Source organism: Methylophaga thalassica, assembly GCF_030159795.1.
GTDB classification, from domain to species: Bacteria; Pseudomonadota; Gammaproteobacteria; order Nitrosococcales; family Methylophagaceae; genus Methylophaga; species Methylophaga thalassica.
The window spans coordinates 1-57,671 of sequence record NZ_BSND01000006.1; the positions used below are offsets into that span (position 1 = coordinate 1).

Genomic DNA, 57,671 nt, shown 5'->3' on the forward strand with positions numbered 1-57,671 from the left:
TTTCCTGCAACAAAGAAGCGAGAATTATACAGCTCTCTGCCAGACTGTCAACTTAATTTTTTACATTTTTTGAAACTGTAAACCTTAAGTCAAATGCCAATTCAACTAGCCTTTTCGGGCTCCCTCATCAGCAAGAGGGGCGCATATTACGCGAGGAAATTCATGAAAGCAACACAAAACCGTAATATTTTTGTCATTTTCCTTTCCCTTTAAAAGCAGACACCCCTTTACTCACCGATAACCACTTAATAAATAAGAAGGTAATTATCAAAACGTATTCCACTTGCACCGTATTTAATTCTGCTTATGTTGGTATAACCACTTTTCATAAGCAAAACTAAGCGCTGCCAAGTAGCCGTTTAGCCCATTCAAACGTTTAAAAATCTACTTGATAATATTAGCTAACGATACTGGCCTCCATATAGGAACAAACTCTTTAGCTAATAAAGCCAGAGTTTTGAAACCTCCCAACAAGGCTGCTAGGCATCGCTAAATTTATTATAAAAATTTTGTTGATCATTCAATGGTAGGAAATCGAAGTTGTTATTGAGGGTATTAAATATGAAACGGAATGATTGATACGTCCGTATCTACTTTTCACTCTTCATAACGACCACAGATACATACGCCTAGTATGGAGAAACTTATTTTTTGGAAACAACGATTACAACTGAGTGGAGATAATTGAATTGTGCAGTTTTGTGATATGGCTCAAGCAAAGCATAAACTACAGGCAATAAAAAAGGGTTATGCTTTTAGCATAACCCTTTGAATTTGTGGTGGGCCGTCTGCGACTCGAACGCAGGACCATCGGATTAAAAGTCCGGTGCTCTACCAACTGAGCTAACGGCCCAAACCAAGCGGCATATAATACCGTTTTCTAAATAAATGACAACCCTTTTGACACATTTTTTTTAAATTAATTATGAGGTGTCTATGATCAGCATTGCTAAACCTGATGAAGCGACACTAAAAACCGCTTTAAATAACGCCGAATTAATGCTCGAAACAGGCCATGATCATCAACATGTTGCTCAGGCATTGTTGTATATGGATGAAAGAAACCATCTCATGAGCAATATTGTTAGCGCCGTAGAGAACTATTTTCTATTGGAGAACGAACAGGCCAGAAGTGATTTATTAACAGCGTTTAAACGTTTCAAAACATTTGAGATTGAATCAGCAACTGAAATAGAAGCTGAATTAACCTTAGATCAGTCTTGATAAGGTGTTGGATCCGTTATGCCTGCTTGCCTGAAACCTTCTTTGCGGAATCGGCAAGAATCACATTCACCACACGCCCGGCCTTCATTATCAGCTTGATAGCATGACACAGTGAGACTGTAATCCACACCTAAGGAAATACCTTTTTCAATAATGGCCTGCTTACTTAAGTCTATTAGTGGAGTCTCTATCGTTAACTTATGACCTTCCACACCCGTTTTTGTTGCTAAATTGGCCATCGTCTCAAAAGCAGCAATGTATTCAGGACGACAATCCGGATAGCCAGAATAATCTACTGCATTGACACCAACAAAAATGGCATCCGCTTCTAAAACCTCTGCCCATCCTAATGCAATTGATAAAAATACTGTATTTCGTGCTGGCACATAGGTAATAGGAATGCCTTCTTCGTGCTGTTGTGGAACAGCTATGGACGAATCCGTCAGTGCCGAACCACCAATGGCAGTGAGATCAATATTGATAACTTTATGTTCAGTAACACCCATGGCTTCAGCAAGTTTGGCTGAGGCGTGTAATTCTGCTCGATGACGTTGACCATAATCAAAGCTCATCGTGAAACATTTATATCCCTGCTGCTGGGCAATCGCCAGCACAGTCGCAGAGTCAAGCCCACCGGATAAAAGAATGACGGCTTTTTTCAACGTCCTTTCTCCTCACCCCACAGATATTTGTGCATCTGTATTTGCATTCTTACGGGTAAATTGTCTTCAACAACCCACTCAGCAAGCTCAGCTGGTTGTAACTGCCCGTGAATAGGGGAAAACAATACTTCACATCGTTCATTTAGCTGATGCTGCTGTAATTTCTCTTTTGCCCAGTCATAATCATCACGATGACAAACCACAAATTTAAGCTGATCGTGAGTATTTAATAGTTCGATATTCTCATAACGATTTTTACTTTCTTCGCCTGAGCCTGGTGTTTTCAGGTCCATAACGCGGCTGACACGTTTATCCACTTTACTTATATCCATAGCCCCACTGGTTTCTAATGACACCTCATAACCACGATCACACAATGCCGTTAATAGAGGTATACAGTTGGGCTGAGCGAGTGGTTCACCACCTGTCACACAGACATATCGAGGATTAAACGCAGCGACTTTGGCCACAATCTCATCGAGGTCCATCTTTTCTCCGCCATGAAATGCATACTCAGTATCACAATAACCACAGCGAAGCGGACAGCCTGTCAGCCTCACAAACACAGTCGGCAGTCCCACTGTACGGGACTCACCCTGTAGAGAATAAAAAATTTCCGTTATACGACATTGCGCCATAAAATTACCGGCTCACTGTCTTAATTAGCTTGCTGATTGATACGTTCTAACCTGGCTTTTGCGAGTCTGGCTGCAGAACTATTTGGGTACTTTTCTACTACTTGATTCAACGTAGCTTCAGCTCGTTGGCTATCCCCCATTTCCTGTTCGCTAAACCCTCTTTTCAAAAGCGCATCTGCTACTTTTGAGCTTGTAGGATATTCATCAATAACGATTTGGAAAAGCGCAGCCGCATCAGCAAACTGTCTTAACACATATTTTGCTTCACCTTGCCAATAATAGGCATTAGGTAAATACACACTGCCCGGATATTGTTCAGGGAATTTTGCTAAGGCATCAATTGCCTGTTGGTATTGACCGCTTCGCAGCGTTTGCAGTGCAGCTTGATAGGCGGCCTCACCATTTTCAACAGCGACTGGCGCTGCATCAGTGGGAGATGGCTCATCCGTTGTTTCATTAATACCAGCATTCGCCATTGAAGTATCTGCTGGCTCATCACTGCTTACTGAATTACTCGCATCCGTAGAGGCGTTGGTTTCTAATTTTTGCATGCGCTCGTCTAAGTCAATATACATTTCTTTCTGACGTTTTTGCGCTTGCTCTAGCTCATGCCTTAATGTTTCATTGTCACCATTAAGACGTTGAATTTCATTTTGTAACTGATCAACACGAGTTATCAGGTTCATCAGCCCCTGGCCTTGAATGATTCGCTCCAGCCTTTCTACACGCTGCTGAAGTGGCTCTGTCTCTGCCCAACTAATATTGGGCAGAGTAACAGCCAGAATCACGGCACAAATGAATTTTTTTTTGCCGTTAATCTGCATTTTTCTATCGACCTAAATAAACAATTTCTACACGACGGTTTTGCGCCCAGGCAGATTCATCAGAACCATCAACTGCTGGTCTTTCTTCACCAAAACTTGTTACCTGGAATTGACTGATGTCAGCACCTTGTAACATTAAAATTTGACGAATAGATAAAGCACGGCGTTCACCTAATGCAAGGTTATATTCACGCGAACCACGTTCGTCAGTATGACCTTCTAATCTGACTGTCACATTAGGGTGTTTCGCTAAATAAGCAGCATGTGCTTGCAATGTTGCCTGATCTTCCTGGCGAACATTCGCACTGTCATATTCAAAATAAACCACACGGTTAGATAATGGATTTGAAGGATCATTCAACTCATTACCTTGGTAGCCATCTTCACCCACAACAACCTGAGTTTCTGAGCCGTACTCACTACTGTCAGCATTACCTTGTCCATTAACTCCTGATGTTTGTGCACTTAGATCCTCTACAGCCACATCACCTTCATTCATACCTTTATTGGGTGTTGAACTACAAGCAGCTAACCATAGCAATGGAACTAAGACCGCAAACAATTTTAATTTTTTCATTTAATTGACTCCTATCACTTACTTTTTAAAAGGCGACCATGCCGGTTCACGTACCGCACTACCTGATTCTCCCAGGCGTTGTTTAATTCGGCCATCAACGGACACTGCCGCTAATACACCTCTGCCTTTTTGCTCGGTTGCATATAAAATCATGCGGCCGTTTGGCGCAAAGCTCGGGGACTCATCAGCTCGCGTTTCAGTTAACACCTGAACCGCGCCTGTCTCTAAATCCTGCACGGCAATATGAAACTTGCCGTTAACGCCATGTACCATTGTCATCATGCGTCCATCAGGAGAAATATCTGCAGAGGCATTGTAGTTGCCTTCAAAGGTAACACGTTCAGCACGTCCACCATCTGCATTCACTTTATAAATTTGTGGTCTGCCGCCACGGTCAGAGGTAAATAAAATCTCACGACCATTTGGCATCCATACCGCTTCAGTATCAATCGCTTGTGAATTGTGTGTCACACGTGACAATTTTCCAGTGCTTAATTCTAAGACATAAATTTCCGGGTTACCGTTTTTTGATAAGGTAACCGCTAATTTTTTGCCATCGGGTGACCAGGCTGGCGCACTGTTCAAACCACGGAAAGAAGCGACTGATTGTCTTTTACCTGTACTGAGTTCTTGCACAAAAATCTCAGATTTCGCATTTTCAAATGTCACATAGGCCAGACGATCACCATCAGGTGCCCAACTTGGCGACATGATAGGTTGTCTTGATTGCAGTACCGTTCTTGGGCTTGCACCATCGGCATCAGAAATTTGTAAGGCATAACGCTTACTACCATCTGCATTCTTAATTTCTGTCACAAAGGCCAGACGTGTTGAAAAGACACCTTTTTCACCAGTCAGGGTTTCATAGACAATATCGGCGATTTGATGTGCAAGGTTGCGCATACCAGACGCGGGCACATTATAGCGTTTACCTACCAGTTGCTGTGATTTGTATACATCATACAATTGGAATTGTACTTGATAGTTTTCTCCATCCTGGCTGCTAACCTTACCGATCAATAAGCCTTCAGAACGTAATAACCGCCAATCCGCAAAGTTCACCTGCTGGCCTTCATGTGGCTGCGAAATTAACTCGCTTTGTTTTAATGGTGCGAAGCGACCACTACTTTTTAAATCATTACTGATGATGCTGGAAATATCTTCCGGCGGCGCGAAGCCCTCATTGCCAAAGGGTACGACAGCAATAGGTAATGCCGCTTCCGAACCGCCTGTAATTTCGATTGTTAATAACGCATGTGCCGGCCATGGCACGAAAAACATTAATAGCGCGACTGTTTTTAACCAACGTGTGAACATCGCATCCATCCTCTATTCGGGTTTAAAGATAAATTGAAAATCTCGTAATGCTGCTGCAGCTTTTGGATCTGAAGGCTGCGGTAGTGGCGCTGCTTTATATACAGCTGACTCAGCAGATCGGTCAAAGACTGAATTGCCACTACTTTTAACAATTTTCACATTCTTAACATCACCACCGGGTAACAGTGACACTTGTACTGTACATTGAAGTCCTGATTGAACATTTGCCGGCCTTAACCAATAACGTTTTACACGTTGCTGAATCATCAGACTGTATTGATCGACAACACCTTTTACCCGGCGTGCTTCACGCTCTTGCTGTTCCTGCTCAAGCTGGCGCTGAAGATCAGACTCGGCAGCTTTTCTACGAGCTTCCTCTTCGGCCTTACGTTTCGCTTCTTCTGCTTTACGTTTGGCTTCAGCTTCGGCTTTGCGTTTTTCTTCCTCTAAACGTTTCTTCTCAGCTTCGGCCTTTTGTTTCGCTTCTTCCGCTTTACGCTTCTCTTCTTCTAACCGTTTTTTCTCTGCCGCCGCTTTTTGTTTTTCTTCTTCTATACGCTTTTTCTCAGCTTCAGCTTTGCGCTTTTCTTCCTCTAAGCGTTTTTTCTCGGCTTCTACTTTTTGTTTTTCAAGTTCAGCCTGTTTACGCTCAGCTTCAGCTTTTTGTTTACGTTCTTCTTCCAGTTTTCTTTGTTTTTCTGCTTCCAAACGTTTTTGTTCTTCCGCTTCTCTTTGTTTGGCTAGATCGGCAATACGCTGTTTTTCTTCTTCTGCAGCCTTCGCTCTCTGTTCTGCTTCAATACGAGAGCGTTCTTCCATGTCCTGATATTCCTGCTCCTTACGGGCAAGTTCTTTTTGTGTTTCTTCCAACTGCTCCTGCACTTTTTGCTGACGTTCCTGCTCAGCGTTTTTCTTATCTTGCTCAAGCTTCTCCAGACGAGCAACTTCCTGCTCGACCAGGTTTTCATCTAACACGGTTGCCTGAACAATTTCTTTTTGTGGTTCCTGTGCTAATGGTTTTGGCGTTGAAGTCAAATCCATACCAATGATGAACATGGCAAAAAGGACGACATGTAACACCAGAGATGATGCGCCAGCAAAAAGATTGTCGACGATATTGTGTTTCATAATATTACTGAGCGTTCTCGGTTGATTCTGGCTGTTGGGTAATCAGGCCAACACTCGGCGCACCCGCTTTTTGCAACAGCGCCATTGCAGAAACCACATTCCCATAACTCGCTGCACTATCACCTTTCACCATCACAGGTGTTTTAGGGTTACGGCTCAAGACTGCGCTGGTTATTGCCATCAATCTTTCTGGCCCAACAGCTTCATCTTGCTTGTCGCCTACAGCCGCATAAAAGTTGCCTTCTGCATCAACAGAAACAACAAAAGGCTCTGTATTTTCTGGTGAGTCAACGGGGTTTGCATCTGCCTGCGGTAACTCAACCTGAACCCCCTGAGTCAACATGGGGGCAGTGATCATAAAGATGATTAATAACACCAGCATGACGTCGATATAGGGCACAACATTAATGTCGCTCATCGCCTTGCGTCGTTGTCGTCTGTTTGAATGTACAGCCATGACCTAACCTCGGGGCTAACTATGTTGACGCTGTAAAATAGAAGAAAACTCTTCCAGGAAAGTATCGTAGCGATTGATTAAACGCTCCACTTCGTTGGAGTAACGGTTATAGGCAATAACGGCTGGAATAGCAGCAAACAGACCCATTGCGGTAGCGATCAAAGCTTCTGAAATCCCCGGCGCAACCATCGATAACGTTGCCTGCTGAACATTACCTAATGCACGGAAAGAATTCATAATCCCCCAAACCGTACCAAACAAACCGATATAAGGACTGGTAGAACCTGCTGTTGCCAGAAATGGCAGTGAGGTTTCTAATTGGTCAATTTCTCTGGCCAGCGAAATTCGCATCACACGCTGGGCGCCTTCAAGTACATAGTTACTATCTGTCGAGGTTTTCTTTAAGCGGACAAATTCTTTAAAACCGACTTCAAAGATACCTTCCATGCCCCGGCTGGTGTGTGGCCGTGAGGAAATGTCTTCATAGAGTCGATTCAGCTCGTTGCCAGACCAGAATTTATCTTCAAAATTATCCGCGTCACGTTTTGCTTTTGCCAACTCGCCTCGCTTACGGAAGATAATCAGCCACGAATAAAATGAAATCATTAATAACACCAGCATCACCAGTTTAACAATCAAACTAGCTTCAGCTATTAAGGTGATAATCGATAGATCAGCAGTCACTATGCAACTCCGTCAAAATAAAATTAGGTATGGGTTTGGGGCGAAATGTCTCTGCATTAAGACTCGCAACTCTGACCAAAGCATCACACAACAGTTCCTCACCGCGATAGATACTCTGCTCAAAAACAATACTGGCACCGGATCTTTTCTGCAGACGGGAGATGACTTGTAAGAGGTCATTAAATACAGCAGGACGCCGATAATTAATCTGCATTGAATGCACAGCAAACAACAAACCTTGTTCTTGTCTGAGTGTACTCTGCTCAACGCCTAACGCTCTTAACCACTCCGTTCTTGCCCGTTCCATAAAGTTCACGTATTGCGAATGATACACGACTCCGCCACTATCGGTATCTTCATAATAAACCCGGATTGGCCAAACAAATTCTTGCATAAAATTATTGGCCGTCCAATGTCAGATCAGGACTTAATCCCAGGTGCAGCCAGGCACGCTTGGTCGCGACACGACCACGTGGAGTGCGCATAATAAAGCCTTCCAGAATCAAGTATGGCTCAAGTACATCTTCTATCGTGCCACGTTCTTCACCAATGGCCGCCGCCAGGTTATCTAAACCTACAGGCCCGCCTTCAAACTTCTCAATAATCGCCAGCAGTAATTTCCGGTCTAACATATCGAAGCCATAATTATCGACATCAAGTAAGTCCAGTGCCTGTCTGGCAATTTCCGCTGTCACCTCGCCGTTAAAACGCACCTCAGCATAATCTCGAACACGGCGCAGCAAACGATTAGCTATACGCGGTGTACCGCGTGAACGTCGTGCTACTTCATGAGCACCACTGGCATCTAACTTTACATTCAATATCCGGGCACTTCGTTCAACAATCGTACTTAAATCCTGTGTATTGTAGAACTCCAGTCGTTGAACAATCCCAAAGCGATCGCGTAAAGGTGAAGTGAGTGAGCCTGCCCGAGTGGTAGCTCCCACCAGCGTAAATGGTTCCAAGTCCAGCTTGATAGAACGAGCAGCAGGGCCTTCACCAATCATGATATCGATTTGGTAGTCTTCCATCGCCGGATAAAGCACTTCCTCAACGATAGGACTCAGTCGGTGAATCTCATCAACAAACAAAACATCATTAGGTTCGAGGTTAGTCAGTAAGGCAGCCAAATCGCCGGGTCTCTCCAGAACAGGCCCCGATGTTTGGCGTAGATTGACCCCCATTTCATTGGCAATAATATTCGCCAGAGTCGTTTTACCTAACCCGGGCGGCCCAAAAATCAAGGTGTGATCAAGTGCCTCTTTTCGCTGTTTAGCCGCTGAAATAAACAAGTCCATCTGCTCACGGACAACCGGTTGACCAATATAATCCTCAAGCGTAATCGGACGAATTGCACGATCAATACGTTCTTCATCGTTATTGCTCTGTGGAGAAATAAACCGTTCTTCCATGTCAGTTTCTCTGCAATGCTTGGCGGATGATTTGTTCGGTCGTCATACCTTCACTATCAAAGCTGCGTATCATTTTATCGGCTTCGTTAGGTTTATAACCCAGTGCCACCAGCGCTTCAATCGCTTCGCTTTTAGCACCGGCTGTTGTCATTGGCATTTCCGAAACAATGGTATCAATGCCCATAGCTGAGCTGACTTCTTTAAGTCGGTCACGCATTTCGACAATCAATCTTTCGGCTGTTTTTTTACCTACGCCAGGTAAACGGGTGAGACTGGCGGTATCCCCCTCCTGCACGCTACGGGCAAAAGTATCCACATCACTGCCAGAAAGAATCGTTAAGGCAAGCTTGGCACCTACCCCGTTGACTTTCAATAGACTTCTGAAAAGTAAACGCTCACGTTCAGTCGCGAAGGCATATAAAAGCTGAGCATCCTCTCTCACCACCATATGAGTGAAAAGCATCACTTCTTCATTCACAGCGGGTAAATTAAAGAAGGTCGACATGGGTGCTGATAACTCATAACCAACGCCATGCACATCCAGAACAAGTTCTGGTGGCTGCTTTTCAATAATGATGCCCCGCAAACGTCCAATCATCGACTATACCTTCCTCCGCGCCGAGTGGTGCGCATACCTGCTGGTAATTTACTCTGGCTACCACCAATAGCAGAGTGATGTGCATGCGTAAGAGCGCAGGCCAAAGCATCGGCCGCATCCTCTTCGGGTGATTCAGGTAAACTCAAAATCACCGACATCATATATTGAATTTGTGCTTTATTTGCATGGCCATTGCCGACCACGGCTTTTTTTATTTGGGTCGCCGTATATTCTGACACCGTCAATTGCTGATTTACCGCCGCACAGATAGCCGCGCCACGGGCCTGCCCCAGTTTTAAAGCAGAATCGGCGTTTTTATGTAAAAAAACTTTTTCAATCGCCATCATATCGGGTTGATAACGTTCAATCAGATCCGTTAAACCTTCAAAAATTTGCCTTAATCTATCGGCAAACTCGCCATCACCGACCATTAAACGGCCGTTGATGACGTGTTTTATTTTTTTTCCATCAATTTCGATAATGCCAAAACCGGTTTTTCTTGAACCAGGATCAATCCCCAGGATACGTGGCATACCTTATGACATCAGCTATTCAGCTGAGCCATGACCTCATCAGAAAAGTCCGCGTTGGAATACACTTCCTGCACATCATCCAGATCTTCAAATGCTTCGATCATATTGATGGCTTTTTGGGCATCATCGACATCCAGACTGACGGTGGTATCAGGATGCATGGTTACCTGGGCTGATTCAGTTTCCAGCCCAGCAGCATCTAATGCATCTTTGACCGTTGAATAGTCTTCAGGCGAAGTAAACACATCAATAGAGCCATCAGCATTGGTCACAATATCTTCAGCACCTGCTTCAAGCGCGACTTCCATCACCGCATCTTCATCAGTACCACTGGCCAGTGAAATAATGCCTTTTTTGTTGAACAGAAAAGCGACGCAACCATCCGTTCCCATATTGCCACCGCGCTTGGTGAAAACATTACGCACAGCGGCAACAGTGCGGTTACGGTTATCGGTCATGCAGTCAACCATAATAGCCGTCCCATTAGGGCCGTAACCTTCATAACGAATTTCTTCATAGTTAACGCCTTCCAGTTCACCGGCACCGCGTTTTGTTGCACGCTCGATAACATCTTTTGTCATGTTCGCGCCGAGCGCTTTATCGATTGCAGCACGTAATCGTGGGTTTGCTGCTGGATCACTGCCGCCCATTTTGGCTGCAACAGTAATTTCACGAATCAGCTTAGTGAAGAGTTTGCCACGCTTGGCATCCTGTGCACCTTTTCTATGCTGAATATTTGCCCACTTACTATGACCTGCCATGTACTTATATACCTCTTTTGTTGCCAGCCTGAACCTCGCTGCTCAGGCGAATAGTCCTAAGTTATCGAACTAATGTGTTCCAGTTTTTGTATACATCACTGCGACCATAAACCTGGTCAAAATACATTGCCTGAAGTTTTTCAGTGATAGGACCACGTGTACCCTCACCAATCGGACGGTTATCCAATTCTCTGATAGGAGTGACTTCAGCCGCTGTACCTGTGAAGAAGGCTTCGTCAGCGATATACACTTCATCACGAGTGATACGTTTTTCAACGACTTTCAGGCCAATATCACGTGCCAGCGTCATGACTGTTTCACGGGTGATACCTTCCAACGCAGATGTCAGTTCAGGTGTATACAAAACCCCATCACGCACCATGAAGAAGTTTTCACCACTACCTTCACACACAAAGCCTTGTGTATCTAACAACAACGCTTCGTCATAACCGCAACTGACCGCTTCTTGCAGCGCCATCATTGAGTTCATGTAGTTACCGTTGGCTTTTGCTTTACACATAGTGATATTGACATGGTGACGCGTGAACGATGAGGTTCTGATGCGAATACCTTTTGTCATATTTTCTTCACCGAGGTAAGCACCCCAGTGCCATGCGGCAACCATCACGTGAGTGTTCAGATTATCAGCACGGATCCCCATGCCTTCTGAACCATAAAAACACATCGGTCTGATATAAGCTGAATCCAGATTATTTTCACGAACCACAGTACGTTGAGCTTCGTTGATCGTTTCCTTATCAAATGGCATGCCCATGCCTAAAATTTTGGCACTGCGGAAAAGACGATCAGTGTGCTCCTGCATACGGAAGATAGCCGTGCCTTGTTCTGTTTTATAAGCACGCACCCCTTCGAATACGCCCATGCCGTAATGAAGAGTATGTGTCAGGACGTGGACTTTGGCCTCACGCCACGGTACTAATTCACCGTCGAGCCAGATAACGCCATCACGATCTGCCATTGTTGCTACTGCCATATGCTTTATTCCAAGTTCATTGATTAATCTGAGTCTGATTTCAGGCGTTATCACCTAACCAGCGCTGCCAAATCTGCACAACCTGCTGCGGAAAGTCTTGTAACTGAGTTACTGACATTAATGTGGGTCTATCCTGTAAAACACAGTGGTTGGCTTCGTTCCGATAATAACGATAGGCGTCTGCCAACATTTCCCCTTCAGCGGGTTTAAGCTTTCCGGAAGCGACTAGCGCCTCCAAAATCCTAATATTATCGGTGTAAACGAGTAATTCAGGCAAGTCCATTGACCATGCCAATACTGCATATTGCACCATAAATTCGATATCAGTGATACCACCTTTACCCTGTTTTAGATCAAATAGTTGGCTATCACTCTTATCCAGTTGCTGGCGCATTTTCGCACGCATCTCTCTAACTTGCTCCGCCAGCATCGCTTCATCGCGGGGTCTCGCCAATATATCTTGACGAACATCCGTCACTTTTTGCGCAAGTTGGCGGTCTCCAATCACGGTGCGCGCACGCACCAGCGCCTGATGTTCCCAGGTCCATGCTTCTTTTTGCTGATACTCGGTAAACCCTGATAATGGGCTGACTAATAAGCCAGATGCACCGCTCGGCCGCAAGCGCATATCCACTTCATAAAGAATACCGCCGGGAGTCACTGTATTCAGCAGGTGAATCATGCGTTGAGCCAATCGGGTATAAAACACGATTAAATCAACTGGCCGCTCACCATCGGTCATGCCTTCCTGCTCATCATCAAAAATAAAGACAAGATCGAGATCGGAACCATACCCAAGCTCCAGCCCACCCAACTTACCATAGGCAAGAATGGTAAAACCGCACTGCTGAGGATCATCATTATCGGTAACCGGTGGATAACCATGCTTGGCAACCAAGTGTTCCCAAGCGATTCGCCACACTTGCTCCAGAAGAAGTTCTGCGAGTTCTGTTAATTGATCACCGACCCCCATCAGAGGCAACACGCCTGTCACATCCGCGGCAGCCACGTGTAGAGTCGCAATCTGACGAAACTCACGCAGACGATTCATCAATTGCTCTAAATCATCGGCATCAACGGATGATAAAAACTGCAGTAACTGTATTTTTAGCTCTTCTTTTTCAGGGACTTCATAAAGTGAACGAGGATCGAGCAACTCATCCAGCAACACAGGGTATTTTGCCAACTGGGTACTGATTAGAGGACTAGCAGCACAGAGCTTGACCAGTTGCGATAATGCCATCGGGTTTTCTACTAATAGCGCCATATAGGCACTGCGACGCATAATAGATTCCATCAATGGCATTAAGCGTGGCAAACACGCATCAGCATTATCGACATTGCCTGTTGCTTGTAATAACAGCGGTAATAATTTCTCAAGCCGTTGCCTGCCGGTTTGACTCAGATTTCGGCAGATATGCAGATCAAGTAATTTATCGACAACGGCCAATATTTCGGCTGGGTCGTCGTATCCACATTGTTCGATAAATGATAACTTTTCTTCAGGCTGGGCATTGAACAAAGAAATTTTTATCCCAGCACCATCATCACCAGCTTGTGGCGCCGTCAGCAACTGGTCAAAATGCTCTTGAATCTGTTGCCGATAGTCTTTGAGTACTGAATAAAAACTTATCCAATCTTCAAAACCCATACTTTGCGCAAGTCGGTTTCTTGATGTGTCATCACTGGGCAAAATATGGGTTTGTTGATCGGCCCAGGCTTGAATACGATGCTCTGTTCTGCGCAGAAATTCATAAGCACGTTTTAACTGGCTTACCGCATAAGTGGACAATAATTTTCTGTCCGCTAATAAATCGAGAATGGTCAGAATAGGTCGTTGTTGCAGGGGTCGATCACGCCCGCCATAAATTAGCTGAAAAACCTGGCCAATAAATTCAACTTCACGGATACCACCTGCGCCCAATTTGATATTGTCGTCCATGCCACGGTGATGCATTTGTCCAGCAATCATTGACTTCATTTCACGTAATGAGTCAAACATGCCGTAGTCTAAATAACGCCGATAAACAAAGGGACGCAACATATCTGAAAGGGCTTTTTTATCGGCTTCATTGCCAGTGATAGCCCGGGCTTTAATCATGGCGTAGCGTTCCCACTCTCGCCCTTGAGTCTGGTAATACTCTTCCATCGCATCAAAACTCGAGACCAAGGCACCACTTTCGCCAAAGGGGCGTAACCGCATATCCACACGAAAGACAAAACCATCGACGGTTTGGTTATCCAGCGCCTGAATTAATTTTCGTCCTAAGCGAACAAAAAACTCACTATTACTTAGCGGTTTTCTGCCTCCTTCGGTTTCCCCTTCTTCTGGATAAGTGAAGATAAGATCAATATCGGATGACAGATTCAGCTCTCCTGCCCCCAGCTTACCCATCCCCAGCACAATCATCTGTTGTTCTTGACCATCAGGCCCTCGGGGCACGCCATTAATTTCAACTTGCCAGTGATATAGGATATCCAATGTCTGTTGGATACAGACATCTGCCATCGTCGAAAGATCTGCCATGGTCTCGGCTAAATCAGCCAAACCGGCCAGGTCCCGCCAGATAATGCGTACCATCATCCATTGCCGAAAATGACGTAATTTCTGATGTAACTGCTCCTCCGTTGTGACGCCTTGCAGCATGGAAGCCAGCTGCTGAGCAATCTCCTCCTGAGAAAGATTTTTTTGCAGTTGTTGTGATTCAAGCAACTGCATCAGCATCGTTTCCTGTCTCTGCCCCCAGTGATTCACATAATCACTTGCCGCTAACACTTTTGGTGCTTCATTGAGCAACTCTGGGTAAGTCTTTAAGGCATGCTGCCAAGGTTCTGGCAAAACAAATGCTGAGGACATAAACACTCCGGATAACGAGACAAAAAGATTACTTTACCCTAAGCTTCACTAATACCAAATGCGCTAATGAATACTTTATGGTGTTCAAGCCACATTTACCGTCATCGTAATGGTTCATTGAGGCTTATTTATAGCTCGTTGACTAAGTCACTGAACATAATCAAGCTACAAAAAGAAACGATTAACCGCATCTGATCAGTTGGAGATGTAAAGTATGTATAACCATCACCCCCTAAGTTTTAAGGAAAGATAATGCTAAGTCGTCTACTCATAGTGTTCAGCTTGTTGATCAGCTTGCCTGTTTTTGCTCATACAGAAACTGACTGCGCATCAGCTTTTACCACACTGGAAATTAATGCGTGTCTTAATGAAGAACTTCAGCAAAAACAGGACATCATGAAACATTATCTGGCAGCAGCAAAACAACGTTATCACGATGAAACTCAAGTCATAGAAGCGATTGAAACAGGGCAAGCCGCCTGGGAGGCTTATAAAAAAGCTTATTGTGACAGCATTTACATCATTTGGATGGACGGCACTATTCGTGTTGCCATGTCGCTTGGCTGTCAGATAAAACTGACTGAGATAAGAACACATGAAATCTGGTCGAGCTATCTCACTTATATGGACAGTACTCCAGCTATCATGCCTGAACCAGCATTAACGTATGAGTAAACTCATTGCCCAATCATAATGAGCTTGCCGGTTTTCGGATCGCGATAAACTTGGCCAACAGACTCATATCCATCAGCCCCACCCTGCATTCCCTCCGGCATCTGCGGTAACTCTTTCATCGACTGTAATTCTGTCAAAGCATGATCTGCCTGACTGTTCTCTGACTGGAAATGGTCTTGTAACTGACTGCTCATTGAGATCAATGCCGCGATCAAGCCGCAGGCAAACACCAACATTAAGTCTAATAGATTGGCCATAGGGCCTAATGGCTCATCATCATTGCCATCAAAACGACTGTTGCGCCAACGTCTAGTCATGAGCTTGCTCCATTGAGGTCAACACCTCGTCATACCAGCGTCGTCTCAATCGCCCTAAAACAAAACCGATAATGCCGACAAACAAACCCAACACAGTAGTATCAAATGCCACACTCATCGCGGTGGTTAAAATACTTAATTCGCCATTACCCAAGGCTGATAAGCCGGGGCCAAGAGGAATAAGCGTTCCCATCAATCCCAGCATCGGAGCAATTCTCGCTAAAAAGTCGCTACGTTCGATACGTTTAAACGCTAAGGTTTCAAACGCGTCAGTTTGACCAGACTGTTGCCACTTTTTTAAACCAGAAAAACGCTCGGCCAGTGCAATACCAATATCTATAACGCTTAAGGCAGCAAACAACATCAGCGCCCAAATGACCGGTTCCAGCAAAAACCCCACTAAGTGATGCATCACACCTATCGACTGTGAACTCAACATTACTTACTCCTTAGCCTTCGAAATAGGTGCACGCGCCCCTTTTGCGATACCGACCAGTACCAATAACATCACCAGACCTAATAGCAAATACAGCCAGAAACGTTGTTGCTTGTTTTGTTCTTGCTGTTGTTCCTCAGATAAATTTGTTTGCTGTTGCTCAGCCTGAGTCGCTGTTTGTTCAGTGACCTCCGCAATATGGCTTGGCGCATCAGGCAAATCCGCTTCTGGCATTTTTGCGGCGTTTAACACCTCAGCTAATTGCTGCTGGTGCTCCGCGTCTAAATAATCATTCAACCAGACATACATCGGATGTGACGGCGCAGTATGACCACTTCCCGGCAGGCCATTTGCTGCAACTAAATCGGTAAACTGCTGTGCCAGATCGTGTAAGGTCGACTCATCTGCCTGCCAAAAGCCTTTATATGCCGCGACCAGCATAATCGCCAGCATATTGCTTTTCACATGCACATTGTGGTCTTGTTCAAGGAACTCATCTAAGCCGAGATCCAGACCATCATCGACATACACACGTTTGACTTCATCCCATACCCAGCTTTTCACAATGCCGGGATTGGTCACCTGCCAGCCCCATAGATACTCTAAAAACTCACTGCCCATGGTGCGCGCGCCAGCATAACCTTCATTCATCAGAGGTTTAAGCCACTGAGGATTCAAGTAGCGGCCTCGTAATTCGCTCAACAACACACTTTGTAAAGGATCGACCCGTAAATCACTACTATCACTATGTGCCAGAATATAATTATTCGGCGCCTGACCACGGCTGGTTTCAATGGCTAAACTCAGTCCCCCCAGATAATCAAAGGCATCATTGTTATCCATGACGCCATACAGATTACTGCCTCGCCCCAAATATGTTTGGCCGACATGTTTTAACCGCTGTTGAAACAGGGCCTGCTGTGCCTGGCCGTCCAGCTCTGCGCCATAAGCATGGCCCATGCGATGAATATACGTTTCCGCGACTTGTTCACGATTTTCCCAAGCACCTGAACGCTCCACCAAACGATTCACTCCCGCGCCATACGCGCCGGGAGGTGCGCCAAAAATACGGTAACTCGCTGTCAGCCCGGCTTCTTGTTCAGATATCCCCGCTCGTAATGCCGCACTGGCATCTGCCACCCAACGAGCGGCTACTTGGTTCTGCTCCAAAGATTCGAAACCCGGCTTTTCTTTTACCTGCAAACGTTCTAGGGCAGCATCTAAAGATAATGTTAAAGCAGGATAATCACGGCGAATCAGTCCCGAAGAGGCATCCAAAGCCATTAAGACTGCCTGCTCCAACCACACTAACTGCGAACCATACAAATCACGAAATAAACCCGATGTGGTCAGTAACATATCCCGACGAATACGCGGCGGGTTTGAACTAAAGTCTGCTGAAGTCAGCTCTAACCGCTCCAACCCGCTAAAAATCCCACGGCTATTCCAGGTCGGTTTCACACCTAACATATCGTAGGCAAAGGCAATCATCGCGCCTTCATCACGCACCACATCCGAGGCCCATAACACTAAAGCATCACTGTCCTGTTTAGCATTAGCTGGCGACTCAGCACGGGCTTTTTCAGCTAAAGCAATGCCCACTTTGTAGCCTAACCGAGAAGGAATCAAACTATCATCCAAGGCATAGAAATTACGCCCCGTAGGTAAAGCCGATGGTGTGCGAATCGGATCATTCCCTTTACCGGGCTCGACAAAATGGCCGTCCAGCGCAGCCAGTAAAGCCGATATTTCTGCCGCCGGAGATTCCCGTAACAGTGGTTCCCAGTTTTCCGTGGTTTGTTTACCATTATTCATCGACGTCAGCATGGTTTGAATGGCTTTTTCAGACCACTCACGACCAAACACATGCAAACCTAACGGCATGAAATCTTCTTGCAGTGTGGTCAGGTAATGGCCGATTTCATGCACCAGCAAATCGTCATCCACCTGTTCAAACGAACTTAAGCCACGCACTTCCAGCTCAGCAGACATATTGGCTGTCAGCTCATCTTCCAAATTCAACTCGGCAATCAAACGTTTCATTTCATCAATTGCACGGTCACGCATTGCACCGGCATTCACAGGCGCCGACTCATAACTTTCAACCACCTGACGAAGCGCCAATAATTGGTCATATAGCTCTGTACTTGCCAAAGGTGGGGTGAGGTGATCAATCATCACGGCTAAACCACGGCGTTTCGCCTGAATGCCCTCGCCAACCCCGTCCACAATGTATGGATAAATACTGGGTAAATCAGCCAGAATCGCTTGTGGATAATCATTTTCCGCCATACCCACACGATGTCGCGGTAGAAACTCATAAGTGGAATGTCGGCCTAAATGCACTAAAGCATCGGCATGAAACTCATTTCTTAGCCATTGGTAAAAGGCCATATACTGATGTGGCGGTGGAAATGATAAGTTCGCATGTAATAACTCTTCATTCAGCTCCCAGCCTCTTGGCGGTTGAGGCCCAACAAAAATATTGCCAAATTGAATACCGGGAATCAGGATTTCATGATCAAACACCATTACATTACCCGGTGCTTCTCCCCAGCCACGTACACCTTCAATCCACTGCTGACTAATCGCCGTAATTAATTGCTCAGCCTGCTGCCAATCCATCTCGTCTGAAGGTTGCTGATAAAGGATCTGGAGCTGAGTGAGTAATTGCAAAACACGATCCCGACCAGCATGATCTGCCCCATCCACCACATGGCGGATATCTTCCATCACTCTGGCTAATAAGTGTTTTGCAATACTGGGAGCTTTTAACGCTTTCGCTTGTTTTAAATTGGCGTGCAATAAACCCAGCGGTCCATTGACCATTTCCTGCTGTAATGACTCCGGTAAGGTATGAAACCAGGACAGATAAGTTTGGCTATCAACAGTATTTACGACGGATGACATGGCGGCCAGTGCTTCATGATCTTCTGGCAGGTTCACACCACGCTGCTGTAATAAGTCTAATAACTCCGCTGATGTTTTTGGCAGTTCACCCGTGTTGTAGCCACTATTGTTGAGTGAATGCAAAATATCGAATAAAGACTCCACCACATTTAAATTATCCGCCCCGATATTGTGACGGCCCGGCGGATGGTTGTAATAAATGATGGCGACTTTTTTATCCTGATTCGCTTTATCCTGCAATTGTTGCCAGCGTTTTAGACGCTGTGACAATAAGCTCACTTGTGAAGCAACTGGCTCAGAAAAAGCGAGTCTGGCCCCGGTGAGATTATCAACCTCAGCAGGTGTCATGGTCGCGACGACCATCGGTTGAGAAAGCCCCTGCAACTCAGGCATAGCGACCCGGTAATGCACCGAATCCCAGCTAATCCCGGCTTCAGACAGTTCCCACTCGGCACGGGTGCTGTCACTTAAACGCATCGCTTTGATAACTGGCACATCCAGTTCTTTTAACTCATCGGTGACCGCTTGCCGATGTTCAGAGCCACCTATTACAAAGTCTTGTAATGATACTATCGAGCTGATCTGTGATTTATGTTGTGTCAGTAGCTTAATCGCAGATAAACTGGCATCACCCCAGGCAGTAAGCACTGACACACACCCGGTCTTTTCATCAGCTATGTTTTCACAAACTGCATCCAGCAAAGCCTTTTCTCCGGGTCGTTCCCCGGTTTCATAATCGAGCAATACCACCCATGAAGGTTTTGCTGAAAACTCAAACTGCTCTGGTAAGGTGATTTTACCTTGATGATAAAGCCTGAGCTGTGCAGCTAACTGCGGACGCTCAATCGTATCTTCATATCGAACGATATGATGCAGATGATGGATTAAACCCTGCATATTTTCACTATTTCTTCCTAACCAGAAGAAGCGCGTGATCAGCCAGGCTTGCTGTTCAGAATGTTGTTCTAGTAGTGATGCCATCCATTGCTCTGTTGATATGGTGGGATCAGGATGTTGCATCAACTTATCAGGTGGCCCGGCTAATAATGCTTTGCCATCAAGACTTGAGGCCATCACCAGACGTTGATCACTATGCAAAGCAATAAGATTGTTTAACAAACCTTTTTTGCTATATTCCACCAGTTGATTGGCGGTTTCGCCAAACACACCGCCAGCAAACACTAAATCTGACTGCTGCAATAACTGTGATTGCTTTTGTGTGGATAAATCTTGCCACTGCTCTGTTGTACGTATTTGTACAGAGACGGGCTGTTGCGATGTGTCTTTTAAAAATTCATGTGCACCTGATACTACTTCCGGTACATTCCTTGGCGTCACAATCAGTAAGAGTTGCTCAGCGAATGCTGATGCAGAGAAAAGAAACAGGACTAAACAGAGAACAATTCGGTTATACACAGCGCTTTCCATCAATATATAAAAACACTGAGCTATCAAACCATGCCGGAAAACCACACACCGCTTAACAACTCAAAGATGATTCGCCATTAAACGGTTTCCCGCTCCAACTGCACACCCCGGCCATCGGATAACAACGTTTTTATGGCAGATATCCTGGCTCACGCTTCAACGTTTCCGACTCACCTTCCCGAAATCGACTAATTTCAGTGGTTTTACATCATCGTTGTCGGAAACTTCACGTATACAGTTGCGGGGACAGCTTCGGTTAAGAATTCCCTTTTAACTCTGGTAAGAGACCATAAAGACCTGAATTATACGTAGATCACTTAATAACAACCACGGTTTGGTGACACAGACAAAATCGCACACAATATTCATGTGCCAACTAAAGCTAGACAGTCAAAATAGCGATGGCTAATATCGCACAGAGACGCCATGTTTAATCGAGTGGCTCTGCTCCCTAATTTTCAGCGAAAAAATAACAAGAGGAATAAAAGGATGTTGAAAGAATTCAAAGAATTTGCAATGCGTGGCAATGTGCTAGATATGGCTGTGGGTATTATTATCGGTGGTGCGTTTGGCACGATTGTCAAAAGTCTGGTTGCTGACGTTATCATGCCACCTATCGGCCTGTTACTCGGAGGTGTCGACTTTTCAGACTTATTCGTTACCTTGAAAGAAGGAACTGTAGCGGGACCATATGCCACCCTCGCTAATGCTCAAGAAGCCGGCGCCGTGGTGATCAGTTATGGTGTCTTTATTAATGCGGTGATTAGCTTTCTGATCGTGGCTTTTGCTGTGTTCTTATTAATCCGCTCAGTCAATAAACTACAACGTGAAAAAGAAGCGGAACCAGCCCCTAAAGAAGCCACCAATAAAGAATGTCCGAAATGTTTTTCAACCATTCTAATCAAAGCAACCCGTTGCCCACATTGCACATCTGAAATTGCCTAAACAAAAAAGCCCCGACCAACTGGCCGGGGCTTTTTTTAGCTTTAAAGGCTGAGGGATGATTACATCATGCCGCCCATGCCACCCATTCCGCCCATATCAGGCATTGAAGGTGCATCATCTTTCGGCAGTTCAGCAATCATCGCTTCTGTTGTCAGCATCAGACCAGCAACAGAACCTGCATTTTGCAGTGCAGTACGAGTCACTTTGGTTGGGTCAAGAATACCCATATCGATCATATCGCCGTATTCGCCTGTAGCCGCGTTGTAACCGAAGTTACCTTTGCCTGCAGCGACTTCGTTCAGGATAACAGAGGCTTCAGCACCCGCATTTGTAGCGATTTGACGTAAAGGTTCTTCCATTGCACGACGGGCAATTTTGATACCCATGTCTTGATCATGGTTGTCACCACGCAGTTCACCCAGAGAACCTTCTGCACGAACCAGAGCAACACCACCACCAGCAACAACGCCTTCTTCAACCGCGGCGCGAGTTGCATGCAACGCATCTTCAACGCGTGCTTTTTTCTCTTTCATTTCCATTTCGGTAGCCGCACCGACACGGATAACCGCAACACCGCCAGCTAATTTAGCCACACGTTCTTGCAGTTTTTCTTTGTCGTAGTCAGAAGAAGATTCAGCAATTTGTGTACGAATTTGTTCAACACGTGCTTGGATTTCATCTGCACGGCCAGCACCATCAACGATAGTGGTGTTTTCTTTGCTGACAGTGATTTTCTTCGCTTGACCTAAGTGATCTAAAGTCACTTTTTCCAGGCTCAGACCGACTTCTTCAGAAATAACAGTACCACCAGTCAGAACAGCGATATCTTCTAACATCGCTTTACGACGGTCACCAAAGCCAGGGGCTTTAACCGCACAGACTTTCACGATACCGCGCATATTGTTCACAACCAGTGTTGCTAATGCTTCACCTTCCACGTCTTCAGAGACGATCAGCAGCGGACGGCTTGATTTAGCCACTTGCTCCAGAGCTGGCAGTAAGTCACGGATGTTTGAGATTTTTTTGTCGAATAACAGCACATACGGATCTTCCAGTTCTGCTGTCATAGTTTGTTGGTCGTTAACAAAGTATGGAGACTGGTAACCACGGTCAAACTGCATACCTTCAACGACGTCTAATTCGTTTTCAAAGCCGCTACCATCTTCAACAGTGATAACGCCTTCTTTACCGACTTTTTGCATGGCTTCAGCAATGATTTTACCGACTGATGCGTCAGAGTTTGCTGAGATAGTACCTACTTGAGCAATGGCTTTATCATCATCGCAAGGAGATGACATAGTGCGTAATTGCTCAACCGCCGCTTGAACCGCTTTGTCGATACCACGTTTCAGATCCATTGGGTTCATACCTGCAGTAACGGCTTTCATACCTTCACGCAGAATAGCTTGTGCCAACACAGTCGCTGTAGTTGTACCATCACCAGCAGCATCAGAAGTGTGCGAAGCCACTTCTTTTACCATTTGTGCACCCATGTTTTCGTATTTGTTTTCCAGTTCGATTTCTTTCGCCACTGAAACACCGTCTTTCGTGACGGTTGGTGCGCCGAAGCTTTTATCTAAAACAACGTTGCGACCTTTTGGTCCTAGTGTCACCTTAACCGCATTGGCCAGAGTGTTTACACCTTTAACCATTAACTGACGTGCGTCTGCACCAAATTTGACTTCTTTAGCAGCCATTGTAGTTATTCCTCTTGTTCTTTAAAAAAAGCAAATGAGTCCAGGGATTAGCCTTCGATAACAGCAACGATGTCATCTTCACGCATGACTAACAGTTCTTCACCGTCAACCTTAACTTCAGTACCGGCATATTTGCCAAACAGTACTTTGTCACCCACTTTTACCGCCAAAGGGCGAACTTCGCCTGAATCTGTAACCTTGCCATCACCAGCAGCGAGAATTTCACCACGAGATGGTTTTTCTGCGGCGTTATCAGGGATAACGATACCGCCAGCGCTCATTGTTTCTTCTTCCATGCGACGAACAATCACACGATCATGAAGGGGACGAAGATTCATCTGTATTTCCTCCGAAAAATGTCTATTTAATGACTAACTTAAATTGTAGGGAACTCATACAATGGGGTTACAAAACCTGCTTTCAAGGGGACTAAGCAAAAAAATTTAAATTTTTTTATCGAAGATGATGTTTGTCATCGTCATCGACCACTTCCCCATCAATTACATCACCTTCACGATAATCAGATCGGTAACGTTGTTGTGAAAAAGCACCACTTCGATTTTGTGTGTACAAAATACGACGGTTCTTTGCCATATGCTTAATCACAAGCCTTCTTATATTAGGTATCAACAATAGAAAACCCAAAGTATCCGTGACGAATCCGGGGGTTAACAACATCGCCCCGGCGATGACCAGGCAGACACCTTCTAACATCTCCGTAGCAGGAATTTGCCCGCTTGCCAGCGACTGCTGTGCTCTTTGTAAGGTCTGAAAACCTTGCAAACGTAAAAGAAATGCACCTAATACGGCTGTCGCCACCACCAGAAAAATGGTCGGCAATGCACCAATAACATCGCCAACCTGAATCAAAACATAGATTTCAACGATGGGAATAATTAAAAACAGGAGAAATAAAAATCGAAACATAAGACGTCCATCGTAATAGTTATAACTATGGATATTGGTGCGACTTTGCTGATTTCAAGCCCTGATCGTAAATGTCGCCTAAATACAACAAAAATCAGGATTTGTATCACTGTCACAAAACTGTAACGTTTCCTTCATCATGCTGAAACAATACAGGCATAAGGTGTGCGGGACTTCGGCTCTTACCGAATTGATAAACCAACCTAGAGGATAGTCCCTTGAAATTGAAAACTACATCTTTATTAATTGCCGGTACCTTGTTTGGTGCAGCAATGTTGCCTGCACAGGCAAACAACGAAGCGATGGCTGACCTGTTAAAAGTCCTTCGTGACAAAGGCACCATCAGTGCTGAAGACTACAACATGTTGAAAAATGCTGCAGCTGCTGATCAAGAAAAAACTGAAGCGGCTCAAGCTGAAGTGAAAAAGCAAGTTGAAGAAGCAACAGCGAACATGCCTGTTATCGAAACTGACGGTAAATTAGTTATTGCTGACCGTGAAGGTAACTGGGAATTCCAACCTATCGGCCGTGTTATGTGGGATGCGATTGACACTGACGAAGATGATTCAGGTGCGGAAGATTTCCACGGTACTGAATTACGTCGTGCACGTTTAGGTTTTGAAGGTTCCATCTATGACTGGGGCTACAAATTTGAAGCAGACTTCGCTACCGGTGGTAATAGTGGTAGTGACTCTGAAGTATCGATCAAAGATGCATTCATCAGCTACGGAAACAAATTCAACGATTTAGCCTATGACGTGAAATTAGGTCAATCTCATATCGCTTACGGCTTAAACACAAAAATCAGCTCTAAATACATGACATTCATGGATCGCCCATGGTTTGCTGATAGCACCGTATCTCCTGCACGTGAAAGCGGTGCTGTTTTTTCATTAGCTGAAAAAGATTACAGATGGTTAGTGTCAGCTGGCCTAACTAACGGTGAAATTGAAGGTGGCTCAACAGACAGTAACGGTAGCACATTCTCAGCACGTGCTTCTTTCGTTCCTTACATGCAAGATAAAAATCACCTGATTCAAGTTGGTCTGGGTTATTTAACCAAGGGCGGCGGTGATGACTTCCGTTTCAGACAACGTCTTGTCAGTCATAAAGATGCTACACGTCATTTAGACACATCAACTTTTGAAATTGATGGTGCAGATGCTTACACAGTAGACGCCATGGGCGTATTTGGTTCATTCCATGCAATGGCTGAATACAACGACTTTACTGCAGAACGCACAGCTGGTTCTGATGTGGATATTACTGGCTACGCTGTTGAAGCTGGTTACTTCTTAACAGGCGAATCATTGAAATGGAAAAAAGGTTTTACCTCAGGTATTTCACCTAATTCTTCTGCAGGTGCATGGCAAATTGCAGCACGTTTCGAAACACTGGAGATTGATGACTCAGCTAATAGCGACGAAGCTGACAAATGGACTGTTGGTCTTAACTACTATCCGACAAAAAACACTCGTTTAATGTTGAACTATGACAAAGTTACTGACCTGAAAGTTGATGGCTCAAGCGTAAATTACGAACCATCTGCACTTAAATTCCGTGCACAAGCTTACTGGTAGGCCTTACCTCTGGAAAGCACTGATAAAAGCCTCACCCCAGGGTGGGGCTTTTTTCTGATTAGGAGATATTAGCAAGAGAAGATAAGACGATGACACAAGAAGAATTACACCACTATCACTCATTACAGGAAATTCTCAGTCATGGACGTCTGACAGCTCTGTTTCAACCCATTATATCTCTACACAACCAACAGATTTTTGGTTATGAGGCTTTGATAAGAGGCCCTTCGGATGGCCCTCTTCATTCACCTCTAACCTTATTTGATACAGCCCTTAAACATGATTGTTTGGCTGAATTGGATTTACTTTGTCGAGAAACTGCCATCAAACGCTATGGCCAACTCGGTCTCAAAGAAAAACTTTTCATCAATACGACCCCGGTCGCCATTTTAAATAGTGATTACCCACACGGCTTAACACTGCAATATGTTGAAGAAGCGGGGCTATCAGCAGAACAAGTCATCATTGAACTCACTGAACAGTATCCGATTGATGACTATGAATTAATGCGAACAGCCACCGAACATTATCGCGATATGGGCTTTTCGATTGCGATTGATGATTTGGGCGCGGGCTATTCTGGCTTACGCACCTGGTCTGAACTCAAGCCTGATTTTGTCAAACTGGACCGCCACTTTATGCAGAATATTCATGAAGATCGGCAAAAGCGCCAATTTGTGCAGTCCATGATTGATATTGCTCAAAGTATCGGCTGCCAGGTGATTGGTGAAGGCATTGAAGTTCGTCAGGAATATATCACCGCACAAAGTCTGGATATGCGCTTTGTACAAGGCTATTACTTTGGCCGCCCTAATCGCAATCCACAGAAAGAACTCGATAACAGTCTGTTTGCCCAACGCAAAGAAACAACGATACAACGAACAGGTCGTCCAAGAGCGAATACCCTTGTTAGCAGCTTGCTGACAGATTTAGATCCGGTCAGACATAACGATACCATTGAGCACATTTCTGATCGTTTTCAGAAAGCGTTAAAACTGAATGCGTTGCCGGTTGTTGATGATAATAATCGTGTCGTGGGTATCATGTGGCGCGATGATTTTATGACACTTTACGCCAGCCGTTTTGGTCGTGAACTGTACGGAAGAAAACCCATAAAAGACTTTATGGATAAAAATCCCATCGTCGTTGAAACTGAGCTGCCATTGAAAAAACTTAGTTATCAAATCACCAGCCAGGAAGCACATCACCAGCACAGTGCGTTCGTCATTACTGAGCAAGGTCGTTATCGCGGTGTAGGTAGTTTAATGGACTTGCTACGTCAGATTACCGATATGCAAATCACCATGGCTCGCCATGCCAACCCGCTGAGTGGTCTACCAGGAAATGTGCCATTAAGTGAGCATACCCGTGAGATTATCGAGCAAAATCGGGATGTCACTGTCTGCTATTTTGACTTGGATAACTTCAAACCCTACAACGACATTTATGGTTACGGTAAAGGCGATAAGGTGATTAGCCTCACAGCTAAAACGTTAACTGAACATGTCGACCAGGAAATCGACTTTGTCGGGCATGTGGGTGGCGATGATTTTATCATCTTGTTTGAAAGTAAAGACTGGCGACAGCGTTGCCAAAAGATTCTGGAAGCATTTGAGGCACTTTACCCACAGCTATACAATTTGCGTCATCTGCAACAAGCAGGCATCAATGCGGTTGATCGCCATGGCAATGAAACCTTTTATTCACTGCTTAGCTTATCTATAGGTGCTGTGCGCATTTTAGACTTTCCGAATATCCAGGCAGAGATTGATCTGACCGAATACGCCAGTAAGGCAAAATCAATGGCTAAACGAATAGCTGGAAACAGCCTCTATCAGCTAGAAGCGACAGAAAAAAATATGATTAATCAGAAACCGAAGATACGCTTGGTCACGGAGAAATAAACGGCTTAAACTGCCGCTTCGTAAGCAACCTGTTCGAGTACAAACTCGACACGCTGACGAACTTTCTCACGTGTTTCGCGGAAGATGGCCATCACTTCCTCTTCACTACCCCGCAGCTTGGCCGGATCAGGCAAAGGCAGATGCACCTTAACTGTATGCGGGCTGAGTAGAGGGCACTGCTCTTCAGCGTTATCACATAGTGTGACTAACAAATCTGCCCATTCCAGCATTTCACCATTCACACGAATTGATTCCTGCTGAGAAATATCAATGCCGACTTCAGACATAATTTTGATGGCACGTTGGTTTTGTCCATGTGCTTCAATACCAGCCGATTTAATTTCAATTTCTTCGCTGGCCAAAGCTCTTGCCCAACCCTCAGCCATTTGTGAACGACACGAATTGCCAGTACACAAAAACATGACTCTAATCTTTTCCATTTCTAACCCTTTCTTTATAGCAGGCCGACCTTAACAAACCAATATGACAACGCCGTTACGGCAACATAACATTCTGATTTATTGTTAATTCCTAATTCAGACTTGAAGCGAACAGCATCGCTTCTGTTAAAATGCCTGTTTATCAAAGAATAAAGACGTCCATTGTGAAAAAACTGATCGCACACATCCTCATCTCAGCGGCACTGTTGACTCCCGTCCTTGCTCAAGCTCAAACCACACGTTATGTATCTGATAAGCTCGAAATCACCATGCGGAATGGTCAAGGCGTGAAGTTCAATATCCGTAAAATGCTCGAGTCTGGTACACGACTCGAAGTACTGGAAACGGATCCAGCAGGTTATTCAAAAGTCAGAACGACAGATGGCGTTGAAGGCTGGGTGTTAACCCGTTATCTGACCAACACACCGAGTGCTCGTGACCAACTTGAAGCCAGTCAAAAGCGTGTGGCCAATTTAGAACTTGAAATCGCTAAATACAAAGAAGAAATTTCATCACTCAGTAATCAAAACTCCGACGTTGATACACAAAACATGTCGTTGAAAGAAAAGTCACAACGTTTGAGCAAAGAACTGGACGACCTCCGTCGTACCGCATCAAATGCTGTGGCTTTAGATAATGAAAACCGACAGCTAAAAGAAAAGCTGCAAGAAATTGATCATGAGAACCAGTCATTAGTTATCGAAAACAATGCCTTAAAAGATAACAGTACCCGAAGCTGGTTCCTTATTGGCGCCGCTGTTTTATTTGCAGGTATCTTGTTAGGCATCATCCTACCGCGACTAAAAGTTCGTAAAAAGGATAGCTGGGGCAGCCTCTGATAACAGTTTATTATCTCGTCAATAAAAAAAGGACGCATCGAGCGTCCTTTTTTTGCTTCATATAACCAGTCAATTAAGCACGCTTTTTGTGTCCATCTCTCAGATGAGACAAGCCTTCTCCAGCTAAAGAGCCACCATCAATCTGATACGCCTTACCAAAGCCTTTCACATAACGGCCACCGATAGGGTTTAGTTTGAATAACTTAAAGTCACTCAATTGACTTAAGTTTTGTATGCGATCGCCATGACGATCGGTTAAACACTGAATACCGACATCCCAGTCAGCAGAGTCAATTGGCAATAGTTCTGTGGTCACATTGTACTGAACACGAAGACGAGCAAATAACTCCGCAGCAGAGTCTTCATCCTCAATAATTAATACTGAAGCTCTGGGGTGATGCTGCAAGTTTTTAGCGTGAACCGCGATTTCACTGATTAATACATATAAACAATCTTCTCCCACCGCAAATGGTGCATAGGAAGCATAAGGTTCGTTTTCTTCAGTTAATGATGACAACAGCAAGCTTTTACGACTATTTACCATCGCCATAATTTCCTGGCTGATTTGAGCTTCTAACCCTTTATTATTCATAATTCATTCTCACTGATAGTGTTGTTGCATTGCCAGAAACCGTTGTTTTTGTTCTGCCAACAACTCACCTTTTTCATCTCGGCCCAGAAAGACCTTAAAGATCACCTCATCATCCGCATTTTCAAAAACGAAGGCATAGCTTTCTCTTCCTCTATGCGGTTTATCCTGAAAGCGAATCTGCTTCACTTGTTTAAGGTTTAAATGACCGTGCAAACCGGGCACAGGCCCACTTAAATTATAAAAACCTTCAGCGACTTTGCCCTTGGGAAACGGACCTTTGAATTCAAACACACTGCCAGCATGAATGATAATCGTCACCATCGTACCCCAGTCGGACAGCGTTTCTAGTAATTCTTGAGCCTGCTCTCCCGGCATGCTTACATCGGACATATCCACTCCTCAAAATCCTATCGTACACCTAGCAAGGCATATTCACCCAGTATGCATGAGTCAAACACGAATACTGCTTATTAGCTTGTTTATCACTAAATCAGGGTAAAATAATCTTCTATATGCCATACCCACGGAAAAATTGGCACTCATAATGGTCACACCATTGAGATTTCATTTTCTCAATGACTGACACCAACCTTAAAGTAACGTTCTAATTTTAATGATTATCTATGATTGATAAAAACAGCTATGAGCTGAGTGGCATCCTTAAACAAGCCCTTTTGTATAAAAAGCATCTAGTTAAAGCCAATATCATTGCTTTACTGGCGACACTCTGTGCCGTGCCAGTCCCCTTATTATTGCCGCTGATGGTCGATGAAGTGTTGCTCAATGAACCTGGTCCAACTGTCGCCTTTATTCAACACTTCAGCCCCGACAGCTGGCATGGACCAGTTTTATATATCATGGCGGTATTGTTATTTACTTTGGTATTGCGTGTGGCGTCGGTTATTTTAAACGTCGCTCAATCACGTTATTTCACGCTGATTGCCAAACGCATCACCTTCCGCATACGGCAAAAACTCATCAAACGACTGGGCAGAATTGCCATAAGTGAATATGAAACGCGCGGTAGCGCCGGTATCGCATCACATTTTGTGACCGATATTGAAGTGATTGATAACTTTATTGGTAACACCATCAGTCGGTTTATTGTAGCAACACTGAGTATTATCGGCACCGCAGTCATATTGCTGTTTTTGCACTGGCAACTGGCCTTACTGATTTTGTTTATGAATCCATTAGTGATTTATTTCACTATGGTGGTCGGTAAACATGTCAAAGAGCTTAAAAAGAAAGAAAATGCCGCCTTTGAAATTTTCCAACAGAGCCTGACTGAAACACTGGATGGTATTCAACAAATACGTACCGCTAACCGTGAAAAACATTATCTACTTCGTGTTATCGATAATGCTCGGCAAGTGAGAAATCATGCCTCGGAATTTGCCTGGAAAAGTGATGCGGCAAACCGTTTTTCCTTTGTGATATTTTTGTTTGGCTTTGATGTGTTTAGAGCTGTCAGCATGTTTATGGTGGTTTTCTCTAATTTAAGTATTGGTGAGATGTTCGCGGTATTTGGTTATCTGTGGTTTATGATGGGGCCAGTGCAGGAAATATTGAATATTCAGTATTCCTTTTACTCAGCCAGTGCTGCAGTCTCTCGCCTTAATAGCTTATTCAGTATGCATGAAGAAGTTCGTTACAAAAGAGAGATAAATCCTTTTGTGAATGGGCAACCAAGTAGCATTCGTATTGAAAACTTACACTTTAAATACGGGGATAATAATAAAGTCCTCAGTGGCGTGTCGCTGAATATCAACGCAGGTGAAAAGGTCGCCTTAGTCGGCGCCAGTGGTGCAGGTAAATCAACGCTGGTGAATGTCTTACTGGGTTTATATCCTGCTGATAAAGGCATGGTATTTTTTAATGATGTACCGGTGAGTAAAATTGGTTTGGATACCGTTCGCGAGCACGTTTCCACTGTGTTGCAAAGCCCGGCTTTATTTAATGATACCGTTCGTCAAAATATAACCATGGGCCGTGTTTATAAAGATGAAGCTATCTGGGAAGCCATTCGAATTGCTCAGATAGAAACCGTGATTCAAGATCTCCCTCAGCAACTAGATACCATCATAGGTCGTGATGGTGTGAAGCTATCCGGTGGTCAACGTCAGCGCCTGGCGATTGCCCGCATGGCATTAGTGAACCCCAGCGTTGTCGTGCTCGATGAAGCCACATCGGCTTTAGATAGTGAAACGGAATATCAGTTACATAATGCCTTAGAAAACTATCTGCAAAATCGTACTACCATCATTATTGCTCACCGCCTGAGTGCCGTAAAACAGGCCGATCGGATTATTGTGTTTGATGGTGGCGAAATTATTGCTGAAGGCAGCCATGATTCATTGATTAATCAGGATGGTTTGTACCAAAAGCTTTACGCTCAGCAGATATAAAAAAGCCCGGTCGAACCGGGCTTTTTTTATTTTCTAGCGACGCTTGAGTTGTTCTACATCCCGAACAGCGCCTTTCGCCGCCGAAGTCGTTAATGCTGCATAGGCTTGCAGTGCTAAACTCACTTCACGTTCACGGCCAACAGGTTTCCAGGCATCATCGCCTTTTGCTTCCATGGCTGCACGACGATGAGCCAATTCTTCGTCGCTTAATTCAACATTGATCTTACGATTAGGAATATCAATATGAATGATATCGCCTTCTTCAACTAAGCCAATATTACCGCCTTCCGCTGCTTCAGGTGAGGCGTGACCAATAGATAAACCCGATGTACCACCAGAGAAGCGGCCATCGGTTAACAAAGCACAGGCTTTACCCAAGCCTTTCGACTTCAGGTAACTAGTTGGATACAACATTTCCTGCATGCCTGGTCCACCTTTCGGACCTTCATAACGGATAAGGACAACATCACCTTCTTTGATATCTCCCCTTAAGATAGCCGCTACAGACTCGTCTTGAGATTCAAAAATACGGGCTGGGCCGGAAAAGGTCAGGATAGATTCATCCACACCTGCCGTTTTCACAATACAGCCATCTTCAGCCAAGTTGCCATATAACACCGCAAGGCCACCGTCCTGACTGTAAGCATGCTCAATATCACGAATACAGCCATTTTCACGATCTAAATCCAGCTCGGGCCAACGACAATTCTGACTAAAGGCTTGTTGAGTTGGAATACCTGCGGGACCAGCAAGATAGCGTGTCAATGCAGGCTCATATTGGCTACGTTTTACATCCCATTGTTTTAAGCCTTCACCCATGGTTTTGCTGTGAACGGTGGGTATATCAGTATGTAACAAACCACCAGCGGCTAATTCACCAAGAATTGAAATGACACCACCAGCACGATGTACATCTTCCATATGGTATTTATTAGTAGCGGGTGCGACTTTACATAAATTCGGGATTTTACGAGACATGCGGTCAATATCTGCCATGGTGAAATCGACTTTCGCTTCATTCGCCGCAGCTAATAAATGCAGTACGGTATTGGTCGAACCACCCATCGCGATATCCAGAGCAATGGCATTTTCAAACGCGGCTTTAGTTGCAATCGAACGTGGCAGTACGTCAACTTCGTCATTTTCATAATAACGTTTTGCTAAATCGACAATACGACGACCTGCTTCCAGAAACAGTTCTTCCCGATCCGCATGGGTCGCTAATAAAGAGCCATTCCCAGGTAAAGACAACCCTAAGGCTTCTGTCAGACAGTTCATTGAGTTTGCCGTGAACATACCTGAACATGAACCACATGTCGGACAGGCGCTACGCTCAACCTGCTCAACATCAGCATCGCTGACATGCTCATCCGCCGCTTGAACCATGGCATCAACCAGATCCAGTTTGACGTCTTTGCCGGCCAATTTTGTTTTACCGGCTTCCATCGGGCCACCTGAAACAAAAATAACCGGAATATTCAGCCTCATGGCGGCCATTAACATCCCAGGTGTGATTTTGTCGCAATTTGAAATACAGACAATCGCATCAGCACAGTGCGCGTTAACCATATACTCAACAGAGTCAGCGATAATGTCGCGCGATGGCAAACTGTACAACATGCCACCATGCCCCATGGCGATACCGTCATCAACGGCAATGGTATTAAATTCTTTCGCAACACCGCCCGCTTTTTCAATTTCGCGCGCAACCAGTTGACCCAGATCTTTTAAGTGAACATGTCCTGGAACAAATTGCGTAAACGAGTTAGCTACGGCGATGATAGGCTTGTTGAAATCATCATCTTTCATTCCTGTAGCCCGCCACAAGGCGCGTGCACCAGCCATATTTCTGCCGGCAGTAGATGTTCTTGAACGATATTGAGGCATGCGAAATCTCTCCAAAATCTGTTTTGCTCCATGTAACCCTTAGATCACACGGTAATAATCTGATAAATTTTACACGACACTTGGCAAGCGTGCTGAGTCTGAGATAAAAAAGAACATTAATGAATGACACTGTAAAGCCTGTTACGCCACAAAACTTAGCCACAACAACAAGCTGGTTTCGTACTGCCGCGCCTTATATTCATAGTCATCGTGGCGCTACATTTGTCATTGCTTTTGATGGCGAAACTATCGATAGCCAAGAGTTTGAACCGTTACTGCATGATATCTCTATTCTTAATAGTTTAGGAATCAAACTTGTACTGGTATACGGTGCCAGACCGCAAATTGAAGCAAGTTGCATTCAACAGAATGTTCCTGTCCGTTATCACAGTGGTTTGCGAGTCACTGATGATGTCAGTCTCGTTATCGCCAAAGCAGCAATTGGTAAACTTCGCCTCGACATTGAATCGAAATTATCTTTTGGTTTACCTCATACTCCGATGGCCGATGCTCGCATTCGCTGCATCAGTGGCAATTTAGTTATCGCCAGACCGGCAGGCATTATTGATGGTGTGGATCTTGGTCATACTGGTGAAGTTCGTCGCATTGATAGCGAAGGTATTAACCAGCAGTTAGCAGCGGGAAATATCGTATTACTCCCGCCGCTAGGTTACTCATTAACCGGTGAAAGCTTTAATGTGTCAGCAGAATCTATCGCTACCGAAGTTGCGACAGCACTTCGCGCTGACAAACTCATTTTTATTGGTCACAGTAACCAGGCCATGCCTCGTGAACTGACAGTTGATGAAGCACAAAAAACGTTGTCTTCTCATCCCTCATTACCCGCCGCGGTCAAGGCATGTAAAGCCGGTGTGACTCGGGTTCATATTCTGGACAGAGCCATCAATGGCGTATTGTTACAAGAACTATTTAGTCGTGATGGTGCCGGCACCCTGGTCACCGCGACCTCGTTCGAAACCACAAGACAAGCGGTGATCGATGACGTCGGCGGAATATTAGAATTACTCCAGCCATTGGAAGAAAAAGGCATTGTCGTAAAACGGTCCAGAGAATTGCTCGAACGTGAAATTGATCATTTCACCGTGATGGAACGTGATGGCAGTGTGGTCGCTTGTGCTGCGCTCTACCCTTATCCTGAAAATGATATGGCTGAGCTCGCTTGCCTTGCTGTTTCCAATCACTATCAAAGCCATGGTCGGGGTAAACAATTATTAGCGGTATTGGAGCAATCCGCTCAGGCGCAAGGCATCAATCATCTCTGTGTGCTCACCACACAAACAGCGCATTGGTTTTTGGAACAAGGTTTCAAGCCTGCAGATATTGCAGACCTCCCCGTAGCCAAGCAAGCGCTGTATAACTACCACCGTAATTCACGGGTGTTTAGAAAGCAGCTGGCTTAGCGATTCTTTTTATTACTTAGCTTGCGACGGTACTCGGGGAATAACAATGGCGCGAATTCGTGTAATGCTTTTTCATAAACGCGACGTTTAAAAAACACGATTTCATCAACAGGGGTCCAGTAATCGACCCAACGCCAGTCATCAAACTCCGGTTTTTCATGCAGGTTGAGTTTGACGTCTTCTTCCTTGCCGGTGAAGCGCATTAAAAACCAGCGCTGCTTCTGGCCAATGCAAAGCGGCTTATTACCGTATCGCAGGTAACGTTTTGGCAACCTGTAACGCAACCACCCGCGAGTGGAAGCAATTAACTCAACATGTTCTGGCAGTAAACCCACCTCTTCCGTAAGTTCACGATAAGCCGCTTGCTCAGGAGTTTCATGGGATTTAATCCCCCCCTGCGGAAACTGCCACGAATCATGTTGCGCACGTTGCGCCCACAACACCTGATTCTCTTCGTTGCAGAGTATTATCCCTACATTAGGCCTGAAGCCATCTTTATCAATCACGACTTAAGTCTCTGGCTGGCTGAGCGCAATCGCCCCCAGCGGTTTATTCTCAATTAGTGATTAGATTATTAAAAGCACTGTCAGTATGCAATGCATTTTGACATACAATAGTCGTATTTTTGATTAAAACGGAGACTTTTCCTGCATCATGGCGTTGGCAATTTTTGATTTAGACAATACTTTATTGGCTGGTGATAGCGACTATTTATGGGGCCGATACCTGTGTGAAAATAGCATTGTAGATGAGGCGGCATACAGAACTGCCAATGATCATTTCTATCAGCAATACGTCAACGGCACCTTGGATATCTACGAATTTCTGGAATTTGTATTTACTCCTTATGCCAATCACTCTATGCAGGAATTAGAATCTTGGCGCGCGGCTTATCTGGAAGAAAAAATTAAGCCGATTATATTGCCAGCGGGTATTGAGCTCATCGAAAAACATCGTGCTCAGGGTGATACCTTATTGATTATTACTGCCACCAATAGTTTTCTGACTCAACCTATTGCCGAACTGCTGGGTATTGAACACCTGATTGGAACCGAACCTGAAATGATCAACGGTGCATTTACCGGCAAAGTCTCCGGCACGCCGTCATTCCAGCATGGCAAAATCGAACGTTTGAAAATGTGGTTAAACCATCGGGATGAAGATATGGAAAACAGTATTTTTTACAGTGACTCCCATAATGATATTCCGTTACTAGAATTAGTGGATACTGCCGTGGCTGTTGATCCGGATGACAAGCTTGCGGCTGTCGCCAAGGAAAAAGGCTGGAAAATTCTCAGTTTGCGTTAATAATTGTTACAATTCATCGTTTTTTATCATTCATAATCAGGCCGTCAATATGGAATGGGAAGTTGTTATTGGGTTAGAAATTCATACCCAACTCGCCACCAAATCTAAAATTTTCTCTGGTGCTGCCACCGCATACGGTGCGGAACCCAACACACAAGCATGTGCTGTTGATTTAGGTTTACCGGGCGTATTACCTGTACTCAACGCCGAAGCCGTCAGAATGGCGATTAAATTTGGCCTCGCCGTTGATGCTGAAATCTCTGATCGCTCAGTCTTTGCGCGTAAAAACTACTTCTACCCTGATTTACCTAAAGGCTATCAAATCAGCCAATATGAGCTACCCGTGGTTGGTAAAGGCCATATCAATATTGAGCTGGAAGATGGCACAGAAAAAGTCATTGGCATCACTCGTGCTCACCTTGAAGAAGATGCCGGTAAATCGCTGCATGAAGACTTTGATGGCGAAACAGGTATTGATTTAAACCGTGCCGGCACGCCTTTATTAGAGATTGTTTCTGAACCCGACATGCGTAGTGCAAAAGAAGCCGTTGCCTACATGAAAAAAATTCACTCTCTGGTTCGCTATCTCGAGATCTGTGATGGCAATATGCAGGAAGGCTCCTTCCGTTGTGATGCCAACGTTTCTGTTCGTCCCAAAGGCCAGGAAAAATTTGGTACCCGAGCTGAACTGAAAAACATCAACTCTTTCCGTAACGTCGAACGTGCAATCAATTATGAAATCGAGCGTCAAATTGATGTTCTGGAATCCGGCGGTGAAGTGATTCAGGAAACCCGTCTGTATGATGCAGACAAAAATGAAACCCGTGCTATGCGTAGCAAAGAAGAAGCGAATGATTACCGTTACTTCCCCGATCCGGATTTGCTACCGCTTATTATTGATGAAGTGACCATCAACGAGATTAAAGCAACATTGCCTGAATTACCGAATGAAAAACGCGACCGTTTTGTTAACGAGTTAGGTTTATCTCTTTATGATGCTTCAGTACTGACAAGCAGCCGTGAACTCGCTACTTACTTTGAGTCATTGCTGGCTGCCACGGGTGGTAAGGATCCGAAACAATGTGCTAACTGGGTCATCGGTGATGTCTCAGGTGCCTTAAACAAGGCTAATCTGGATATCTCAGAATCCCCTGTCAGCGCAGAACAACTTGCTAGCGTATTAAACCGAATCACTGACAACACCATCTCAGGCAAGATTGCTAAAACAGTGTTTGAAGCATTATGGGCAGGTGAAGGCAAAGATGCGGATGAAATCATTGAAAGCAAAGGCCTGAAACAAGTTACTGACACTGGCGCTATTGAAGCGATGGTGGATGAGGTTCTGGCAAATAACCCCGATCAAGTTCAACAATACCGCGATGGCAAGGAACAGCTCATTGGCTTCTTTGTAGGTCAAATCATGAAAGCATCAAAAGGCAAGGCCAACCCGGCCCAGGTCAATGAATTACTGCAGAAAAAACTTAACGGGTAAATCAATATCCTGATCCAAGCGAAACCGAAAAAGCCGCATTTATGCGGCTTTTTTATTTTCAATTTTACGTTCTCATTGTGAGGCAGCTCACAAATTCCTGTTCACCTGATTCCCCTTGACCACTAAACGATGTAGTATCACTTGATGGATTTGTTACGCTTTTTTGACAACGGCGCTAAAAGCCAATGATGGAGCAAAGGTTCACCCACCAATGAAGTTTGTACAGGAGCACCTCCCCGCCAAGACGGGTTTGAATAAATTACCGTCGGCCTCTCCCTTACCTGAAGCCAATTGGGTTCTCGTTTTCGGTTCTGTGAACCGCTTCAATGATAAAGGTTTCGCTAAAACCATAAAAAAACGCTATCCAAACGCAGAAATCATTGGCTGCACCACTTCCGGCGAGATTACTAGTGATGGCGTTTATGACGACAGCATCCATATCACGGCCATGCAATGGGAACGAAGCACCCTCCGGTTTATTAGCAAGCCAGTGAATAGTATGGAACAGTCTCATGCGCTGGGTGCACAAATCGCTGCTGAATTAAAAATGGACGATCTGAAAGGCGTCTTTGTGCTCAGTGATGGTTTAAATGTCAATGGTTCAGAGTTAGTAGAAGGCCTTCAGGAAATTTTACCAAACGTTCCTATCACAGGGGGATTAGCAGGTGACTCTGCGGCATTTAAACAGACCCTGTTAATCAATAATGACAAAATTCAGGATCGTGTAGTGATTGCTGTTGGTATTTACGGTGAGGATGCCATCGTCACCAGTGGAGCCTTAGGTGGCTGGCAGCCGTATGGCCCCCCCAGACAAATTACGCGTTCAAACAAAAATGTGGTGTATGAGCTGGATAATAAACCGGCTTTACCTCTTTATAAAATGTATATCGGTTATTACGCTAATCAATTACCGGCTTCCGGGCTGAATTTCCCATTTGCCATCATGGATGAGAAGAATGTTAATGTCATCAGAACATTGCTCGCCATTAATGAAAAAGAAAACAGTCTGACCTTCGCCGGTAATATTAAAGAAGGTTCAACAGTACGTTTTCTGAAATCAGACCATGATCGTTTGGTTTTAGGTGCCAGTGAAGCTGCCAGACAGATTCTGCAAAAAGACGTGAATATCAATGACAAAGCACTAGCGATTTGTGTGAGCTGTGTCGGTCGTAAACTGGTGATGGAATCACAAGTCTCAGATGAAGTCTTTGCTGTTCAGAGGCTACTAGGTATGCAGACAGGTATTACCGGGTTTTATTCCAACGGTGAAATCTGTTCTGGAGAAGATGACAGTCATAGCCTGTTACATAACCAGACAATGACTATCGCCTATTTAAGTGAGCACAACGCCTGATTTAATCAGGCGATTTCTCTTGCCGCCGCTAATAATGCCAGTCTGGCAATCACACCATAGGCATAAAAACGATTAGGTTCAGCATCGGGCAGATCGCTTTGGTCCGGTGTACTACAAGACTGAGCAAAGGCTAATGGCTCAAAATGCATGCCCGGCGCATTTAAATTCTCATTCACGCCACGTCCGGTGTGCACTCGATAAAATCCACCAATGACATAGTGATCCATCATATAAATAACGGGTTCAGCCACCGCTTTTTCTGACCCCAAAGTTTCAAAGGTATAGACCCCTTCTTGCACCAAGACATTATCAACAATTAAGCCTTCTTTTGCCGATGACATTTTATTTCGCTGTTTACGATTAAGGTTCTCAATTTCCTCAGCACTTTTGACCGTCATGATTCCCATGCCATACGTACCAGAGTCCGCTTTCACTACCACAAAAGGTTCTCTGTCGATATCGTATTCAGCGTACTTGGCACGAATAGAGGCCAATAAATTATTTACATTTCTGGCCAGACATTCTATTCCCGATTTTTCTTTGAAGTTTACCTCTCCGCATTGAAGTGTGAGTGGTGAAACCAACCAGGGATCGATGCCGATCTGTTCTGCAAATTCTTTTGCCACACCATTATATTGGGTGAAATGATCAGATTTTTTTCTGGTAGACCACCCCGCACGTAATGGTGGGATAACTTCTTGCTCAAGGTTTTCCAGAATTTCAGGGCGTCCCGCTGATAAATCATTATTCAATAAGACAAGGCAAGGTGAGAAGTCACCGACAGCAACACGATTACCATTTCTAACCAACGGCTCCAGCGTAATTTTTTTACCTGATGGCAAATCAATACTCATAGGTTCTTTAATATCTTCTAACAAACTACCAATACGCGCTTCCATTCCGGCTTTCTGAAAAATATCACGCAATGTCTCCAGGCTTTCTAAATAAAATAGGTTCCGGGTGTGATTTTCAGCCACAATTAACACACGCTTGGCAGTAGGACAGGCACGTTCAACCGCCGCCTGAGCCGCATGAATACATAAAGGTATGAATGACGGATTGAGATTATTAAAGCCTGCGGGGAAAAGATTCGTATCTACCGGAGCCAGCTTGAAACCTGCGTTGCGTAAGTCGACAGAAGCATAAAAAGGCGCAGGTGTCTTCAACCACTGTTGCCTTAACCATGTTTCGACTTGCGTCTGCTTTTCTAACAATATTGCCTCAAGTTTAAGAAGAGGGCCATTGAGTGCTGTAGTTAAATGTGGGACACCTGAAGTCATGGTTGGCTCGCTTGTGATTTTAAAGTGTAGAGAACAGTATAAATGTCGATAAGAAGAGACATGGGACACAAATTTGATATTTCAAGTCATTCATACTTAACCATTGTGAAATTGGGGCTCGCTGATATCGTTATTCATCTCAAGTCATCACTAGCCTGTAAAACAAAAATGGGTTATCTTCGTCTGCATTACAATTATAAAATAATTCAGGTATAGCATTGTCGTGAGCCAGAGTGATAACGAATTTAACGGCCTAAAGGTGATGGTAATTGATGACAGTAACACCATTCGCCGCACAGCTGAAACACTGTTAAAAAAAGCTGGTTGTGATGTACTGACGGCTGATAATGGATTTGAAGCTTTACCCGTTATTAGCGCTCATCACCCAGATATTTTGTTTATTGACATCATGATGCCACGACTGGATGGATATCAGACCTGTGCATTAGTTAAAAATAACCCTAAATTTAGGGACATACCCGTAGTAATGCTCTCCAGCAAGGATGGTTTATTTGATAGAGCAAAAGGGCGCGTTGTAGGGGCTGAACAATATTTAACCAAGCCTTTTACCCGTGAAGACTTACTCGGTGCCATCCGAACACATTTGCTGGAAAAAACTCAGGACGCAAATTAACTTATGGCTCGAATTTTAATCGCTGACGATTCCCCTACTGAAGTTTATGTTCTTCAAAAACTATTAGAAAAACATGGCCATCAGATTCTGGTGGCAGAAGATGGTGAACAAGCCGTAACGATGACCCAAACAGAACAACCAGACCTTGTTTTGATGGACGTGGTAATGCCAAATCTGAATGGCTTCCAGGCAACGCGGATTCTTAGTCGTGATGATGAAACCCGCCACATTCCCATCATTATTGTCTCCTCAAAGAACCAGGAGACCGATAAGATGTGGGGGCTCCGCCAAGGAGCAAAAGGGTATCTTGGTAAACCGGTCTCAGAGGATGAGATCATTGAGCAGATTCAATCGTTGCTGGATAAATGACTATGATGCAACCACAATCTCCAGAAGACATCATTGCCATACTGCAGGACATCGAACGCCGCAGTAGACAGAAAGCCGCAGGCTTGACACAGCAGGAAACGCTCGGACAAAGTTGGACGGCTATTGGCTTTCGTGTTGCTAATCATCACTTTGTCATTCCATTAAACGATTCAAGAGAAGTTTTTCCGGTACCAGATCATATCACCGCTGTTCCCAAAGCTAAGTCATGGGTATTTGGCATTGTGAATCTGCGAGGTGAGTTATTGCCAGTGCTGGATCTGAAACATTACCTTATCGACAAACCAAGCAGAGTCTCTAAACGTAGCCGCATCATCGTCATTAATGACGCTGACATCAATAGCGGTTTATTAGTCGATGAAGTCTATGGGCTTAAACATTTTCAACGTGAACCGGATGAAATAGATACCCCATCTCATAAAGATATTTCGCCTTATCTAACTGGCACGGTTTACCAACAAGACACACAATGGGACGTTTTCAGTTTTTCAAAACTTATTGAAGATGAAAGGTTTATTAATGCTGCCGCATAATAATTTGATATCAGGACAAGATATATGAACTCAACCAGCAAGCTTTTATTTTCGTCGCTGAAAAACAGTAAGAACTGGCCAGGATTATTTGCCTTTATCGTGCTGTTTGCTCTGTCATTGGCAGGTTTAGCCCTGATTGCTACCGGGTTTTACACGCTTATCTACCCCAACCTGCTGTTTGTTGTCATTGGGGTTGGCGTATTATTTATTCTCAATACGCTTGCAGCGATTAATCTCTGCTTTCCCACTATCCAGCAGTTAAAAGTTTCACTGGATAAAATGGAATTGCAAAACCGTCATAATCAGGATGCCATTCTGCGCTTACTCGATGAAATGGGCGATCTAGCTGATGGTGACCTTACAGTGAGCGCGACCGTGACTGAAGACATTACGGGTGCAATCGCCGACTCAGTCAACTACACGATTGACGCATTAAGAAGTCTGGTTGAGCAAATTAACTCGACCACCATGCAAGTGGCTTCCGCCGCACAAGAAACTCAGGCAACAGCATTACACCTGACTGATGCCAGTGAGCATCAGGCCCAGCAAATTACTGAAGTAAGTTCATCGATCACTCAAATGGCAGGGTCTATCGAACAGGTATCCCGCAGTGCCAGCCAGTCATCTGACGTGGCAAAACAATCTGTATCCCTGGCAATCCAGGGTAACAGTGCGGTGAAAAAAGCCATTCACGGCATGGATACCATTCGTGAACAAATCCAGGAAACATCAAAACGTATCAAACGTCTGGGTGAGAGCTCGCAACAAATCGGTGACATCGTTGAACTCATTAACGACATTGCTGAACAAACCAATATCCTGTCATTAAACGCTGCTATCCAGGCGGCCATGGCGGGTGAAGCCGGTCGTGGTTTTGCGGTCGTTGCTGATGAGGTTCAGCGTCTGGCTGAACGCTCTAGTAATGCAACCCGGCAGATTGATGCGCTGGTTAAGACCATTCAAAGTGACACCAATGAAGCGATCAGCTCAATGGAACAAAGTACGACCGAAGTGGTTGCTGGAGCCAAGTTATCTCAGGATGCCGGTACTTCTCTTGAACAGATTGAAAGCGTTTCTCATCAATTGGCCGAACTTATCAACAACATCTCTGATAATGCCAAACAACAGGCAACAGCGGCGGTGACAACCTCTGAAAACATGAATGTTATTCAGGAAATCACTATGCAGACATCAACCGGCACGAATGAAAGTGCAGCCTCCATTGGTCGATTACTTGAGTTAACCAATGAACTGCGTAAGTCTGTCTCTGGCTTCAAGTTGCCACGCTAAGCTTATCTGGAGAAAGTCATCTAATGGCACAACTCATCAAAGGCAATTACGATGCATTAGTCTGGCTGCAAGATGAATTGCAACAGTCACTTGCTCATGCCTTAGCGGCCATGAATAATTTTCTTGATGGTCAGGCTGACGATAAACTACTCACCGACACCATCGAGTCTCTTTATCAAGTCAAAGGCACATTGGACATGATTAATATGTCTGGTGCTGCCATGCTGACAGATGAAACGCTAAAAACCGTCAGAGCCTTACAGAATAATCAAGTAGCCAATACATCCATGGCACAAGATGCCATTGTGAAATCACTATTACTATTACCTAATTATTTAAAACTGCTGAATAACGACTTCCAGGATCATCCACTTGCCGTACTGGAATTGATCAATGAACTAAGGAAAGCTTACAAAGCGGACGCAAAAACTGAAATGGAGATGTTCAACCCGAGCTTCTCCGTAGTATTACCGGATAGCATTGCCCCTAACCCGGCACGGAAAATCCCGGCATTAAATATCGAGCAACGTAAGCTGGGTCACGTTTTTCAAGTATTGTTATTACAGTGGTTACGCAAGCAAGATGAGGATAGTCTGAGACAAATGCATGCGATTGTGCATTTTTTACGATTATCCAGCCATCAGGAAAAAGTCTGTTTATTCTGGTGGACAGCTGAAACCCTTATCGAAGCCATTCAACAACAAGGCCTGACCTCTGCAGGCCAGATAAAACCCTTACTAGGCAAACTGGTTCAACCGATCAAGCAACATAGCGAATCGGGTGAGTCGGCAGTGCAATTAAACTTCCCAGACGATCTGGAAAAGCAACTGCTGCTTGCTATCGCCAGAGCCAGCAGCCGTGGGCCTAATGTCACACTATTAAAAGCCACTTTGCAGCTCTATTTCTTTGATCAACGCTCACGTATCTATGGCATGAGTGATAACGCATTAGGCGATGCCCACCTAGCTTTACTTGAGCAGCTTCAGGACATTAAAGATCAGCTCGATCAGCATGCCCATGACAACAACATCACTGTTGAAACCATTGAATCAACGACAAAGCAACTACAAAGCATGTCCGATACTCTGGCCCTACTTGCCGAGTACGAAGCCAGTAATTTATTACACCATCAGGTCGAGCAACTTAATGCCATTAGCAGCAGAGGTGATGTTCCGGGAGATGATGATCTAACCCAGCTTGCTGATAGCCTGTTGCAGGCTGAATCACTACTCCAATCATCAACACAGGCGAATGTTAACGATCAATTACGCCAAACAGTGATGTCTGAATGTTTGCTTGAATTATCCAACATCAAAGAAACCCTCACTTTGATGGAAAAATCCGAGCGTTACGGCGATGGACTGGGCGACACAGAACAACAGCTCATTTTGATAGCCGGTAGTTTGGATATGCTGGATCAATCTGCCGCAGCGGAAATAATCAAACTGACCGCAGACACATTGTCTGAATATAAGCAGGGTAACAATGATTTTTCTGCCATTAAATTACAAAAGCTAGCGGACATCATCGCCTGTTGTGAACTCTATATGGAAGGAATTCGTCATCATGGTCATGCGGATGATGATTATTTAGCAACAGCAAAAACAAAACTGCATCAATTTGATAGTGACAGCGAAACACCTGCTGAGCCTGAATTCACGGCCGAACAAGAGATAATCCAAGAAGAGATTGCTGCAGAGCACGCTGAAACAGCTATTGAGCCTATCATGTCAGATGCTGAGCCAGCATTGTCTTTTGCTAATGATGACGAAACGCCAATCAGCTTATCTGAAGAAGATCAGAGCATTTCGGTTTTAGATGATGTAAAAAATAGCGATTTACCCGCTGCCGAGCTTTGGCAATTTGCTGAAGGTATCGATAGAGAAGTCGCTGAAATATTTATCGAAGAAGCCACAGAGGTGTTACAGGAATTAGCTCATCAGATTCCCGCCTGGATCGATGAACAGGATGAGACCGCCCGGGCAGAAACCCGTCGTCATTTCCATACTCTAAAAGGCAGTGGTCGAATGGCCAATGCGACGGTCATAGCCGAGCTCTGCTGGGCTGTTGAAGATGTATTAAATCATGTGATAGAAGGCAATCGCGATGATAATCATCTGGTGAAAAAACTGGTGCAAGAGTCCTATCAGGTATTGCCCGATTTATTATCACGCTTCACTCAAGCTGATATCAGCACACCTGATAAAATCAATGCCTTGTATGAACTCAAAGAAACCTGCCTCAATCCGCTACTGAAAGAAGCAAAAGAACAACCTGAACAGTATCGACCGACTTCTGTTGAACGCTATATCCAAATTCGTAAGGCCCGCGATGAGGCAAGACTGGATATTGATTTAACAACGTATCAGGCACAACAAGATGCTCAGAAATTCCCGGCAAAACCACTGTTTGAAATAGATGCCATTATTCCTACCAGCGTTGAGCGTTATATCCGAGATAAATGGGGTGTTGAACCACAGCCTGCTAAGGCAGCCACCAACGTTGAAAAATACCTCCAGAGACTGGCGTCAAAACAAAAACAATCAGCTGAAGAACCTCAACAAACTGGTGTCGAACGCTATATTGCACAACAGAATCGACTGACAGAAATTGATGCATTCCGCTCAGCGCTATCGACGCCGATACAACAGACATCGCTAAGCTCTGTTGACCATTACATTATTGAGCTTGTGCAAAAAAATACCGGTGTTTCTGAATACATAAAAGCAAAAGCCTTATCTGAAGCAGAAGCGGATGAAATTGCTGATGAAGAAGATAACGAATTATTATCGATCTTTGTTACTGAGGCTAAACAACATATTGCCAATCTCAAACAAAGCCTTAACGATATTGCTTTCTCAAGACAAATTACTTCCCCTGTCTTACGTTCAGTTCACTCACTAAAAGGCTGTGCCAATATTGCAGGTATTAAAGCCATGGCGATGATTGCGACGGAAATGGATCAAGCCGTCAAACAGCTTCATATGAATGATGTTGTGTTAGACAATCATCAGATGAAACTGATGAATAGTGTGGTAGAAGGCTTTGAGCTGGTACTGCAGCATATTACCGGAGAGGGTGAACAGCCTGATCTTATTGAATTATCATCATACATCTCAGAGCTCATGCCATCAGGTGGAAATCTGCAAGCACCAGTCATTGATCCTGAATTTTTAATGACACTGCTGGAAGAAACAGACGAACTGCTTGAGGACTACACAAAACAATTAAAGCAATGGCAACAGGTCCCATCTGATCAAGAAAATATTGAAGCGATAACGGCTACCCTGAGTAAACTGGAACAAACGGCATCGGACGCACAACAAAGGTTGATTGCAAATACCTATGCCAGCCTGAGTAAACTTATCAATCACTGCCATCCCCAGGATATCGGTTTAAATGCTTTACTGGAGCAGGGATACGAACAGCTCAACCAGTTTATTGAAAGCTTGTTGCAAAATAAGCCTTTATCAACTTCCTCTGATTTTCCAACGCGTGTTGATAATTATTTAACGCAGAAAGCGCTGCATCAAGAGGGCATTGACTTAGACGAAACCGACTATGCCATCCCTACAGATGTGGATGATGATCTGTTATCAGCCTTTGCGGCTGAAGCACAAGAGCTACTCGACTCCAGTCGTCAAATCATCAAGGCTTGGGTAAGTAATACCCACACTGAACAAGACACATTACAACTTCAACGTGATCTACATACACTAAAAGGTGGTGCCAGACTCACAGGCATTATGCCTATGGCAGATCTGACGCATCAGATCGAAACCTTAGTGCTGGCGGTCAGTGATGGTCTACAAAAAGCAGACGAAGACTTCTTTGATTTATTGCAGCGCTGTCAGGATAAGTTGGCTGAAATGCAGGAGCAGTTAGCTAATCAACAAGCCGTCAAAACCGCTTTATCACTGATTGCTGAAATCACTGCACGCACACAAGGTCAAGATTTACATATTGAAGACAGGCCATTACCTGCCCCTGAAAAAGTGAAACAAGCCGAGCACGATGCGGATGGGTCAGCTGATATTTTACCTGTTGCACCATCGCAAACAGATGTCGCCGTTACCCCACAACATGTTGAGCAAGTCAGGGTAAGAGCTGATCTTCTGGATTATCTGACTAATTTTGCTGGTGAAGTGAGTATTTCTCGTGATCGTGTAACACAACAACATGTTGCGCTTCGTCAGCAGCTGCATGAAATGGAAGAAACCGTTGCCCGCCTGCATGATCAGTTACGTAATTTAGAGATTGAAACGGAAACCCAGATTCTTTTCCGTTACGAAGATGAACGGATCAAAAACGAATCAGATTTTGACCCTCTAGAATTAGATCGATTCTCGATGATTCAACAACTCTCACGCAGTCTGACAGAGAGTGTTATCGACTTACATGACATCAGCCATTCAATGAACACGCTGGTGAGAGAGACTGATGCAATATTACTTCAACAGTCTCGACTGAACACTGACTTACAACAAGGCTTGATGACTACGCGACTTTTGCCCTTTAGTGGCATCGTTGGCAGACTGGAACGAATTGTCAGACAAACAGCATCCGAGCTGGGCAAAAAAGTAGAGTTAAAGATCCGAGGCTCAGAGCTGGATATAGACAGAACCATTCTGGATCGACTTGTCGCACCGCTGGAACATATTCTTCGCAACGCGATTGCGCATGGTATTGAAGATAGTGACGAACGTATCAATAATGGCAAACCAGACAATGGACTGCTGTCATTGGTGATCACTCGTGAGGGTTCTGAGATTGTCATCAATATCAGTGATGACGGCCAAGGTATCAATATAGACAAGGTTCGTGAAAAAGCATTATCGATGAACCTCATCAGTCACGATAACATGCCATCAGATGATGAATTGATACAATTAATTCTGAGTTCAGGCTTTAGCACCGCAGACAATGTTTCTCAACTTGCTGGCCGCGGTGTTGGCATGGATGTCGTCAGTAATGAGATTCGTGGCATGAAAGGTCGCCTCAGCATCAAGTCTGAACGTGGCAAAGGCAGCACCTTTATTATTCGTCTGCCGCTGACATTGTCGGTCATTCAGGCCCTGCTCATTCGAGTTCAAGATGAGCAATATGCCTTACCGCTTAACACCATAAACGCTGGTCAGCGCATTAGCGTTCGCGATATCAAACTGATGTTAGGCACGCATAAACCGCACTATGATTTCCATGGAGAGAAATATCGGTTTATGCCGCTCAGCTCATTACTCGACAAGCCATTGTCACTGTCTGATAACTTAAAACATCAAATGCCGCTACTGCTGTTCCGCTCAGGTGATTTGCGCATTGCCCTGTTAGTCGATGATATTGTCAGTAATCGTGAAATTGTCATCAAGTCAGTCGGTACTCAGCTTGGACATATCTCCGCAATCAATGGTGCTACCATTCTGGGTGATGGTCATGTGGTATTTATTCTGGATATCCCGACATTAATGGATAGCAGTCAACACATCACGCTGGATACTGACGATGCAATTAATCTTGAACGAGAGTTAGAGCAATTACAGGACAGATTACCAACAGCCATGGTCGTTGATGACTCGATTACGATGCGCAAGGCCACAGGCAATTTACTACGTCGAATCGGTTTTGAAGTCATGACAGCTCGTGATGGCGTGGATGCTCTGTCGCAATTACATGAACAAAAACCGGACATCATTCTGTTAGACGTTGAGATGCCCCGCATGGATGGATTTGAGTTCGCATCCATTGTTCGAAACGATAAAGAATTCAGACATCTGCCCATCATCATGATTACCTCCAGAACAGGTAGTAAACACCGTGAAAGAGCTCTCGAAATAGGTGTCAATGCTTATTTAGGTAAACCTTATCAAGAAGAAGAACTTATCTGGCAGATGCAAAAGCTGCTCGGTAAAGACACGTTTCAAGAACCCACACAGTAGATGTCAGATATGGAAAAACCAGCTCAAGCCCAATTTATTCATTGCATGCTGATTCCATTGCAAAAGCATTACCTGCTGCTGCCGAACAGTACGATTACTGAAGTTATTCCGAAAGCCACCATTAATTCATCTTCAACAAAAACAACACCGTGGTTGGAATGGGTTGATTGGCAGCAAAAATCGCTGGCAGTTGTCGATCTTGAAACCTTATTAGCACAGGACGTGGAAACAGTTTATCCGGCCAATAAACTCTGTATCATCGAAGGCATCAATGCTGAAGCAGATATTGGTTTTTATGCTATTCCCTGCACAGGCTCACCACAACTTATCACCTTAAATGCATCTGCGTTAAAAATGACGCATGATCAGAATGCTTCTGAGTACTTATATTGTCAGATTAAAATCGGCAATAAAGTCGCGTTCATCCCCCATCTTGATAACCTTGAACTGGCTATCAAGAATGCCAGTTAATTAGTCTGAAACGATTAAAATCGGACCTTCGATTAACACAGTCAATCGCTCTCAATTTTTATTTATTGATGGGCTGATTTTGTTTGTATATATGGTTTAACATAGTAGCTATGAAACTACTCAAAGCACTGCCGTTTTTTATTCTCTGTCTGCTGTTAAGTCCTCTGGCTTATAGCGATGATGCCTCGCAACTCACAAAACAGCGTCAATTATTTCAACAGGCCAAAAAAGCATTACAGGACAACCAGATCCCCCGCTATCAAGCGCTCTATAAACAACTGGATGGTTATCCACTACAAGGATATTTACAGTATCTTTACCTCAATGGCCGACTCAATCAGGCAAGTAATGCATCAATGCATCAATTTCTGACAAAAGAAGATGGCAGCTTTTATGCAGAACGCTTACGCAACTTTTGGTTAAATAAATTAGCTCAGCAAAAAAGGTGGACTGATTATCTGAGCTTTTATCAGGCACCACAAACAGCAACAAGGCAGTGTTATTACCTGCAAGCTTTACTGGCTAACGGCCAAAAACAAAAAGCATTCGAGCAGGCACCAGAATTATGGCTTGTTCCCCACTCTCAGGAAAAAGCGTGTGACCCGGTATTTTCAGCCTGGGAAGCCGCTGGCTTATTAAATAAAGATCTGCGTCATCAACGCATGATGTTAGCGATTCGTGATAATCAGTTTTCTATGGCCAATTACTTAGCCAAATCAACAGCCAATCCTGAACAAAACCAGCTATTGGTCAAACAGTGGCAATCCATTCATGATAACCCTCTCCCTATTTTGAATGGAGTGGCTAAAGACAAAACATTAAGCAAGGATAATGCGCTAAACCGCGAAATCATTATTCATGGTCTACAACGACTGGCCAGACGCTCGCCAGAACAAGCCTTCAACAGTTGGTTAAACATCAAACCTCGCTATCAATTTACACAACAAGATGTCATTGAAGTCAGAAAAGCCATCGGTAAATGGGCGGCACTTAACCGTGATAAAAAAGCACTGACCTATTTCGGTGATATCCCTGGCGGCGAATGGCAGGCTCGCGCAGCTTTGTGGCAAAAAGACTGGAAAGCCGTAGAGAAAGCTATCAAGCTAATGAACATTGATGAGCTGGGCTCGACACGCTGGCAGTATTGGCTGGGTAGAAGTCAGGAAGCGCAGGGACAAAAAGCAGCGGCTGATCAGACCTTTTCAGCCATTCTCGGCAAACGTGACTATTATTCGTTTCTTGCTTCCGACCATTTAACCCAGCCTTATAAAATGAATCACCGGCCCATACCGGTCACTAAAGAAGAAATGGCAGCACTGAGAAAACAGCCTGCTATTCAACGTTTACATGAGTTTTTTCTGCAAAATATGCATTTGGAAGCGCGCCGGGAAGCCTATCACTTGAAACAGACACAGCCAGATCGCGAGCTTCAGATGATCGCCATGATCACTCATGAATGGGGTTGGCATAATCAAACCATCGCTTTATTAGGTAAAGCACAATACTGGGATGCCCTGGACCTGCGTTTCCCAGTTGTCTATGACGATGCCATGTTGCAAGCTGGAAAAGCTCAGGGGCTGGATCCATCCTGGCTGTTAGCCATTGCCCGTCAGGAAAGTGCCTTTAACCCCGAAGCTAGGTCTCATGCCGGTGCGATGGGACTTATGCAGTTAATGCCGGACACCGGACGATTAATCTCCAAAATCATTAATCGTCCACTCAAACAACTTAGTGAGTTGTACCGTCCAGAACGTAATATCGAACTCGGCAGTGCCTATTTACGCCGTATGTATGATGAAAACCAGAAAAACCCGGTTCTGGCAACAGCCGCCTACAATGCCGGACCACATCGCGTGAACAAGTGGTTGCCAGACAGCTCTCTTGATGCTGATATATGGGCTGAAAATATTCCTTTTAATGAAACACGGCATTATGTTCAGACAGTGATGAGCTACGCGGCTATTTTTGATAGTCAGCGTAACCAATCCATTAAACCGTTGTCAGAAAGAATGCCCAAAGTAAAATCGGAGTAAGGTCGTTATCGACACCATACAAACTTATCTTGTTGGCGGTTGTGTTCGAGACAAACTGCTTGGAAAACCAGTCAAAGACCGTGACTGGGTTGTGGTCGGCGCCACCAGCGACTATATGTTAGAGAAGGGATATAAGCCTGTCGGTAAAGACTTTCCGGTTTTTCTTCATCCTAAAACTCAGGAAGAATATGCCCTCGCCAGAACGGAACGAAAATCCGGCCACGGTTATCAGGGTTTTACTGTTTACGCCTCTCCAGAAGTTACACTAGAAGAAGATCTTGCGCGACGTGATCTCACGATTAATGCTATAGCAGAATCAGTGGATGGCAATCTCATTGATCCCTTCAATGGCATCGAAGATCTAAATAAAGGTATTCTCCGTCACGTTTCCCCTGCTTTTGTTGAGGATCCTGTCAGAGTTCTGCGAATCGCTCGCTTTGCTGCACGGTTTAACTTTGCCATCGCTGAAGAAACGCAACAGCTGATCAAACAGATGGTAGCCAGTGGAGAGTTAGAGCATCTTGTTGCTGAACGCGTCTGGCAAGAACTATCAAAAGCGTTACAAACTGACCAGCCTTCTGTCTTTTTCACCAGCCTTCGACAGGTGAATGCGCTTTCATGCTTATTTCCTGAAGTGGATCGCCTGTTTGGTGTGCCACAAATTCCAAAATGGCATCCTGAAGTCGATACCGGAATTCATGTGATGATGGTTATCGACCAGGCAGCAAAACTAAGCGATGACCTTGCTGTCAGATTTGCCGCTTTATGTCATGACTTAGGCAAAGGTCTAACGCCAAAAGACATCCTCCCCAGCCACGCAGGTCATGAAGCGACTAGCATAGAACTGACTAAAAAATTATGCCAACGTTTACGAGTCCCCAAAGACATCGCCACGCTCGCCGCAAAAGTAGCGGAATACCACACGGATGTTCACTTATTATTTGAACTTGATGCGACAAGAGTTCTGGATGTTATCGAGGGTCTGGATAGTTTTCGACGCCCTCAACGCTTTGAGCAGTTTTTACTTGCTGGCGAAGCCGATTTTCGTGGTCGTCCTGGTTATGAAACAGCCGATTATCCTGAAAAAAGGGCCTTTGCAGAATGCTTCCAACAAGCAGCTCAGGTGGATATCAAACCACTACTTGAACAAGGTTTGGCTGGCGAACAAATCAAACAAGCCATACATCAGCAGCGATGCGATGCCATTGAAAGCGTTTTATCGAGCTATCGTAGAGGCTAATGACCTTGCATAAGCGAACCATTCATCACGTATAATCTAAGCAACTTTTTTCGACTCTAGCTATAGGACGTTACAATGAGCACAGACATTTCAGCCAAATGGACCAGTGTAAACGCTGCCTGCCAACCCCTCGTAGATGCATTAATTGATAATGCTGAAGCATTGCAACTTGAAATCAGCACATTAAGCAATGGCACCCGCGTCGTTGATGCAGGTATCAATTGTACAGGCGGTCTTGAGGCTGGACGTCTTATTGGCGAAATTTGCATGGGTGGCCTGGGTACGGCCACACTTGGAACAAACAGTGGTTTTGCTAACTGGCCATGGTCAGTCAATGTTCACGCCAAAACACCAGTATTGAGTTGTCTTGGTAGTCAATATGCAGGATGGAGCTTATCTCATAAAAGTGAAGACAGTAAGTTTTTTGCTTTAGGCTCAGGCCCTGGTCGTGCACTGGCGGCAAGAGAAGAGATATTTAAAGAGTTTGGTTACAAAGACGAAGCAGAATCTACTGTCATTGTTCTGGAAGTAGATAGTTTCCCACCAGTAGAAGTCGCTGAAAAAGTGGCTGATAACTGTGGTATCAAACCAGAAAACCTGACCTTTATCCTGACACCGACATCCAGTCTGGCTGGCGTTATGCAAATCGCTATTCGAGTACTGGAAGTGGCTATGCATAAAGCCCACGAACTTCATTTCCCGTTAGAGAAAATTGTTGATGGTTATGGCTCAACTCCTGTCGCCCCACCAGGTGGGGACTTTATGACAGCCATGGGTCGCACTAACGACGCTATTCTGTTTGGTGGCCAGGTTCATTTATTTGTCGATGCCACCGATGAAGAAGCGAAAGATCTGGCTGAAAAAATGCCAAGCAATACCTCATCAGATTATGGCCGACCTTTTGCGGATATCTTTAAGTCATATGAATACGACTTTTTCAAAATTGACGGCATGTTGTTCAGCCCAGGTAAAGTGATTGTGACGAGTACTAAAACAGGTAAAAGCTTTACTGCTGGTGAGCTGAGTCAGGAATTACTCAACCTTTCTTTCGGACTTTAATTATCTATGGCGACAAATCGCCTTGTTATTTTTAATGACACACATGGCTGGCACAGTGAACAATTAACACGTTCACTAAGTCAGCTAGGTGTTGATGCGGTATTAACTGACTTAGCCGCCTGTCGTATTGATCTTGACTCCCCCACGGGCTTGTATATTCCAGGTCTCGATAATGAGCTACCTGCCGCCGCCATGGTCCGCGGAATTGCGCCAGGATTTCTGGAACAGATCACCCTGCGCATGGATGTTTTACACACCTTGGCTGAACTGGGTATTCCCGTTTTTAACCCGGCAACTGCGATTGAATACACGGTAGATAAAGCCAGAACATCATTACGCTTGCATCAGGCAGGATTGAGCACCCCCAGAACCTGGGCTTGCGAAGACAGTAGCATGGCAAAACACATCATTACCCGGGAATTGAATATGGGTAATAAAATTGTGATGAAACCCCTGTTTGGCTGTCAGGGTAAAGGCATTACCTTAATAGAAGAGTTAGGCCAATTTGAACAGCTCGCTCCCGTCGGCGAGGCTTATTACCTTCAGGAATATATTGCACCTGAGAAAGAAGGGATCTGGCAAGATTGGCGGTTATTAGTCATCGATAATGAAGTCTGTGCAGCAATGAGCCGACGCTCAAACAAATGGATCACCAATTTTGCTCAGGGTGCCAGTTGCTTTGCGACAACAGTCACCGAAGACATGAAACAATTAGCGATAAAAGCCACTGCAGCAGTGAATGCAGATTACGCTGGCGTTGATCTGATTCGTGATAAAGATGGTCATTTTACGGTATTGGAAGTCAATAGCGTCCCAGCGTGGAAAGGCCTTTATCAAGCGACTGGCGTTGATGTTGCTATGCACTTAGCACAAGCACTAATCAGACGAATAGAGCAGAAACAAGCCACACATGCTCTCTGAATCAGACATTAAAGATGCTGTGTTCTGGGCCTGTCAGCAGGAAGTATTAGCACCTAAACCTGGTAACGTAAATGTCATCAGTGACGGCCATAATATGGTGGTGGAAGATTTTATTAAAAGCGCTCGTGCAATTGCACCCATTATGGCAAAAACTGGCTTGACCGTAGGCGAACGTATTTTGCAATCGGTTCAGGCAACACGACAGGTTGTTAACTGCAATACCAATTTAGGCATCGTTTTACTATTTGCACCACTTTGCCAGGCGATCCAGTATTGTGAATCATTTGATGAACTTCCACAGCGGCTCCAAGTCGTACTCAAAAACCTGACTGTTGATGATGCAATTCATTGCTACGAAGCAATACGTTTGGCTGAAGCGGGAGGACTAGGCAAGGAAGACGAACATGATATCAGCGCAGTACCAACCATTACCTTGCTTGAAGCCATGGACTTAGCAAAAAACCGTGATCAAATTGCCCAACAATATGTCAATAATTTCAAGACGCTATGGGATCTGAGTTTGCCAGCATTGACAAAAGCGATAAATTCTGGGGAAAGTGTTGAATGGGCAACGGCTTTCGCGTATCTTAAGTTGTTATCGAAGGCGTTGGATAGCTTGATATCCCGTAAGCAATCCACTGCGCTGGCAACCAAAGTCAGTGAGAGAGCAAAACAGTTTGTGATCCAAATAGAAGAAACGGGTAATTTAGACACCCATTTTGATGCACTCTCTCTCTGGGATAAAGAATTAAAAGAGAAAGCAATTAACCCGGGAACATCGGCAGACCTCATCGCAGCGACGTTATTACTGCACAGGTTTGGTCGACTGCTTTCTTTTAATGAATTTCAGTACCACGAAGCATTTAGCGGACGGCACTGAGCAGGTGATACGTTCCTTTATTACGTATAAACCCTTCCTTTCACAATAAGGAGGGAAAAAAATGAGCCTTTTTGACAATTTTTTTGGAACAGGAAAATATAACATGCCAGTTATCGATCGCGTACTTGTAGGTGAATCATTGGTCATCGAAGATGGTGACTTAGACAACGTAGCTCACATTGACTTAATCATGGGTCCACGCGGCTCAGCAGCAGAAGATGCTTTCTGCCGTACACTCACCGACCAGAAACAAGGGGTTAATGGCTTGTTGGCTGTTGTTGCGCCTAACTTAATGGTTAAGCCAGCGACTGTAATGTTCAACAAAGTCACCATCAAAAACATGAAACAAGCCGTTCAAATGTTCGGCCCAGCACAGCGTGGTGTTTCACTTGCTGTTGCTGAATGTGTTGAAGATGGCACAATCCCAGCTGGTGAAGCTGATGACTGCTTCATTTGCGTTGGTGTATTCATCTCTCCAACTGCTGATAGCGATGAAAAAATCCAAGATTGGAACTATCGCGCTACTAAAGAAGCTATCAAACGTGCAGTTGCTCGTGAGCCTAAAGCGGCTGACGTTGTTGCACAATACAAATCTAGCGAACACCCATTTGGTGCTAAGTAAGATTTAAGCAATTCATACATCACTCTTCTACGGAAGAGTGATGTCCCTGCTTAAATTTTCGATTGCTGATTTGCTTAGTTTACCAGTGTGTAGTGCACTGGCAATTAGTGCGCCTGCGACTCCCATTTCTAATAATCGTTCTAAATCATCTCCACTACGTACACCACCCGCGGCATACCAGCTCACACTCTGTTTAGCTTCCATTAATAACTTCAGCCACTCAAAATCAGGACCTTGATTCGCACCGATATTATCTAAACTCATCGCGATGCATCTATCTGTCCAGTATACTGATTCATGGATGGCCCCATGTCCCAGAAGCTGCCCAGACTTTTTATCCAATGACAAAATTGGTTGTTTTTCAACATTAGGTCCAGACTTTTCAAGCAAACTGATATCTTTCAGAGTTTCACTACCAAGCACCAGAAATAGTCGGGATGTGTCTGAATAACATAAATAATCCTCCATTCCCGCAATACCCGCATCAAGCCATATATTCAGCCGTGGAAATGCCGCCAAGATATTTTTATAACGCTGTGGATGATGAACTCCCTTCTCTATCGCATCCAGATCGGCAATATATAACTGCTGAAAAGGGTACCAAGCTAATAAATCGCCAATGACATCCTCAGGTATCACTGATGACGTCAATAAAGAAGTCAATGGCTGGTAGTTAGCCCTGTCCCCGCCTTTTGCATGTACAACAATACCATCACGTATATCAATGACAGGTATAATATCCATAGTTCTCAATATGTCCGCTTAAATGACGATTTTTATATATGAACATCTTACCAGTGGAGCCTTGTCAGAAGAGGTATTTTCCGCTGGCCTGATGCACGAAGGCGAGTTAATGCTTGAAAGCATCTGTCGTGATCTACTGGCATATGGTTATAAAGTCGCGCTCATGCGAGACTCAAGACTGCCAGCACTAACTATCCCTACAGATCGTTTAACGACATATCCTATCCAAAATCAGCTTCAATTCACTGAAACCTGGCAACAATGCCAACAGCACTATGATTTCTTTCTGGTCATAGCCCCCGAAACAGATTCAATACTGTTTAATTTTGTGTTGTCACTGGAGCAGCAACAAAAGCGGATATTTAACTGTAGCTCCAGTGCTATTCGACTTTGTAGTGATAAATATCTCTGCTATCAA

At 44.6% G+C, this 57,671-nt stretch carries 52 protein-coding genes, 1 tRNA gene and 1 riboswitch (1 of these 54 running past the window's edge); of the genes, 24 read left to right on the top strand and 29 right to left on the bottom strand.

Translation table 11 applies throughout. The features are described from left to right. Window positions 1-777 precede the first annotated feature (777 nt). Window positions 778-853: transfer RNA gene (locus tag QQL60_RS11025), tRNA-Lys, on the bottom strand. A gap of 83 nt (window positions 854-936) precedes the next feature. Between QQL60_RS11025 and QQL60_RS11030 the strand changes: the two genes are divergently transcribed. Further along, complete coding sequence (locus QQL60_RS11030; protein ID WP_007143895.1) at window positions 937-1,224, top strand: hypothetical protein; 288 nt, start codon at window positions 937-939, stop codon at window positions 1,222-1,224. Here QQL60_RS11030 and queC read toward each other — a convergent pair. The 15 genes from queC to glnE form a co-directional block, all read right to left on the bottom strand. Next, window positions 1,215-1,886, bottom strand: coding sequence for a 7-cyano-7-deazaguanine synthase QueC (queC, locus tag QQL60_RS11035; protein ID WP_284723331.1), 672 nt, complete (start codon window positions 1,884-1,886; stop codon window positions 1,215-1,217). The genes QQL60_RS11030 and queC overlap by 10 nt on opposite strands. Next, window positions 1,883-2,524: a 7-carboxy-7-deazaguanine synthase QueE gene (queE, locus tag QQL60_RS11040; protein ID WP_284452241.1), complete on the bottom strand. Its 642-nt coding sequence runs from the start codon at window positions 2,522-2,524 to the stop codon at window positions 1,883-1,885. Before queE ends, queC begins: the two co-directional genes overlap by 4 nt. A gap of 20 nt (window positions 2,525-2,544) precedes the next feature. Continuing rightward, window positions 2,545-3,348, bottom strand: coding sequence for a tol-pal system protein YbgF (ybgF, locus tag QQL60_RS11045; protein ID WP_284452240.1), 804 nt, complete (start codon window positions 3,346-3,348; stop codon window positions 2,545-2,547). Between the two features lie 4 nt (window positions 3,349-3,352). Further along, window positions 3,353-3,925: a peptidoglycan-associated lipoprotein Pal gene (pal, locus tag QQL60_RS11050; protein WP_284723332.1), complete on the bottom strand. Its 573-nt coding sequence runs from the start codon at window positions 3,923-3,925 to the stop codon at window positions 3,353-3,355. 18 nt (window positions 3,926-3,943) lie between these two features. After that, window positions 3,944-5,242, bottom strand: a complete 1,299-nt coding sequence (gene tolB, locus QQL60_RS11055) for a Tol-Pal system beta propeller repeat protein TolB (protein WP_273178380.1) — start codon at window positions 5,240-5,242, stop codon at window positions 3,944-3,946. Window positions 5,243-5,254: 12 nt separating this feature from the next. Beyond that, complete coding sequence (gene tolA / locus QQL60_RS11060; protein WP_284723333.1) at window positions 5,255-6,370, bottom strand: cell envelope integrity protein TolA; 1,116 nt, start codon at window positions 6,368-6,370, stop codon at window positions 5,255-5,257. A gap of 4 nt (window positions 6,371-6,374) precedes the next feature. Next, window positions 6,375-6,827, bottom strand: coding sequence for a protein TolR (gene tolR, locus QQL60_RS11065; protein ID WP_284452238.1), 453 nt, complete (start codon window positions 6,825-6,827; stop codon window positions 6,375-6,377). Window positions 6,828-6,842: 15 nt separating this feature from the next. Further along, on the bottom strand, window positions 6,843-7,511 hold the full coding sequence (gene tolQ / locus QQL60_RS11070) for a protein TolQ (RefSeq protein ID WP_007143903.1): 669 nt from the start codon (window positions 7,509-7,511) through the stop codon (window positions 6,843-6,845). Beyond that, window positions 7,501-7,905 carry a tol-pal system-associated acyl-CoA thioesterase gene (gene ybgC, locus QQL60_RS11075; protein ID WP_273178383.1) on the bottom strand — a complete coding sequence of 135 codons (405 nt, stop codon included), beginning with the start codon at window positions 7,903-7,905 and terminating at the stop codon, window positions 7,501-7,503. Before ybgC ends, tolQ begins: the two co-directional genes overlap by 11 nt. A gap of 4 nt (window positions 7,906-7,909) precedes the next feature. Continuing rightward, window positions 7,910-8,923, bottom strand: a complete 1,014-nt coding sequence (ruvB, locus tag QQL60_RS11080; RefSeq protein ID WP_284723334.1) for a Holliday junction branch migration DNA helicase RuvB — start codon at window positions 8,921-8,923, stop codon at window positions 7,910-7,912. Window position 8,924: 1 nt separating this feature from the next. Next, window positions 8,925-9,521, bottom strand: a complete 597-nt coding sequence (ruvA, locus tag QQL60_RS11085) for a Holliday junction branch migration protein RuvA (RefSeq protein WP_284452234.1) — start codon at window positions 9,519-9,521, stop codon at window positions 8,925-8,927. Continuing rightward, complete coding sequence (gene ruvC, locus QQL60_RS11090) at window positions 9,518-10,054, bottom strand: crossover junction endodeoxyribonuclease RuvC (protein WP_007143907.1); 537 nt, start codon at window positions 10,052-10,054, stop codon at window positions 9,518-9,520. Before ruvC ends, ruvA begins: the two co-directional genes overlap by 4 nt. 11 nt (window positions 10,055-10,065) lie before the next feature. Next, a complete protein-coding gene (locus tag QQL60_RS11095; RefSeq protein ID WP_284723335.1) occupies window positions 10,066-10,815 on the bottom strand; it encodes a YebC/PmpR family DNA-binding transcriptional regulator in 750 nt (249 codons plus the stop codon). A gap of 61 nt (window positions 10,816-10,876) precedes the next feature. Beyond that, complete coding sequence (locus tag QQL60_RS11100; protein WP_284452231.1) at window positions 10,877-11,809, bottom strand: branched-chain amino acid transaminase; 933 nt, start codon at window positions 11,807-11,809, stop codon at window positions 10,877-10,879. A 40-nt stretch (window positions 11,810-11,849) separates the two neighbouring features. Then, window positions 11,850-14,666: a bifunctional [glutamate--ammonia ligase]-adenylyl-L-tyrosine phosphorylase/[glutamate--ammonia-ligase] adenylyltransferase gene (glnE, locus tag QQL60_RS11105; protein WP_284723336.1), complete on the bottom strand. Its 2,817-nt coding sequence runs from the start codon at window positions 14,664-14,666 to the stop codon at window positions 11,850-11,852. Window positions 14,667-14,918: 252 nt separating this feature from the next. Between glnE and QQL60_RS11110 the strand changes: the two genes are divergently transcribed. Next, on the top strand, window positions 14,919-15,341 hold the full coding sequence (locus QQL60_RS11110) for a lysozyme inhibitor LprI family protein (RefSeq protein WP_284723337.1): 423 nt from the start codon (window positions 14,919-14,921) through the stop codon (window positions 15,339-15,341). Window positions 15,342-15,343: 2 nt separating this feature from the next. Here QQL60_RS11110 and QQL60_RS11115 read toward each other — a convergent pair whose 3' ends face one another. The 3 genes from QQL60_RS11115 to QQL60_RS11125 are packed head-to-tail and all read right to left on the bottom strand — an operon-like array spanning window position 15,344 to window position 20,420. Beyond that, window positions 15,344-15,658 carry a DUF2149 domain-containing protein gene (locus tag QQL60_RS11115; protein WP_284723338.1) on the bottom strand — a complete coding sequence of 105 codons (315 nt, stop codon included), beginning with the start codon at window positions 15,656-15,658 and terminating at the stop codon, window positions 15,344-15,346. Further along, window positions 15,651-16,097, bottom strand: a complete 447-nt coding sequence (locus QQL60_RS11120) for a MotA/TolQ/ExbB proton channel family protein (protein ID WP_284723339.1) — start codon at window positions 16,095-16,097, stop codon at window positions 15,651-15,653. Before QQL60_RS11120 ends, QQL60_RS11115 begins: the two co-directional genes overlap by 8 nt. Before the next feature lie 3 nt (window positions 16,098-16,100). Then, entirely contained in the window at window positions 16,101-20,420 is a 4,320-nt protein-coding gene (locus tag QQL60_RS11125) for a cobaltochelatase subunit CobN (protein WP_284723340.1), read from the bottom strand. Window positions 20,421-20,549: 129 nt separating this feature from the next. After that, window positions 20,550-20,739: riboswitch (cobalamin riboswitch) on the bottom strand. A 182-nt stretch (window positions 20,740-20,921) separates the two neighbouring features. Here QQL60_RS11125 and mscL point away from each other — a divergent pair. Continuing rightward, on the top strand, window positions 20,922-21,377 hold the full coding sequence (gene mscL / locus QQL60_RS11130) for a large conductance mechanosensitive channel protein MscL (RefSeq protein WP_273178395.1): 456 nt from the start codon (window positions 20,922-20,924) through the stop codon (window positions 21,375-21,377). Between the two features lie 59 nt (window positions 21,378-21,436). Here the strand turns inward: mscL and groL are convergent, their stop codons facing one another. From groL to QQL60_RS11145, 3 genes are all read right to left on the bottom strand, one after another. Continuing rightward, a complete protein-coding gene (groL, locus tag QQL60_RS11135; RefSeq protein WP_007143919.1) occupies window positions 21,437-23,074 on the bottom strand; it encodes a chaperonin GroEL in 1,638 nt (545 codons plus the stop codon). Between the two features lie 47 nt (window positions 23,075-23,121). Continuing rightward, window positions 23,122-23,412, bottom strand: a complete 291-nt coding sequence (groES, locus tag QQL60_RS11140; protein ID WP_007143920.1) for a co-chaperone GroES — start codon at window positions 23,410-23,412, stop codon at window positions 23,122-23,124. A 115-nt stretch (window positions 23,413-23,527) separates the two neighbouring features. Then, complete coding sequence (locus QQL60_RS11145) at window positions 23,528-24,001, bottom strand: FxsA family protein (protein ID WP_007143921.1); 474 nt, start codon at window positions 23,999-24,001, stop codon at window positions 23,528-23,530. Window positions 24,002-24,219: 218 nt separating this feature from the next. On the opposite strand from QQL60_RS11145, the gene QQL60_RS11150 reads away from it, so the two are divergent. After that, window positions 24,220-25,581 (top strand): OprO/OprP family phosphate-selective porin, encoded by a 1,362-nt coding sequence (locus QQL60_RS11150; protein WP_007143922.1) that lies wholly within the window; start codon window positions 24,220-24,222, stop codon window positions 25,579-25,581. A gap of 89 nt (window positions 25,582-25,670) precedes the next feature. After that, a complete protein-coding gene (locus tag QQL60_RS11155; RefSeq protein ID WP_284723341.1) occupies window positions 25,671-27,485 on the top strand; it encodes a GGDEF domain-containing protein in 1,815 nt (604 codons plus the stop codon). A 5-nt stretch (window positions 27,486-27,490) separates the two neighbouring features. On the opposite strand, the gene QQL60_RS11160 is transcribed toward QQL60_RS11155, so the two are convergent. Beyond that, window positions 27,491-27,925: an arsenate reductase ArsC gene (locus QQL60_RS11160; protein WP_284452221.1), complete on the bottom strand. Its 435-nt coding sequence runs from the start codon at window positions 27,923-27,925 to the stop codon at window positions 27,491-27,493. Window positions 27,926-28,089: 164 nt separating this feature from the next. On the opposite strand from QQL60_RS11160, the gene QQL60_RS11165 reads away from it, so the two are divergent. Continuing rightward, window positions 28,090-28,764 (top strand): TIGR04211 family SH3 domain-containing protein, encoded by a 675-nt coding sequence (locus QQL60_RS11165; RefSeq protein WP_284452220.1) that lies wholly within the window; start codon window positions 28,090-28,092, stop codon window positions 28,762-28,764. 73 nt (window positions 28,765-28,837) lie between these two features. On the opposite strand, the gene QQL60_RS11170 is transcribed toward QQL60_RS11165, so the two are convergent. Both QQL60_RS11170 and hutX read right to left on the bottom strand, forming a co-directional pair. Next, on the bottom strand, window positions 28,838-29,356 hold the full coding sequence (locus QQL60_RS11170) for a HugZ family pyridoxamine 5'-phosphate oxidase (protein WP_284452219.1): 519 nt from the start codon (window positions 29,354-29,356) through the stop codon (window positions 28,838-28,840). A gap of 9 nt (window positions 29,357-29,365) precedes the next feature. Next, on the bottom strand, window positions 29,366-29,746 hold the full coding sequence (gene hutX / locus QQL60_RS11175; protein WP_273178402.1) for a heme utilization cystosolic carrier protein HutX: 381 nt from the start codon (window positions 29,744-29,746) through the stop codon (window positions 29,366-29,368). A 233-nt stretch (window positions 29,747-29,979) separates the two neighbouring features. Between hutX and QQL60_RS11180 the strand changes: the two genes are divergently transcribed. Beyond that, window positions 29,980-31,764 carry an ABC transporter ATP-binding protein gene (locus tag QQL60_RS11180; RefSeq protein ID WP_284723342.1) on the top strand — a complete coding sequence of 595 codons (1,785 nt, stop codon included), beginning with the start codon at window positions 29,980-29,982 and terminating at the stop codon, window positions 31,762-31,764. 33 nt (window positions 31,765-31,797) lie between these two features. On the opposite strand, the gene ilvD is transcribed toward QQL60_RS11180, so the two are convergent. Beyond that, entirely contained in the window at window positions 31,798-33,651 is a 1,854-nt protein-coding gene (gene ilvD, locus QQL60_RS11185) for a dihydroxy-acid dehydratase (RefSeq protein WP_273178404.1), read from the bottom strand. A 119-nt stretch (window positions 33,652-33,770) separates the two neighbouring features. Between ilvD and argA the strand changes: the two genes are divergently transcribed. Continuing rightward, a complete protein-coding gene (gene argA, locus QQL60_RS11190; protein WP_284723343.1) occupies window positions 33,771-35,072 on the top strand; it encodes an amino-acid N-acetyltransferase in 1,302 nt (433 codons plus the stop codon). Here argA and QQL60_RS11195 read toward each other — a convergent pair. After that, window positions 35,069-35,578: an RNA pyrophosphohydrolase gene (locus QQL60_RS11195; protein ID WP_083821400.1), complete on the bottom strand. Its 510-nt coding sequence runs from the start codon at window positions 35,576-35,578 to the stop codon at window positions 35,069-35,071. The two genes, argA and QQL60_RS11195, sit on opposite strands and share 4 nt — an antisense overlap. Before the next feature lie 148 nt (window positions 35,579-35,726). On the opposite strand from QQL60_RS11195, the gene QQL60_RS11200 reads away from it, so the two are divergent. The 3 genes from QQL60_RS11200 to QQL60_RS11210 all read left to right on the top strand — a co-directional run bounded on the left by QQL60_RS11200 (window position 35,727) and on the right by QQL60_RS11210 (window position 39,226). Beyond that, entirely contained in the window at window positions 35,727-36,380 is a 654-nt protein-coding gene (locus QQL60_RS11200) for a histidinol-phosphatase (protein ID WP_284723344.1), read from the top strand. 49 nt (window positions 36,381-36,429) lie between these two features. Continuing rightward, window positions 36,430-37,872 carry an Asp-tRNA(Asn)/Glu-tRNA(Gln) amidotransferase subunit GatB gene (gene gatB / locus QQL60_RS11205; protein ID WP_284451583.1) on the top strand — a complete coding sequence of 481 codons (1,443 nt, stop codon included), beginning with the start codon at window positions 36,430-36,432 and terminating at the stop codon, window positions 37,870-37,872. A gap of 211 nt (window positions 37,873-38,083) precedes the next feature. Then, a complete protein-coding gene (locus tag QQL60_RS11210) occupies window positions 38,084-39,226 on the top strand; it encodes an FIST signal transduction protein (protein ID WP_284723345.1) in 1,143 nt (380 codons plus the stop codon). 5 nt (window positions 39,227-39,231) lie between these two features. Here QQL60_RS11210 and gshA read toward each other — a convergent pair whose 3' ends face one another. Then, on the bottom strand, window positions 39,232-40,506 hold the full coding sequence (gene gshA / locus QQL60_RS11215) for a glutamate--cysteine ligase (protein ID WP_284723346.1): 1,275 nt from the start codon (window positions 40,504-40,506) through the stop codon (window positions 39,232-39,234). Window positions 40,507-40,768: 262 nt separating this feature from the next. Here gshA and QQL60_RS11220 point away from each other — a divergent pair, with 262 nt between their 5' ends. The 12 genes from QQL60_RS11220 (at window position 40,769) to fae (ending at window position 56,509) form a co-directional block, all read left to right on the top strand. Then, window positions 40,769-41,140 (top strand): response regulator, encoded by a 372-nt coding sequence (locus QQL60_RS11220; RefSeq protein ID WP_040576291.1) that lies wholly within the window; start codon window positions 40,769-40,771, stop codon window positions 41,138-41,140. 3 nt (window positions 41,141-41,143) lie between these two features. Beyond that, a complete protein-coding gene (gene pilH / locus QQL60_RS11225; protein ID WP_284451580.1) occupies window positions 41,144-41,509 on the top strand; it encodes a twitching motility response regulator PilH in 366 nt (121 codons plus the stop codon). A 2-nt stretch (window positions 41,510-41,511) separates the two neighbouring features. Next, window positions 41,512-42,060 carry a chemotaxis protein CheW gene (locus QQL60_RS11230; protein ID WP_284451579.1) on the top strand — a complete coding sequence of 183 codons (549 nt, stop codon included), beginning with the start codon at window positions 41,512-41,514 and terminating at the stop codon, window positions 42,058-42,060. A gap of 24 nt (window positions 42,061-42,084) precedes the next feature. Next, a complete protein-coding gene (locus QQL60_RS11235; protein WP_284723347.1) occupies window positions 42,085-43,350 on the top strand; it encodes a methyl-accepting chemotaxis protein in 1,266 nt (421 codons plus the stop codon). 23 nt (window positions 43,351-43,373) lie between these two features. Further along, complete coding sequence (locus QQL60_RS11240) at window positions 43,374-49,283, top strand: hybrid sensor histidine kinase/response regulator (RefSeq protein ID WP_284723348.1); 5,910 nt, start codon at window positions 43,374-43,376, stop codon at window positions 49,281-49,283. A 9-nt stretch (window positions 49,284-49,292) separates the two neighbouring features. Continuing rightward, window positions 49,293-49,754, top strand: coding sequence for a chemotaxis protein CheW (locus tag QQL60_RS11245; protein ID WP_284723349.1), 462 nt, complete (start codon window positions 49,293-49,295; stop codon window positions 49,752-49,754). A gap of 110 nt (window positions 49,755-49,864) precedes the next feature. Then, window positions 49,865-51,787: a transglycosylase SLT domain-containing protein gene (locus QQL60_RS11250; protein WP_284723350.1), complete on the top strand. Its 1,923-nt coding sequence runs from the start codon at window positions 49,865-49,867 to the stop codon at window positions 51,785-51,787. Window positions 51,788-51,803: 16 nt separating this feature from the next. Then, a complete protein-coding gene (locus QQL60_RS11255; RefSeq protein ID WP_284723494.1) occupies window positions 51,804-53,027 on the top strand; it encodes a multifunctional CCA addition/repair protein in 1,224 nt (407 codons plus the stop codon). A 75-nt stretch (window positions 53,028-53,102) separates the two neighbouring features. Beyond that, a complete protein-coding gene (gene mch, locus QQL60_RS11260) occupies window positions 53,103-54,086 on the top strand; it encodes a methenyltetrahydromethanopterin cyclohydrolase (protein ID WP_284723351.1) in 984 nt (327 codons plus the stop codon). Between the two features lie 6 nt (window positions 54,087-54,092). Continuing rightward, the gene (locus QQL60_RS11265) at window positions 54,093-55,007 is read left to right on the top strand and encodes an ATP-grasp domain-containing protein (RefSeq protein ID WP_284723352.1); all 915 of its coding nucleotides are present in this window, start codon (window positions 54,093-54,095) and stop codon (window positions 55,005-55,007) included. Next, window positions 54,997-55,887, top strand: a complete 891-nt coding sequence (locus tag QQL60_RS11270) for a triphosphoribosyl-dephospho-CoA synthase (RefSeq protein ID WP_284451573.1) — start codon at window positions 54,997-54,999, stop codon at window positions 55,885-55,887. Before QQL60_RS11265 ends, QQL60_RS11270 begins: the two co-directional genes overlap by 11 nt. 103 nt (window positions 55,888-55,990) lie before the next feature. Then, a complete protein-coding gene (fae, locus tag QQL60_RS11275; protein WP_007143952.1) occupies window positions 55,991-56,509 on the top strand; it encodes a formaldehyde-activating enzyme in 519 nt (172 codons plus the stop codon). A gap of 27 nt (window positions 56,510-56,536) precedes the next feature. On the opposite strand, the gene QQL60_RS11280 is transcribed toward fae, so the two are convergent. After that, window positions 56,537-57,253 carry a HisA/HisF-related TIM barrel protein gene (locus QQL60_RS11280; RefSeq protein ID WP_284723353.1) on the bottom strand — a complete coding sequence of 239 codons (717 nt, stop codon included), beginning with the start codon at window positions 57,251-57,253 and terminating at the stop codon, window positions 56,537-56,539. Window positions 57,254-57,275: 22 nt separating this feature from the next. Here QQL60_RS11280 and QQL60_RS11285 point away from each other — a divergent pair, with 22 nt between their 5' ends. Then, window positions 57,276-57,671 carry the 5' end (the start) of an ATP-grasp domain-containing protein gene (locus QQL60_RS11285; protein ID WP_284723354.1) on the top strand. The gene runs 561 nt beyond the window's last position, so only the first 396 of its 957 coding nucleotides appear in the window; the start codon lies at window positions 57,276-57,278; the stop codon falls past the right edge of the window.

Bases quoted from the DNA above. Each gene is read 5' to 3' on its own strand.
- QQL60_RS11280 (WP_284723353.1), bottom strand. From the start codon at position 57,253: ATGGATATTATACCTGTCATTGATATACGTGATGGTATTGTTGTACAT.
- argA (WP_284723343.1), top strand. From the start codon at position 33,771: ATGAATGACACTGTAAAGCCTGTTACGCCACAAAACTTAGCCACAACA.
- QQL60_RS11220 (WP_040576291.1), top strand. From the start codon at position 40,769: ATGGTAATTGATGACAGTAACACCATTCGCCGCACAGCTGAAACACTG.
- QQL60_RS11210 (WP_284723345.1), top strand. From the start codon at position 38,084: ATGAAGTTTGTACAGGAGCACCTCCCCGCCAAGACGGGTTTGAATAAA.
- gatB (WP_284451583.1), top strand. From the start codon at position 36,430: ATGGAATGGGAAGTTGTTATTGGGTTAGAAATTCATACCCAACTCGCC.
- fae (WP_007143952.1), top strand. From the start codon at position 55,991: ATGCCAGTTATCGATCGCGTACTTGTAGGTGAATCATTGGTCATCGAA.
- QQL60_RS11240 (WP_284723348.1), top strand. From the start codon at position 43,374: ATGGCACAACTCATCAAAGGCAATTACGATGCATTAGTCTGGCTGCAA.
- mch (WP_284723351.1), top strand. From the start codon at position 53,103: ATGAGCACAGACATTTCAGCCAAATGGACCAGTGTAAACGCTGCCTGC.
- QQL60_RS11030 (WP_007143895.1), top strand. From the start codon at position 937: ATGATCAGCATTGCTAAACCTGATGAAGCGACACTAAAAACCGCTTTA.
- hutX (WP_273178402.1), bottom strand. From the start codon at position 29,746: ATGTCCGATGTAAGCATGCCGGGAGAGCAGGCTCAAGAATTACTAGAA.
- groES (WP_007143920.1), bottom strand. From the start codon at position 23,412: ATGAATCTTCGTCCCCTTCATGATCGTGTGATTGTTCGTCGCATGGAA.
- QQL60_RS11095 (WP_284723335.1), bottom strand. From the start codon at position 10,815: ATGGCAGGTCATAGTAAGTGGGCAAATATTCAGCATAGAAAAGGTGCA.
- QQL60_RS11155 (WP_284723341.1), top strand. From the start codon at position 25,671: ATGACACAAGAAGAATTACACCACTATCACTCATTACAGGAAATTCTC.
- QQL60_RS11170 (WP_284452219.1), bottom strand. From the start codon at position 29,356: ATGAATAATAAAGGGTTAGAAGCTCAAATCAGCCAGGAAATTATGGCG.
- ybgC (WP_273178383.1), bottom strand. From the start codon at position 7,905: ATGCAAGAATTTGTTTGGCCAATCCGGGTTTATTATGAAGATACCGAT.
- tolA (WP_284723333.1), bottom strand. From the start codon at position 6,370: ATGAAACACAATATCGTCGACAATCTTTTTGCTGGCGCATCATCTCTG.
- glnE (WP_284723336.1), bottom strand. From the start codon at position 14,666: ATGTCCTCAGCATTTGTTTTGCCAGAACCTTGGCAGCATGCCTTAAAG.
- tolB (WP_273178380.1), bottom strand. From the start codon at position 5,242: ATGTTCACACGTTGGTTAAAAACAGTCGCGCTATTAATGTTTTTCGTG.
- QQL60_RS11110 (WP_284723337.1), top strand. From the start codon at position 14,919: ATGCTAAGTCGTCTACTCATAGTGTTCAGCTTGTTGATCAGCTTGCCT.
- QQL60_RS11200 (WP_284723344.1), top strand. From the start codon at position 35,727: ATGGCGTTGGCAATTTTTGATTTAGACAATACTTTATTGGCTGGTGAT.
- QQL60_RS11265 (WP_284723352.1), top strand. From the start codon at position 54,093: ATGGCGACAAATCGCCTTGTTATTTTTAATGACACACATGGCTGGCAC.
- ilvD (WP_273178404.1), bottom strand. From the start codon at position 33,651: ATGCCTCAATATCGTTCAAGAACATCTACTGCCGGCAGAAATATGGCT.
- gshA (WP_284723346.1), bottom strand. From the start codon at position 40,506: ATGACTTCAGGTGTCCCACATTTAACTACAGCACTCAATGGCCCTCTT.
- ruvB (WP_284723334.1), bottom strand. From the start codon at position 8,923: ATGGAAGAACGGTTTATTTCTCCACAGAGCAATAACGATGAAGAACGT.
- QQL60_RS11235 (WP_284723347.1), top strand. From the start codon at position 42,085: ATGAACTCAACCAGCAAGCTTTTATTTTCGTCGCTGAAAAACAGTAAG.
- QQL60_RS11100 (WP_284452231.1), bottom strand. From the start codon at position 11,809: ATGGCAGTAGCAACAATGGCAGATCGTGATGGCGTTATCTGGCTCGAC.
- QQL60_RS11270 (WP_284451573.1), top strand. From the start codon at position 54,997: ATGCTCTCTGAATCAGACATTAAAGATGCTGTGTTCTGGGCCTGTCAG.
- groL (WP_007143919.1), bottom strand. From the start codon at position 23,074: ATGGCTGCTAAAGAAGTCAAATTTGGTGCAGACGCACGTCAGTTAATG.
- ruvA (WP_284452234.1), bottom strand. From the start codon at position 9,521: ATGATTGGACGTTTGCGGGGCATCATTATTGAAAAGCAGCCACCAGAA.
- pal (WP_284723332.1), bottom strand. From the start codon at position 3,925: ATGAAAAAATTAAAATTGTTTGCGGTCTTAGTTCCATTGCTATGGTTA.
- QQL60_RS11120 (WP_284723339.1), bottom strand. From the start codon at position 16,097: ATGTTGAGTTCACAGTCGATAGGTGTGATGCATCACTTAGTGGGGTTT.
- QQL60_RS11250 (WP_284723350.1), top strand. From the start codon at position 49,865: ATGAAACTACTCAAAGCACTGCCGTTTTTTATTCTCTGTCTGCTGTTA.
- queE (WP_284452241.1), bottom strand. From the start codon at position 2,524: ATGGCGCAATGTCGTATAACGGAAATTTTTTATTCTCTACAGGGTGAG.
- QQL60_RS11245 (WP_284723349.1), top strand. From the start codon at position 49,293: ATGGAAAAACCAGCTCAAGCCCAATTTATTCATTGCATGCTGATTCCA.
- pilH (WP_284451580.1), top strand. From the start codon at position 41,144: ATGGCTCGAATTTTAATCGCTGACGATTCCCCTACTGAAGTTTATGTT.
- QQL60_RS11160 (WP_284452221.1), bottom strand. From the start codon at position 27,925: ATGGAAAAGATTAGAGTCATGTTTTTGTGTACTGGCAATTCGTGTCGT.
- QQL60_RS11115 (WP_284723338.1), bottom strand. From the start codon at position 15,658: ATGACTAGACGTTGGCGCAACAGTCGTTTTGATGGCAATGATGATGAG.
- ruvC (WP_007143907.1), bottom strand. From the start codon at position 10,054: ATGCCACGTATCCTGGGGATTGATCCTGGTTCAAGAAAAACCGGTTTT.
- mscL (WP_273178395.1), top strand. From the start codon at position 20,922: ATGTTGAAAGAATTCAAAGAATTTGCAATGCGTGGCAATGTGCTAGAT.
- QQL60_RS11230 (WP_284451579.1), top strand. From the start codon at position 41,512: ATGATGCAACCACAATCTCCAGAAGACATCATTGCCATACTGCAGGAC.
- QQL60_RS11180 (WP_284723342.1), top strand. From the start codon at position 29,980: ATGATTGATAAAAACAGCTATGAGCTGAGTGGCATCCTTAAACAAGCC.
- QQL60_RS11145 (WP_007143921.1), bottom strand. From the start codon at position 24,001: ATGTTTCGATTTTTATTTCTCCTGTTTTTAATTATTCCCATCGTTGAA.
- ybgF (WP_284452240.1), bottom strand. From the start codon at position 3,348: ATGCAGATTAACGGCAAAAAAAAATTCATTTGTGCCGTGATTCTGGCT.
- tolR (WP_284452238.1), bottom strand. From the start codon at position 6,827: ATGGCTGTACATTCAAACAGACGACAACGACGCAAGGCGATGAGCGAC.